Origin of the sequence: Sutcliffiella horikoshii (assembly GCF_002157855.1) — a bacterium.
Taxonomy (GTDB): Bacteria; Bacillota; Bacilli; order Bacillales; family Bacillaceae_I; genus Sutcliffiella_A; species Sutcliffiella_A horikoshii_C.
The window spans coordinates 4,028,449-4,086,119 of the sequence record NZ_CP020880.1; the positions used below are offsets into that span (position 1 = coordinate 4,028,449).

Genomic DNA, 57,671 nt, shown 5'->3' on the forward strand with positions numbered 1-57,671 from the left:
TTTTTGCTTCTTCTGCACGTGTAAGATCGATTTGCTCCGCTGCTTCTGCAGTTTGGGCAAGGATCGTTACTTTATCAGGACGCACTTCTAGGAAGCCTCCGTTTACTGCCACTTGTTCGGTTTTGCCGTCTTTTTTCATACGGACGCCGCCGATTTGAAGTGGAGCAACCATCGGGATATGTCCTGGTAGAACTCCCAGCTCACCGCTTTGAGCACGGGCTACTACCATTTCTACGTCTGATTCATAAACCGGGCCATCGGGAGTAACTACGCTGACTTTTAATGTCTTCATTTCATTCCCTCCTAGGTCCCTTTAATTAAACTTCTACACCCATTTGCTTCGCTTTTTCGACTACTTCTTCGATGCGTCCAACTAGACGGAATGCATCTTCAGGAAGGTGGTCGTATTTGCCGTCAAGGATTTCTCTGAATCCTTTAACTGTTTCCTGAACAGGAACGTAAGAACCTTTTTGTCCAGTGAACTGCTCGGCAACGTGGAAGTTTTGAGATAAGAAGAACTGGATACGACGAGCACGGTGAACGGTTAATTTATCCTCATCCGTTAACTCATCCATACCTAAGATAGCAATGATATCTTGTAGTTCTTTGTAACGCTGTAAAGTAACCTGTACTTCACGTGCTACTGCATAGTGGTCGTCTCCAACTACTTCTGGTGCCAATGCACGGGAAGTGGAAGCTAGAGGATCAACCGCAGGGTAGATCCCCATCTCGGAAAGCTTACGCTCAAGGTTAGTTGTTGCATCTAAGTGAGCGAAAGTTGTCGCTGGAGCTGGATCCGTGTAGTCATCGGCAGGAACGTAGATCGCTTGGATAGACGTTACAGAACCTACAGACGTAGACGTGATACGCTCTTGTAATTGACCCATTTCAGTAGCAAGTGTTGGTTGGTAACCAACGGCAGATGGCATACGGCCTAGTAGGGCGGAAACCTCAGAACCTGCTTGTGTGAAACGGAAGATGTTGTCCATGAAGAATAGAACGTCTTGTCCTTGGTCATCACGGAAGTACTCAGCCATTGTAAGACCTGTTAGTGCAACACGCATACGTGCTCCAGGCGGTTCGTTCATTTGTCCGAATACCATGGCAGTTTTCTTGATAACGCCAGAATCTGTCATCTCGTGGTAAAGGTCATTTCCTTCACGAGTACGCTCACCAACACCTGCGAATACGGAGATACCACCGTGCTCTTGTGCGATGTTGTTGATTAATTCTTGGATAAGAACCGTTTTACCTACACCGGCACCACCGAATAGACCGATCTTACCACCCTTGATGTAAGGAGCAAGTAAGTCTACTACTTTGATACCAGTTTCAAGGATTTCAACGTCTGTTGAAAGTTGATCGAATGTAGGAGCTTGTCTGTGAATCGGATCACGACGAGAACCTGCAGCGATTGGAGCATCTAAGTCAATGTTTTCTCCTAGTACGTTGAAAACACGACCAAGTGTTACGTCACCTACTGGTACAGAAATAGGGTGACCAGCATCTTCTACTTCCATGCCGCGAACGACACCGTCTGTAGAAGCCATAGCGATTGTACGCACTGTGTTGTCTCCAAGGTGAAGAGCAACCTCAAGCGTTAAAGTAATGTCTACTTCATTAGCGCTACGAGCTTTATGATTAATATGAAGAGCGTTGTATATTTCAGGAAGATGTCCGCTGTCGAATTTTACGTCGACAACTGGACCCATGATTTGAGTAACGCGACCTTTCATCGTATTCCCTCCTAACTTACTTTTGCAAAATTTTGTTTCAGTACAAATCTATTGTTGAGCTGAAGCTCCCGCAGTAATCTCGGTAATCTCTTGAGTGATTGCTGCTTGACGGGCACGGTTGTAAGAAAGTGTAAGGCCTTGGATAAGCTCTTTCGCGTTATCTGTTGCACTTTGCATCGCTGTCATACGAGCAGCGTGCTCACTTGCTTTTGCATCTAGTAATGCACCGTAGATCAGGCTTTCCGCATATTGCGGTAGCAATACTTCAAGGATACCTTCTTGGGAAGGTTCGAACTCATAGGATGTAATCTTGTTGGATGTAGGTGCAATGTCAGTAAGAGGAAGAAGTTTCTTCTCTGTTACTTCTTGAGAGATTGCACTTACAAAGTGGTTGTAATACACGTATAACTCATCAAACGTTCCATCCGCGTACATGCTGACTGCACGATTCGCAATGTCCTTGATGTCTGAGAAGGATACTTGGTCGCCTAGACCAGTAATTTCGGAGAATACAGGAACATTACGCTTTCTGAAAAAGTCGCGGCCGATTCGTCCGATGGCAATTACTGCGTATTCATCTTGAGACTTATGACGTTTTTGAACCGTCTGATGAACCGTACGTAAGATGTTACTGTTATAGGCACCTGCAAGACCACGGTCAGAGGAGATTACGATGTAGCCAGTACGTTTTACCGGACGGCTTTCTAGCATTGGATGCGATACATCTGTACTTCCTAGAGCGATACTTGCTACAACCTCCTGGATTTTATCCATATAAGGATTGAAAGCTTTTGCATTCGTCTCAGCACGATTCAGTTTCGATGCGGAAACCATCTGCATGGCTTTTGTGATTTGACTAGTCTTCTTCGTCGAGGTAATTCTCGTTTTTATGTCGCGTAATGATGCCAAAGGATTTCACCACCTTTTTAACCCTATTCAGAGCGGTTAGACACATGGAAAGGAGGAATCGAAGGTTGGTTCGGGTTCCTCCATCGCATGGTGTAACTCACTATGTCGATCTATTACTTTTCAGTAGCTACGAAAGTCTTTTTGAATGCATTAAGTGCTTCAGCCATTGCTTCGTCGCTTGGTAATCCTTTAGTTGTACGGATTTCTTCTAAAAGTTCTTTACGGTTGTGCTCTAACCAAGTAAGCATTTCGTCTTCGAAACGAGTTACGTCTTGTACAGGAACATCATCGATGAAACCTTTTGTAAGAGCGTAAAGAATCGCAACTTGCTTTTCTACTTTAAGTGGCTTGTTCAAGCCTTGCTTAAGTACTTCTACTGTACGAGCTCCACGGTTAAGTTTTGCTTGAGTTGCTTTATCTAAGTCAGAACCGAATTGCGCGAACGCTTCTAGCTCACGGTAAGATGCAAGGTCAAGACGTAATGTACCTGATACCTTTTTCATCGCTTTGATTTGAGCGGATCCTCCAACACGTGATACGGAAAGACCAGCGTTGATCGCAGGACGAACACCAGAGAAGAATAGGTCTGATTGTAAGAAAATTTGTCCATCAGTGATGGAGATAACGTTTGTCGGGATGTAGGCAGATACGTCACCAGCTTGCGTTTCGATGAACGGTAAAGCTGTTAGGGATCCAGCGCCTTTTGCATCACTAAGTTTCGCTGCACGCTCTAGTAAACGAGAGTGAAGGTAGAATACGTCACCAGGATATGCTTCACGACCTGGAGGACGTTTTAATAGTAGGGAAAGCTCACGGTATGCAGCAGCTTGCTTTGTTAAGTCATCATAGATAACTAGAACGTGCTTGCCGTCGTACATGAATTCTTCACCCATTGTTACTCCAGTGTAAGGTGCTAAGAATAGCATTGGAGCTGGTGCAGATGCAGATGCAGTTACAACGATTGTGTAATCAAGTGCACCGTGCTTACGTAGAGTTTCTACTACTCCACGAACTGTAGATTCTTTTTGACCGATGGCAACATAGATACACACCATGTCTTGGTCTTTTTGGTTAAGAATCGTATCGATCGCAACAGATGTTTTACCTGTTTGACGGTCTCCGATAATTAACTCACGTTGTCCACGCCCGATTGGTACAAGCGCATCAATCGCTTTGATACCTGTTTGAAGTGGCTCATGAACGGATTTACGATCCATAACACCAGGAGCTTGTGCTTCGATTGGACGAGTTTTGCTAGTTTCGATTGGACCCAATCCATCAACTGGTTGTCCTAATGCGTTTACTACACGGCCGATAAGTGCTTCACCTACCGGTACCTCCATGATACGGCCTGTACGACGAACTGCATCGCCTTCGCGGATTTCAGTATAAGGTCCTAAGATTACTATACCGACGTTGTTTTCCTCTAAGTTTTGGGCAAGACCCATAACTCCGTTAGAAAATTCAACAAGCTCTCCAGCCATGACGTTGTCGAGACCATGAGCACGAGCGATACCATCCCCAACTTGGATAACAGTACCGACATCGCTAACTTCGATTTCAGACTGATAACTTTCGATTTGCTTTTTTATCAGCGCACTAATTTCTTCAGCTTTGATGCTCATGAATTTCACCCCTATCTACTATCTATTCGTTGTAAGTTGACGTCCTAGACGTTCTAATTTTCCACTGACACTTCCATCAAAAATACGGTTGCCGATGCGAATCTTCAAGCCTCCGATTAAAGATGGATCTACGATATTGCTGATGTTTAATGAAGATTTTCCAACTTTCGCTGCAAATACAGCGGAAAGCTGAGCCTGCTCTGCGTCCGTTAAGGCGCGAACAGAGTACACTTTCGCGTCTGCCACATTAAGGGCCTCGTTAGAAAGTGCTTTGTACTCGTCAATCATATCGACTACGATACCTTGACGGTGACGGTCTATTAAAAGCTGTAACGTGTTTACGATAAATGGTGATGCGGAAGCAAATGCCTCACGGACGATTTGCTTTTTAGAGTCTTTGCGTACTTTCGGGTTGCTTAGAACAACATCAAGTTCCTTGTTGTTCAAAAACACCTTTTTTACTTCTGCAAGCTCAGAGTCAAACTGGGCATAAAGATTGTTTTCTTTTGCCAGGTCGAAAAGAGCCAATGCATAACGCTTTGCTACTCCGTTTTTGCTCATCGCACTTCGCCTACCTGTTTCACGTAATCATCGATAAGCTTTTGCTGATCTTTTTCGTTTAGTTCTTTTTCAATCACTTTAGAAGCGATTAATACGGACAAGGAAGCAACCTGTTCACGCAAAGCAACAACTGCTTGTTCTTTTTCCTGAATGATTTCTTTTCTTGCCGCTTCTTTAAGACGTGCAGACTCCTCTTGAGCAGCTCTTACGATATCTGCTTTTTGATCTTCTGCAATCTTTTTCGCGCTTTCCACTAAAGCCTGAGCTTCTGTGCGAGCTTCTTTTAAAAGAGCTTTTTGCTCTTCTACAAGACCTTTAGCTTCTTCATTGCTTCGTTCTGCCGCTGTAATTTCGTTTGCAATGTGATCTTCACGTTGCTTCATCATTCCAACAAGCTTATCCCAAGCAAATTTTCTAAGGAAATATAGTAAGATTAAAAATGTGATTAACTGGAATAGTGCATCTCCTAAAGTTAGGGATCCTGCACCAAGCACTAAGTGATCTAAGCTATACAATGCTTTCACTCCCTTCGAGGAATACATAAGAAAAGCACAAGCACCTAAAGGGCACCTTGGCTAGATTTTTTGAAAAAATTGTTCATACTAAAGGAAAGGCGAAGGTTCTCGTGTGAGACGGACTTCGCCATTATTGATGCTAAGAATTATTCGGGCAGTTAATTAACCACCGATAACCATGAACGCGATAACTACTGCGATGATAGGAACAGCCTCAACTAGTGCTACCCCGATGAACATTGTAGTTTGAAGAGTGGATTTAAGCTCAGGTTGACGAGCGATCCCTTCTACTGTACGACTTACGATTAATCCGTTACCAATACCTGCTCCAAGTGCTGCTAAACCAATTGCGATTGCTGCTGCTATAAGACCCATTGATAATTTCCTCCTTATGTTTAAAAAAAGTTTTTTTTGGTTATTAAGAATTTATAAATTAATGGTCATGACTCACTTTGTGTGCCATATAAACCATTGTTAACATGGTGAAGATAAATGCCTGGATGGTACCAACGAAAATACTGAATGCTTGCCAAGCTAACATAGGAATGATAGCAACGACTGTTCCAATAATTCCGGACATGAAGCCCATTTGATAACCGTTAACTGCAAGTCCCGCAAGTAATCCTAGCAAGATTTCCCCTGCAAAGATGTTCCCGTATAAACGCAGACCAAGCGTTAATGTGTTAGCAAATTCTTCAATAATCTTAAGTGGGAATAAGAACGCCATCGGTTTGAAGAAGTCCTTCCCGTATTCCTTGAAGCCTTTCATCTTAATCCCATAATAATGCGTCAATGCTACTACCATTGCCGCGAGACTAAGCGTAATAACAGGATCTGCTGTCGGCGATTTCCACCATAAAGTGTGTTCATCCCCAAGAATAATCGCAAATGGCAACCCTAGCATATTTGCTACAAACACATACATAAGTATGGTCAGAGCTAATGAGAGGAATCTGCCTCCTGTCTGCCAATCCATGGTACTGTTAATGATACCTTTTGCAAAGTCAACCAACCATTCCATAAAGTTCTGGGCTCCGGTAGGTCTCAAAGCAAGTGTTCTTGTGCAAAGTATTGCGATAAGAAACACGATTAAGGCTGTTATAATAGTCATCATAATATTCGACAAGTTGAAATGAAGGTCATAACCAAACAAATCAAGCGTCGCTATAGGAGCACTGTGACCCAACACTACTCACCTCTCTTCCCCACTGCTTTAAAGAGTGTTACAAATGAATCTATGATAATGACAATATAGGATGTCATAATCCCTATGATGACGCCGTAGAGATTCAGTGTTTCTGGATATCTCATAGCGATGACCACACCGAGTATTGCGGCGGCCATTCTTGAAAAAGAACCTAATGTGACAGCTTTGCGCCCTTCGGCAACCGCTTCCGTGAACTTCTTCACTTTCTTATGCAGCAACCAATGGCTGTATAAACTTATCACTGTCCCAAGGATCAAACCTAGGAACCAATCTTGGTATGGAGTGAATCCCCATCCTATTACAAAGAAGGCAAGAAAAAATAAGAAATACTTCATATGCCTCATAAACTGTTCGGTTGATTCGGGCATATTTATGACTCTCCTGAGAAGAATTTTTGGACCAGGTATAATACTCCTATTACACCAGCTGCTAGTCCTAAAAGAAGTCCAATAATAAGGAACAATGGTTCGGGACCAATTACTCCATCCAGCCATCTTCCTGCAAATAATCCAACTAAGGTGGGACCAACTAAGTAGGAAAGGATTCCGGACATCAAAGCCATTGCTTGGAATGGGCGGCGTTTATCTTCCATAGAAAACACCCCGTTTTACATGCGGTAAAAGATTAGAGGTCTTACTGATAAATCGATGTTAAATATGTATAAAATTGGTTTTTAAAAACCTATGAAAACCCTATCATTTTATACCCTTTGTAAGCATACAATAGCACTTTATCAATGTCAATGTGTTGTAAGGAAAAATCGACATTCTTTTCGTTGGTAAGATTTCTCTTTGAACCAGCTTTTTTATGCTCTGTATTTTTCCAGAAAAAAACAGCCAAATGATGAACAGTTTTCCTCATTCGGCTGTTGTATAACATTATTTTATCACAGATGACATATAGGTTAAGTTTGTCGATTGTGAACATTATGTGACTATTCGGTAGTTTCAGGTTGTGTTGCTTGACAGGGTTCGACAAAAATGTCTCTTGGGGGGTCTTAGGGGACAGGCACGACGACCCAAAAAGGGTCGGCGTGCCTGTCCTCACTCAAAGTAAAGATCGGCTTCCACGGTGTCTTCCTTGTCCAGTTTTTTCGCGAAGACGACTGCTTTGACGAGTCCTTTTACTTCTACACGGTCTGCCGGGATTTGATTTTTAAATAATCCGCGCGGCAGGTCCCGTTCCCAGTCTAGATAGTCGATGAAGTGGAGCGTATCCGCTTCGTAGAGTGCAATGCCCAGTTCCTCTGCACCTTCTGGCAAATACACTTCGTACTGATACTCCCCTTCCTTATCTCCATAACCAAACTGAAAGCCCATAATCCGCGGATAATCCGGTTCTTCTATTATATAGAGGTAAGGCAGACGAATTTTTTGGTTGTCTGCGTTCACGACGACTTCTCCCTCGTGCATCCCCTCTTTTTGTTGATTTGGTGTGATGTCGAGCGTGATGTTCGTTTTCCGTTTTTCTTTTGGTTGCAGCGTGAAGGTGATCGGCGTCTTCCACTGGACTCCTTTTTTTTGCTTCGGTGTTTCTATAGAGTATGTGACCTCTTTGTCCGAGACGTTTTCAATTGTAATGGGTACTTCTTTCTGAGTACGGGTTTGTTTCTTTTCCAGCATCCCAAAGTTAAGGGATCCCGGGTACACAAGGCTGTTCGTTTGGATGGCTTCCTCCAGCTGGATACGTCCTGTTCCTTGTTCGAGTACGGAGTATCCTGTGCCGTCTTCTTTTGTAAGTGGCTTGGTTGTATTCATCAAGGCGGCCTTCACCTGAGCTGGTGTCCAATCCGGATGGGCCTGGATGATGAGCGCACTCGCCCCCGCCACATGCGGTGCGGCCATGCTTGTTCCTTGAAGGGCGAGGTAGCCATTTGGAATGGTGCTGTCAATTGCCACACCTGGTGCGACCACATCCGGCTTGATTTCCCACGTATGTGTAACTGGCCCGCGCGAACTGAAGCTGGCAATGTCATCTTTATGCCATTTGAATGTCGTCTTCACCATCGAGAAACTTCTTTTCAAATGCTTTTTTAAAAATAACCCGTCTTCTTTGGAGATCGAAACGACCGGTATGTCCATCTCTACTTCCAGCGTCCCTGTAAAATTACCCTCAAGGTTATTGTAGATGACAACACCTGCCGCACCGCGCATTTTGGCTTGATGTGCTTTTTCCGAAAAAGGAATCTTGCCGCGCTCGAGCAGCACTATTTTCCCCTCTATCTTCTTGCCTTCCCAATCCTCTTCTTCTCCAAGTCCCGCATACACCATACCAATCGGCTTGGATGGAAAATCCCATGGCATCGACCCTTGTAGCGGCAGCATCTCTACCTCTCTTTTTGAAAAAATAGGTGAGAGATGCGGTATGTGAAGCGGCGGTGTGGAAGCACCGACCGAGATTGCCTCAGACGAAGTCCCAGGAGATCCTACTGTCCAAAGGTTCGGACCGGAGTTGCCACTTGACGTTACTGCCACCACCCCGTGTTCTACTGCTTTATTCAGCGCAAGACTTGTCGGCCAATCTGGCCCATTTATGGTGTTTCCGAGCGAAAGATTCAGTACATCCACTTTGTCATGAATCGCCCTCTCGATAGCGGCTATCACGTGCTCACTCGAACCATGCCCTCCCGGACCAAGAACCCGGTACGCAATAATTTCCGCTTCTGGTGCCACGCCATGAAGATGCCCGTTGGCCCCAACAATCCCGGCGACATGCGTTCCGTGGAGTGTCGGCATTCCTTGCGACCGCTTTGTTTCCATCGGATCATTGTCCTCATCGACAAAATCGTAACCGCCCGCATAATTGTCCCGGAGGTCAGGATGTGTGTAGTCGATTCCAGTGTCGATGATTCCCACTTTCACCCCTTTGCCGGTGAGGCGGTCTCCATCTTTGTCATAGAGCCGTTGCATCTTCTCTCCACCACCGATAAATGGCACACTTTCGTCAAGATTGGGGGTGTAGTTGGTGACAGGAGATACTTCCAAGATTCCTTGTTCCTTTTGAAGCTTCTCCAGATCTTTGAGCGGACCGTGGACGGCAAAGCCTTTGAACACGGCGGTGTAGGTCCGTTTTATTTTCAGATTAGGATATTTTTGTTGGATTAAGTTTTGAATGGCGTTTTGACTGTTTTCCTCCACGATTAAAATAACCGTCTGTTCCTCCAGTTCATTGCCTGGTCTGCTTACCGCAAGTGGCGGCCGTTTTGGGTATTTGGGTGTGTTGGTTGTAGTTGTATGTAAAGAGTCGTTAGTCTGTGTGTTTATGGCTGCTGTTGTATTTTGTTGTGGTTGCACTAGTGTTGATGTCACCAGCAGCACAGTAAATCCTATACATAATAAAATTTTCCCTAATTTCACGTCCTTCACCTCTGATAACTAGCATTTGTTATTGATGAGGGATTATGCATAGGTTGAGAGTGGCGGTGAATTAGTCAAAAAAGCGGCTCAATTAGTCAAATAAACAGGGGAAATAGTCAAATAAACCGGAGATGTATACAAAAAAAACTGTCAATTTATCAAGAATCCAAATATTCCCACTAAATAACAGTAAAAAGGCTGCTTAGAGATCACCATCGATCTCCAAACAGCCAGTCATTTATTTTGTTCCGTATAATCTGTCGCCAGCGTCACCTAGACCTGGGACGATGTAGCCTTTTTCGTTCAGCTTTTCATCAAGCGCCGCGATGTAGATGTCTACGTCTGGGTGCGCTTCTTTAAGTAATTCCACACCTTCAGGTGCAGCGATTAAGCACATGAATTTGATGTTTTTCGCGCCACGTTTTTTCAAAGAGTGTATTGCTTCGATTGCAGATCCGCCTGTTGCAAGCATTGGATCTACGACGATGAAGTCGCGCTCTTCCACATCGGAAGGTAATTTTACATAATATTCAACAGGTTGAAGCGTTTCTGGATCGCGATATAAGCCGACATGTCCAACTTTTGCAGCCGGAATCAATTTGAGCATTCCTTCTACCATGCCAAGACCAGCACGTAGGATTGGAACGATTCCTAGCTTTTTCCCTGCTAATACATTTGATTTTGAAACAGAAACTGGTGTTTCCACGTCCACTTCTTCAAGTGGAAGGTCACGGGTAATCTCGAATGCCATTAAACTTGCCACTTCATCAACTAGTTCACGAAACTCTTTCGTACCTGTGTTTTTGTCGCGGATGTATGTAAGTTTGTGCTGAATTAACGGGTGATCAAATACGTACACTTTTGCCATTCGAAATCTCTCCTTTTATCATGTCTAGCCGGCGGTTCTGTATTAGAGTTGTCCGGCTCTCAAATCACACTTCCATTGATTCTACAGAAAAAGCGGGATTGATTCAAGTTATTTTCCACAAAAAAGAGAGGTCTAACCTCAGACCTCTCCTCCGAACACCTTTACCCTAAAGAAGGATACAATTCATATTTTCCAGAAACTGCTTCCACACGCGCTTTTGCTTCTTCCAGTTTCGCTTCGTCTTCATGATTCTTCAATGTGAAGGCAATGATGGACGCAATTTCATCCATATCTTCCAATGAGAAGCCGCGGCTTGTGACAGCTGCTGTACCGATACGGATACCACTTGTTACAAACGGGCTTTCCGGATCGAATGGAATCGTGTTTTTGTTCACTGTGATTCCCACTTCATCCAACACTTTCTCCGCGATTTTCCCTGTGATGGAAAGAGAGCGCACGTCCACAAGTAAAAGATGGTTGTCCGTTCCGTCCGAAACAAGAGAAAGTCCTTCGTTTTTCAACGCTTCCGCCAGACGGTGTGCATTGTCGATGATTTTTTGCGCATAGTCTTTGAAGTTCGGTTGCAATGCTTCACCAAATGCTACAGCTTTAGCTGCGATTACATGCATTAACGGACCGCCTTGAAGGCCAGGGAAAATAGATTTATCAATTTTCTTCGCCCATTCTTCTTTGCAAAGAATCATCCCGCCGCGAGGACCGCGCAATGTTTTATGTGTTGTTGTCGTAACGAAATCTGCGTAAGGTACCGGATTCTGGTGAAGGCCAGCTGCAACAAGACCGGCAATATGCGCCATGTCCACCATCAGGTAAGCTCCCACTTCGTCTGCGATTTCACGGAACTTCGCGAAATCAATGGCGCGAGGGTATGCACTTGCACCAGCAACGATCAACTTCGGCTTGTGCAGTCTTGCTTTTTCTGCAACGTCTTCATAATTGATAGTATGAGAGTCTTTGTCCACTCCATACTCCACAAAATTATATTGAATACCACTAAAGTTAACCGGGCTTCCGTGCGTTAAGTGACCGCCGTGGGAAAGATTCATCCCAAGGACCGTGTCGCCCTGTTCTAGAATGGTAAAATAAACAGCCATATTCGCTTGGGCACCAGAGTGTGGTTGAACATTTGCATGCTCGGCTCCGAAAATTTCCTTCGCACGGTCACGGGCAATGTTCTCCGCTACGTCTACGTGTTCACAACCACCATAGTAGCGACGACCTGGATATCCTTCTGCATATTTATTCGTCAGTACAGATCCTTGAGCCTCCATAACCGCTTCACTCACAAAGTTCTCAGAAGCAATCAACTCGATTTTCGTGCGTTGTCTTGCCAATTCATCCTGGATGGATTGAAACAATTGCTGATCCTGTTGTGCTAATTTCACTTTCGGAATCCCCCTTTAAGTATGAACATCAAATTTTAAATGTTTTGAAAAACAACTACATTCGGCTTTTCAACCATTACCTCCTCCATTTTATCACGATAAATAATAGATAGAAACAGAAAAGGAAGATTGATGGCGCTTACCTTAAAAAACTTTCGTGAAAATAAAAAAAGAACGAAAAGGGGTCAGACCCCCGCAGGATTTTTGTCATCCATGTCGAAGGGGCTGCCCCGAGATTATTTTCCTTATTTCTTACCTTGTTTCTTCCCTTATTTCTGTTGATGGGATTTCGTAGGTTGCTCTGGCGCCGCCGATGAGTTTGGGGCGGGTTTTGGCAATGGTGATGTGGGCGTTGCCGACGGATTTGACGGTGCTGCGCACAGGGACTGCGACGTGTTTGAGGTGCATGCCGATTAGCGTGTCCCCGATATCGATCCCTGCGTCGGCTTTGATGTGTTCGACCATGACCGCATCTTCCATGTGATGAAACGCGTGTGATGCCATAGCGCCGCCTGCATGTCGGACAGGTATAACCGTCACCTCTTCCAATCCACTTCTCCACGCCGTTTCCCGCTCCACTACCAAGGCACGGTTCAAATGTTCACAGCATTGAAACGCAAGCTCGACTCCTGTTCGAACACGGAATTCGTTCAACACCGCAAAAAGCGTTTCCGCGACGCCTTCCGTTCCTGCTGTTCCTATTTTCTCCCCAATCACTTCACTTGTGCTGCAGCCTACAACTAGTAGCTGACCCTTTTTCAAATCTGCCTGATCTTGCAGGTCGTTCAAAACCTGCTGCAACTGTTCTTTCCATTCATTTTGCAACATTATTCGTTTCCCCGCCTTCCTTTAACCAGCTCTTACTTCTCCAACTGATGAATCTTATTCACGCGGTTTTCATGGCGGCCGCCTTCGAATTCAGTGGTCAGCCAGATCTTTGCGATTTCACGGGCAAGTCCAGGTCCGATGACACGTTCCCCCATCGCCAACACATTGCTGTCATTGTGTTCGCGCGTCGCCTTCGCACTGAACATATCGTGCACAAGCGCACAACGAATGCCCTTCACTTTATTCGCCGCAATGGACATGCCAATTCCTGTTCCACAAATTAAAATACCGCGGTCAAACTCACCCTCTGCCACTTTTGTCGCAACCGGCTGTGCATAGTCCGGGTAATCTACGGATGTTTCACATTCACAACCGAAGTCTTCAAACTCTATGTTCAATTCTTTCATTAATCCTTTGATTTCCTCACGGATGTTGATGCCGCCGTGATCTGATGCAATTGCCACTCTCATATTTTCATCCCCTGTTCGAATGATTATTTTATATGTACATCTTACCCGTCTATAGCGAAAAAATCCATCAGGATGTTCGCGCAACTCTATATATGCCCAATAAAAAAAGCCCGGGCAGCTATGTGCCCAAGCTAGTTTTTCATCCGAAAAATCATATTACACCTTAAACCTTGAAATCATCCGCTTCAAGTTGCTCGCCTGACCAGCAAGCTCTTGGGATATTTTCTCAACATCAGCAATCATGCTTGCCTGTTCTTGTGTGGTCGCGGTCACTTCTTCTGCTCCGGCAGATGTTTCTTCCGCAATCGCGGCTACTTCCTGGGACTGTCTTGCCGTCGTTTGGATGCTGTCCATTTGACGGTCCACAAGGGTTGCGATTTGCTTAACGGACGCTGCAACTTCCAACACTGAATTGGTCATTTCCGCAATCACCGTGTTGGTTGCCGACCCTTTTTCCGCTTCGACATTTGCGGCCTTCACCTGACCGGTGATTTGCGTTACCACGTTTTTCACTTCTTCTTGAATGTTTTTAATCAGTTCAGAAATTCCTTGCACCGCTTTGGCACTTTCATCTGCCAAGGAGCGAACCTCTTCGGCCACGACCGCAAATCCGCGTCCATGCTCTCCGGCCCGCGCCGCTTCAATCGAGGCATTTAGCGCTAAAAGGTTCGTCTGGCCAGCAATATCTCCAACAAGCGAGATGATATTTTCCACTTCTTTTGCATTCTTTTCAAGTCGTTCCACCGTCTTTAAGGACGTCTGATTTTCGCCAGCAAGCTTTTGAATTCCAGACACCAACGAATGGATGACCTCCTTACTTTCTTCAAGGTCCTTCACCATTTCTTCGGAAAGCTGTTGGGAAGACGTTGCTTTTTCATGAACCTCATCGGCAATTTTAATGACTTCTTCCACCGATTCTGCCGTATCTTGAATGGAAGCAGCGGAACTCTCTGCACCTCTTGCAATCTCTTCTATTGTAAAAGAGATGTTTTCTGCTTGCTCAGAAGCATGCATGGACACGTCGCTTATTTCTTCCACTTTTTCATTCGTTTTCTCAAACGTTTCGTTTATCGTTTTCACCATGTCGCGCAGGTTATGTAACATGAGGTTGAATGCATCCCCGACCGCACTGATCTCATCGCGTGAATTGGATACCGGTACATCCTCCGACAAATCCCCATTCGCCGCCTTCTGAGCGACTTCTTCCAGCTGTTGCAACGGTTTGGTGATATATTTTGCTGCAAAAAAAGCAAGAATCCCGGACCATACAATTCCAAGAACCAATGTAAGGATCGTAAAGAGGCCAGCCCCCATAAATCCTTCCACATAATCTACTAAAAAATAGATGAAAAAGCCACTGACCGTATACGTGATGACCGCTAAAATCGTTGTGAATAACACGAGCTTGTAGCGTAAGCCAAACTTATATTTCCCGTTTTCCCCCATCGTACTTCCTCCTCCATGCATGGTCCGCACAGAAATCTCTCTTCTTTATCGCAGCCTGCATGAGTGCTATTTTATTTTTTCTACTATCGCCTCTATGACGTTTTGAAGCTCTTCGAATGTCGCGCGATACGTCTCCACCGAGCCACCATACGGATCCATTACTTCTCCACTTTGCTCAGCAAACCCCTTCAAGGTATAGGTTTTCCCCAAGCTGTTAGGGTAGCTGTTTTCCAGCAACATTTTATGCTGTGCCGTCATCGTGAAAATATAATCCGCCCACTCGACCAACTCGTCTGACACCTGGGAAGACTGATGCTCAACTGGCAGTCCCTTTTCCTTTAAGACTTCCCGAGCCTGACTGGAAGCTTCACTGCCCGGCATCGCAAACACACCAGCAGATCTCACCTCTACATCCTTTATATCACGGCCTGCCAAAATTGCAGCAGCCATTGGACTCCTACACGTATTCCCCGTACACACAAATAATACATTCATTCCTGACTCCTCCTTTTTCTTTTATTATAAACGAAAAGAAGACAGAAATAGTCATAGACACTTTGCATAACTTGGTGCATTCGATTCAAAAACTAGTCATAAAGACCCTCTCCCTAGTAATGTCGGCATAACGGGCGACTTTTAAAGAGGAGAAAATAAAAAAGACCCTTAGGAGGCCTTTTCTGTTCACACAAAAAACAACAATTTAATGCCGAACCCGAGCAAGATACTGCCCCCAAGCGCTTCGCTGTATGACCCGAGCCACCCCTGCAGCTTCCTGCCGAAAATTAGCCCCATCCACGTCAACAGCATGCTCACTGCTCCAAAAAGCAAAATGGTTAACAACGTCCGCGCCCCGTAAATCCCAAGGCTCAGCCCCACCGAAAAACTATCCAAACTCACACTCAGTGCAAAAACGAATAACCCCGCCCCGACCGGCGAAATCATTGGCCCGTCCTCTTTTTTAAAAGAAGAAAACATCATCTGCAACCCAAGCATCACAAGGAGCAGCCCACCAATAAGTGTCGCAATCGAACCGAATTCCTGTGACAGCAACTTGCCCACCGCCATTCCACCGAGCGGCATGAAAATATGAAAAACCCCAATCGTAACCCCTATGTAAAAGATCTGCCGCAATCTTAGCTTGATCATGCCCATCCCAAGCCCTACCGAAAAAGCATCCATCCCAAGCGCAATTGCCATCAATAAAAGTGTCATGAATTCCCCAAACGTAATTCCCATGCTCTGCCTCCCCTTAGGACTTGTCTACTTCAAGATATGCACAAGCCTTCGGGAATAGAAGGAAACGACGTAAAAAAGGACCCCAGGTAGTGTCGAGGTCCTTTACATTATTCTTTTATAAATTTATGTCCTGCGGCTTTTTCAAGTCGGTTCATAATCGCCGCACCAACTCCCGTTCTCGGGAACGTTTCGCTGAAAATGACGTCCACATCAGTCGCATTGAAAGTTCGAAGACCGTCGTACAACTTGCTCGCCACAGTTGCGAGGTCATTATTGGTGCCACAGGAAATAGCGGTGATTTCTGTGGTTTGTATTTGGGCTATCGTATTATCCGTTGCGAGAAGCCCTACCTTATGGCCTTTAAGCTGAGCGCCTTTGATCGTTTGCTCCATGAAACTTGCACTTCCTTCCACCAGATACACAGGTGCAATTGGCGCATAATGCGTGTATTTCATCCCTGGCGATTTAGGTTTATGCAGTTCTACTTGCGAAAATAAAGCAGGATCTACGTCTACTTTACCAACCACTTTCTCCAGCTCTTCCTTTGTCACACCGCCCGGACGCAGGATCATCGGTGTCTCTGCCGTGCAATCCACAACCGTAGACTCAAGACCCACTCCCGTTGCACCGCCATCCACAATTCCGGCGATCCTGTGGATTAAATCTTCTTCTACATGCTTCGCCGTTGTCGGACTTGGCTTGCCTGAAAGGTTCGCACTCGGGGCGGCAAGCGGCAATCCCGAAGTTTCTATAAGCGCCCGCGCTACCGCATGGTCAGGCATACGGACTGCAAGCGTTTCTAGTCCTGCCGTCACATATTGTGAGACTCCTTCTTTCTTTGGAAGAACAAGCGTAAGCGGGCCAGGCCAGAAAGCTTCCATCAGTTTATGGGCAGACTCTGGCACGTTATCCACAAGTTCTGTTAGTTGTTCCAACTTCGATATATGCACAATAAGTGGGTTGTCACTAGGACGTCCCTTCGCTTCAAAAATCTTCAATACAGCTTGATCTGACAAGGCATTAGCCCCAAGACCATATACCGTTTCTGTCGGAAAAGCCACCACTTCATTTTCTTTCAACAAACCGGCCGCTTCCATAATCTGTGGATAACTATGTTTTAGTGGTTCTTCCTTATCCACAGCCCAAAATTTCGTATCCATTTACAATCCCTCATTCTACAATCTATTAACATGTGAATATGTAAGCATTTCTCCTGAAAGTATAAATAACTTCCACAAATAACACAAGCCTTATCCACAAACTGTGGATAAAGCCTCACCAAACCGTGGATAACTCTGTGGGTAATGTGGATTTAACACAAAAAAGAGCAAAAAAGGGGTCTGACCCTCACTGCGGTGAAGCGTTAACTCGTTGATAAGGGGTCTGACCCGCTCCGCGTTAATGCGTTACCTCACTGCTAAGGGGGCTAACCCATTAGCTCACACACCATGAGTGTACACCCTTCTTGTTGGGTGATTTCTTGGAAGAAGTCGGATGCGAGCATGGTTTGTGGTGCAGTGTGTATAGGCTGTGGATAAAAGTTGAGCAGTTCGAAAAATTGGATGAAGTTATTTTTGTTGGTAACGAGGTAGAGCTGCTCTAATCCTTTTTTCCGTGCATGCTGTTGAGTATGCTCAAACATTTGCAGCAATTGAAACTGCTTAACGGACGGACCAATTACAAGTGAGCGCAGGAGTCCTGCATTTCCGTACTCTTCTATTCCAATGGTTCCGCAAATCCCCTCATTCTCTTCTTCTAGAATGATGAAATCCTCTATTTTATCTTCTAAATCCCCAATACTGATATTTGCTCTTCTTAAAAATACTTGCAATGCCCAAAGGTCGTCCTGTGTTGCTGAACGCAATACTTTCATTTTCTTCACCTCATCTAGTAGTTTTCTAATACTACTCTATTGAGAGTGATGAAAAAGTAGAACCTTAAGCCGTAATTTTATCCCATAGAGATGATAGAACCTCTACTAGAAAGAATTCCACTTCCACTTCTTCTGGCTCTTCATCCACCAAAAAGTCCTGCGTGTTCTCTTCAGTATCTGTTTTTGCAAACGATGCAGTGACTGCTGCTGTTTCTTCTGTCGTATTCTCTTCCGCTTCTGCTTCCTCTTCCTCAAAAGGACTTGCCGTTGCTTCTCCGTTTGAAAAATCCAAGAAACATAATGGTGGGAACAAGACGCACCACCAGTTCGCTCCAGTGCCTTCTCCAAGTGTGATCAGGATTGCTTCATAATCTCCTGCAGGATAAATGAATTTTCCGTACATTTTTGTCGGGAAATCCACTCTGCCAAAATCTACATTATAAGACTGAACCATTCCTTCCTCTGCCATGACCTCTTCTACGATTTCTTCGATTTGATCCATGTTACCTGTAATCACTTCGCGGGCATTATACATGGAAGTTAACCCTTCCACCCAAACTGTGATCTCTTCATTCACACGATCACGAATCTTTCGCTTTAGTTCCTGATCCTGTTCGCTATCGCTATTTGCTAGAATACGAAGCCTAATCGCCTCATCCGGAATCACCATCGCACCATTCTTCACATTCGCCCCAGCCGTCGCCTGCTCTCCCAAAAGCGAAAGATAAGCCCCTACAAAAAGTAACACTATATATAAAGTAATTTTATTTTTCTTCAACATTTCCCCCAGCTCCCCTCTAGCAAACAGTCTAGGCAAAAAACAAAAATCCTAAACTACTAAAATGCAAAAAAATAGAGTGAGAAATGAAAAAAATTTTAAAAAGGGGGTCAGACCCCAGCAGGAGATTCCCCCCTCACGTCGAAAGCCCGTACGCGTGGAGTGTTTGCGTTGATTTGTCGAAAAATATGGAAAAATATGGGGTCAGACCCCCAAAGGTTTTTCGCCCTCCATGTCGAAACCCCTTCGAAACCTGATGTGCTCACTTTTGGTAGTTTGCTAGTTTTGTGGTTTTGGGTTTGGTCAAAGCGGGTATATGTACAGGACGCGTTACTTTAAGTGATGTAGTTTTTGTGAAAGGGAGATAGGCTCTATGAGATCGTTCACTTGCAATATTGAGGCATTCCGCATTGGGGAAATGAAGAGTGCATTCAATCACATCAGCATTCCTATCGTCTTTGAAATCTTGGTAGGCGGCAGATGGATGACCGGTAAAGTGTTTTACCATCATTATCATCGCACCATTTCTTACGATTCAAATTTGTCCCAGTTAATCAACCTGTGCACCGCGGAAAAGAAAGAAGAAATCCGTCAAGCATTTGTGAAATTTGTGGAAGAAAAAACAAATAGAGGCCTGACACTTGCCAGACCTCACCAGGAAGACGGAGCTATAATGGAAGCGTAGATGAGTTTTTAAAGAATAAAGAACCTTCCATCTTCCATCGGCCGAAAACCAGTACCACCTTGCCCTAATCGACAGAAGCAAGCAAGGTGCAGCTCCCTCTTACTTTAAAAAACATGACGTCACCCGATCAGTGCAAAAACCATGCGATCTTTGCCGTTGATGTCCAATACAACCTCCACCGTACTTTGAGGAAATGTCTTTTCCAGCAACGCTTTTACGTCTTCTCCTTGTCCCATACCTACTTCAAATGCCACAATGGCCCGTTCCTTCAGCACTTTTGGAAGCTCGTCCATAAACCGCTCATAAAATTCCAAACCGGAAATACCGCCAACCAAAGCACGATACGGTTCAAAATCCTTTACCACCGTTGACAGCCCTTCATATTCCTTTTGCGGAATATAAGGAGGATTGGAAACAACCACATCCACTTTGATATCTTGCTCGATGAATGGAAGCAGTAAATCACCTTGGAGAAATGCTACTTCTGCTCCAAGTGCTTCTGCATTATCCATCGCCACTTCCAGCGATTCACCAGCAATATCTGTCGCATGCACGTTGAGTGAGCTATTTTCCAAAGCAAGGGTAATCGCAATCGCGCCGCTGCCTGTCCCAACATCCACGACGCTCAATTTTTCGCCAGCAGCATCAGAAACAGCACCGTAACCAAAGTGCTTTTTCACACGATCCAGCACTCCGACCACCAACTCTTCCGTCTCAGGTCTTGGAATCAACACCTCTTCACTGACAAAAAAACTGCGGCCGTAGAACTCTTCTTTTCCCATCAAGTACTGCACCGGGATTCCGGCCACATGTTTATGCACGTTAAAAATGAAAGAACTTTGCATCTCCATCGGCATCATTTCTTGCATTCTACTAAAAAGTTGAGCTCGATCCAGTTTCATATGGTGCCGCAACAACAATTCTCCCGCATTTTCGTCGCGATCATTCTTTTTTAAAAAAGAAGAAGCCCAGTTCAGGGCTTCGTATACCTTCATGGCCTTCATCATTTTTCCATCTGTTCCATTCTTAGCGCTTGATCTTCCATGATCAAAGCATCAATGACTTCTTGAAGCTTTCCTTGAAGGATCTGGTCAAGTTTTTGAATGGTCAGGCCGATGCGGTGGTCGGTTACACGATTTTGTGGGAAGTTGTACGTACGAATGCGCTCAGAACGGTCACCGGTACCTACCGCCTGCTTACGGTTCGCATCATATTCAGCTTGTACTTCACGTTGGAACTTATCGTACACGCGGGCACGAAGAACTTTCATCGCTTTTTCTTTGTTTTTAATCTGTGACTTTTCATCCTGACAGGAAACTACCGTGTTTGTCGGGATATGTGTTAAACGCACCGCGGACATCGTGGTGTTAACAGATTGTCCACCAGGACCACTAGATGCAAATGTATCCACTCGGATATCCTTGTCATGAATCTCAATTTCAACCTCTTCCGCCTCAGGCAATACTGCTACCGTCGCCGTTGAAGTATGAATGCGTCCGCCTGATTCTGTCTCAGGAACACGCTGTACGCGGTGAGCACCATTTTCAAATTTCAGCTTAGAGTATGCACCCTTACCTGTAATCATGAAAATGATCTCCTTGTAGCCGCCAACCCCTGTAGACGCAGCTTCCATCACTTCTGTTTTCCAGCCTTGTGCCTCGGCATATCGGCTGTACATGCGGTATAGATCGCCTGCAAACAGCGCCGCTTCATCTCCACCCGCAGCTCCGCGGATTTCCATGATAACGTTCTTGTCGTCGTTCGGGTCCTTCGGTAAAAGAAGGATATGTAGACGATCAGCCAAGTTTTCCTGTTGCTCCTCAAGCTCCGAGATCTCTTCTTTTACCATCTCGCGCATATCGGCATCCAATTTATCCTCAAGCATCGCTTTTGCATCATCCAGCTGCTCTTTTACAGCCTTGTATTCACGGTACGCTTCGACAGTCTCCTGCATATCAGACTGCTCTTTGGAGTACTCGCGCAACTTTTTCGTATCGCTGATGACTTCCGGATCACTCAATAGCTCCGTCAATTTCTCGTAACGCATTTCTACTGCCTGCAAACGATCAAACACGTGCATTCACCTCTATAAATGTATACAGAAAAATCTGCAATTATTTTTATATCTACAACATTCTAATTATAGTATAGGTTAGGTGGTGCGTCAAAATCAACATGACGGAAACCAACCCTTACCGCATAAAAGAAAACCCGTCCCGAAAAAATCAGAACGAGCTCATCTTATCTTTCTTTGATTGTCAGTTTAACGTGGTATCGGGGAGTGACCTCTAGGAATTTCTCTTTGAGCTCTCTTTTCACACGCTTCTTTTCTTCTTTGGAAATGCCGCTTGGCGCATAAGCGGTGACTCTCGCCGTATCACCCGTAATGTAGACGGGACCAGGTTTAAGGTCGCTGTTCAACTCAATCACTTCGGCAAATTTATTCTCGTCGTCACCGTAGTCAAGACGGGTTTCTGAGAGATCAAGGAAATTAGGATTTTGGTTGGTGTTGTAGTCCTCTGAGTCGAGGTCTCGTTTATAGAAGCCGTCTTGCTCATCGTTTTTCACACCAATCAATCGTTCTCCGTCAAAATCCTCATCCGCTCCAAAGCGTTGTTCGCCGCTGCATCCGCTAATAAAAAAAGAGCATACCACCAATAACAGGACTGCATGTTTCATGCAAACACCTCCTGTTTCTTAGCGTATCCTCTTTCTTTTTTATCTTACGGACTAAATTTAGGAAATATTTATTTTTTCATTTCTTGCAGCACAGATACTTTGTGAGGAACTTCATGGTGATGACGACAGCGAGGTTCGTATGATTCCGAAGCGCCCACCAAAATTATTGGGTCATCGTAGTTAGCCGGTTCTCCATTGATCAAACGTTGCGTACGGCTTGCAGGGGATCCACAGACAGCACAGACAGCTTGTAGCTTTGTCACGGTTTCAGCGATCGCCAATAGCTCCGGCATTTTCCCGAACGGCTCTCCACGGAAATCCTGATCCAGTCCAGCTACAATCACACAATAGCCTCTGTTCGCCAACTCCTGCACCACTTCTACGATCTGATCGTCGAAAAATTGCACTTCATCGATACCGACTACTTCCGTCTCAGGTTGCACCTTGTCTAAAATCGACTGGGAACTCGGAACAGGCAAGGCAATGATGGAAGTTCCATTGTGGGAAACAACCGCTTCATCACTATAACGATTATCGATGGCTGGCTTAAATACTTGAATTTCCTGTTTGGCAAATTGGGAGCGTCTCATGCGGCGAATCAGCTCTTCAGACTTACCTGAAAACATGCTGCCACAAATCGCTTCCACCCAACCGGAATGCTTCATTACATACATATACGGCCTCTCCTTTTTGATAATTTTACGTATAAAAAGTGCTTAGCAGTCTCGTCCAAAAAACGAATTCTAAGCACTAGTTTATGTAAATAGAAGTAAAAAAACAGGCAAGATATAGGATAACCTGCCTGTTTTACTTTATTACTTAAGGCCGTATTTTTTGTTGAAACGCTCAACACGTCCATCAGCAGCAGCATGCTTCTGACGTCCAGTGTAGAATGGGTGAGAATCAGAAGAGATCTCAACTTTGATTAGAGGGTAAGTAGTACCGTCTTCCCATTCAATAGTTTCGTTTGTTTTCATCGTAGAACCTGTGATGAATTTGAAACTAGTGTTGATGTCCATGAATACAACTTTACGGTAATCCGGATGAATTCCAGCTTTCATTCTTGTCATCTCCTTTTCGCCCTGAGTCTTTCGAAACAGAGTTATCATTCAAATGATACCAGCTATGTTTGGCCGCCATCACTTATCTTAAAAACACACTGATGAAATTATATCAACTTATGGGTTGTTTTGCAACATTACTTTTGGAGTTATATCTAAAGGTATGGCAACCAATGTTTTCCTTAAGAGATGGTCACCACCTTTAACACCTCTGGTGATTTTTGCAATGGGCTTCGCTTTCCGCGGGGCGGTGCTTGAGCCTCCTCGCTGCGCTGTGGGGTCTCAAGTCTACCGCTACCTCCCGCCGGAGTCTTCGCCCTTTGCTCCAATCACCAGCTAGAAATCATCTATCAATCAAAACGCACCCTGATGAAGCATGGGTGCGCGTGATTTTATATGATTAGCGTTTTGCCGTTCCTGCTTTTTGGTCTTCTTCAAGCATTTCGAAGAACTCCTGGTTTGTTTTGGATTGGCGAAGTCTGCGCAATAGTTTTTCTGCAAAATCTGGAGAGTCTGACATCGTTTTGCGGATGGCCCATAGCTTGTCCAGATGGTCTTTCGGGATAAGCAGCTCTTCTTTACGCGTTCCGGAACGACGGATGTCGATTGCTGGGAAGATACGACGTTCTGCAAGTTGACGGTCAAGGTGAAGCTCCATGTTTCCTGTACCTTTGAATTCCTCATAGATGACGTCATCCATACGGGAACCTGTGTCTACAAGAGCCGTTGCAAGGATCGTCAAGCTTCCTCCTTCTTCAATGTTACGCGCAGCACCGAAGAAACGCTTTGGACGGTGGAATGCCGCAGGGTCGATACCACCGGAAAGTGTACGTCCACTTGGCGGGATAACAAGGTTGTATGCACGTGCCAAACGTGTGATGCTGTCCATCAGGATAATAACGTCACGTTTGTGCTCTACAAGACGCAGGGCACGTTCTAGTACTAGCTCTGCCACTTTGATGTGGTTTTCAGGCACCTCGTCAAATGTGGAGCTTACAACGTCACCAGCAACGGAACGCTCGATGTCTGTTACTTCCTCTGGACGCTCGTCAATCAGAAGGACGATTAGCTCAGCTTCTGGATGATTCGTCGTAATGCTGTTGGCAATTTCTTTGATCAGCATCGTTTTACCGGCTTTTGGTGGCGCAACAATAAGTCCACGCTGACCGAAACCTACCGGCGCAATCAAATCCATGATGCGCGTGGAAAGGCCTTTCGGCGTTGTTTCTAGCACAATTTGACGATCTGGATATAAAGGAGTCAATGCCGGGAAATGGACACGCTCTTTTGCAGATTCCGGGTCGTCTCCGTTGACTGCTTCCACGTGCAGCAGCCCATAGTAACGCTCATTTTCTTTTGGAGGGCGCACTTTACCCGATACCTTGTCCCCGTTTCTTAAATCAAAACGACGGATTTGGGATGCGGATATATAAATATCCTCTGAACTTGGGGAATAATTGATCGGACGCAAGAAACCAAAGCCTTCCGATTGGATGACCTCCAGTACCCCTTCCATAAACAATAGACCATCTTTTTCAGCCTGTGCTTTTAAAATAGCAAAAATAAGTTCTTTTTTCGTTAGTTTACTGTAGTAAGATACTTTATGTTGACGGGCAAATTCATATAGTTCTTTTAATTTTAAAGTTTCTAAGTGAGAAATAGTTAAATCCATAAAAAGAAAACACCACTCTATTCGTTTTAATTGTTTGATACGATTATGATCCAAGGATAAATGTTTGTTTGTCTTCCAACACTGATTCAAGCCGAATTAAGTTCGAAGGATGGGAAATATTCTAATAGTCGCTGCACTTTTTAAAGGAAAATGAAATGGAAGTGAGGACGTTTCCCTCGTGTTTGTGGGATAAACTCTCCTTATGAAGAAATTGTAGAAGAATCGCTAGGAAGATATAAGGTAGATTTTGCATAAATACTCGTAGTATTGTTTATTTTACCCACAAAATGGTCTTTTAAGCAACTATTTTCTGTAGACAAGCTTTGAGTATTGCGTTTATTTTCTGGGGAATATTCTTGTATTTCCCCTATTTGTGTCGAATGGGACTTGTTGTCTATTATAATATTCGGTAGGCGTGCGGGTTTTTTGACGTTGTAATATAGGAAAACCGTAAATGGGAAGGATCCATTTACGGTTTTTTTAGGGATTGCGTTGACTCCCAGTTGATTTTCATTCCGGGTGCTTGTGACTGATTTAATATGTTGTTTAGACACCGCTGTAGATTTCCGCAAATGGCTTCGCTTTCCTAGGGGCGCTGCTGGAGCCTCCTCGGCTACGCCTGCGGGGTCTCCACCTAGCACTATCTCCCTCAGGAGTCTTCGCCTTTTGCTCCAATCCACAGCTAGATATTCACTAAGCACATGATATATTAGTTTTTTAGTGGCCGCCTGCGGGGTCTCAAGCCACCGTTACCTCCCCGCTGGAGTCTCACACCTTGCACTTCAATCGACTGGGGAAATCTCATTCACTTACTTTATTTAAGGCTTGAATACTAGGTTTGGTTTTTTCTTGATGTTGTGTTGGCCGTCGATGAAGCGGACGGTGCCCGATTTTGCACGCATGACAACGGAGTGGGTGGTAGCGTTGGTACCTTTGAATTGCACACCTCGCAGCAGTTCGCCGTCTGTTACTCCTGTTGCGGCGAAAATGGCGTCGTCTCCACGCACAAGGTCTTCCATTCTTAGTACGGCATCGATGTCTTCGATGCCCATTTTGCGGCAGCGGATTAGTTCTTCTTCATTTTGTGGAAGGAGTTTTCCCTGAATCTCTCCTCCAAGGCATTTCAGTGCGACTGCAGCGATTACGCCTTCTGGTGCCCCGCCGGAACCGAACAGGATGTCGACACCTGTGTGGTCAAAGGCTGTGTTGATGGCTGCGGCTACGTCTCCGTCATCAATTAGTTTGATACGGGCACCCGCTTCACGCAATTCTGCAATGATTTTTTCATGGCGCGGTCTGTTCAAAATAACTGCCACCACGTCTTCGATCTCTTTGTTTTTTGCTTCCGCCACGGCTCTCAGGTTGTCTGTGACAGATGCATTTATGTCAATCTTCCCTACTGCTGCAGGTCCGACAGCTATTTTATCCATGTACATGTCCGGAGCATGAAGCAGGTTTCCGTGGTCGGCAATAGCAAGTACGGCAAGTGCGTTCCAGCCTCCTGATGCAACGATGCTTGTCCCTTCAAGTGGATCAACTGCAACGTCCACGCGAGGTCCGTATCCTGTGCCAAGCTTTTCACCGATATATAGCATAGGCGCTTCGTCCATTTCCCCTTCTCCGATGACAACTGTCCCTTTCATCGGAACCGTATCAAATACATCACGCATGGCGGAAGTAGCCGCTCCGTCCGCGCTGTCTTTATCTCCGCGTCCCATCCAGCGTGCTGAGGATAAAGCCGCCGCTTCTGTTACTCGAATCAATTCCATGGATAAACTTCTTTCCATTCCTTCCACTCCCTTTGCATTCTATGAATCTAGTTATTTTTTATGGTAGGCCACCTGGCTGTCTGTGCAACCCGAGGCATTGTGCTATACTTTTCGTTAATAGTATATCACATTTGCCGGGATTTGAAAGCGGTATCTACAAAAAAGAAGGAACCCGCTATTTTCAGCGAATTCCTTCTTTTTTATTATGAGTTTTGCATTTGTTCGATTTCTTCTTGTGTCAGCTTCTCACGCCAGATCGTGGCACCTAGTCCTTCTAGCTTTTCTTCTAGATGACTGTAGCCGCGGTCGATGTGTTCAAGGCCTGTAACCTCAGTCAAGCCGTCAGCAAGTAGGCCAGCGATGACAAGTGCTGCTCCTGCACGGAGGTCACTTGCTCTAACCTTGGCACCTTGTAGCTGAACAGGCCCGTTGATGATGGCGGAACGGCCTTCTACTTTGATTTGTCCGTTCATGCGACGCAGTTCATCGACGTGCTTGAAGCGGGCGGAATAGATGGTGTCTGTTACGATGCTCGTACCTTGTGCCTTTGTTAAAAGGGTCGTCATCGGCTGCTGAAGATCGGTCGGGAACCCAGGATGAACAAGGGTTTTCACGTCGACAGCTTTCAGTTTTTCGCCAGGAACGACAAGTACTTGATCTTGGTCATTGTTGATATCGATGCGTACGCCCATTTCACGAAGCTTTGCGATAAGCGGCTCCAAGTGGGTCGGAATGACATTGTCGATGATCATTTCGCCGCCTGCTGCAGCAGCCATGATCATGTATGTACCTGCTTCGATTCGGTCAGGAATGATAGTGTGTTTGCACCCATGAAGGCTCTCCACGCCATCGATACGGATCACATCTGTACCCGCACCTTTGATTTTCGCACCCATGCTGCTTAGTAGTGTTGCTACATCGATGATTTCCGGCTCTTTTGCCGCGTTTTCGATGATTGTTCTACCTTTCGCTTTCACTGCAGCAAGCATGATGTTAATCGTTGCGCCGACACTTACCACATCAAGGTAAATGCGTGCCCCTCTTAGTTCTTCTGCTCGCAGGTAGATAGCGCCTTGCTCATTTGTTACCTCTGCTCCAAGCGCTTCAAAGCCTTTGATGTGCTGATCGATAGGTCTTGGTCCTAAATGACAGCCACCAGGTAATCCTACTACTGCTTTTTTGAAACGTCCAAGCATTGCTCCCATTAGATAATAAGAAGCACGCAATTTCTTCACTTTTCCGCTTGGAAGTGGCATGGCGATCATTTTGGAAGGATCAACGGTTAGGTCTTCCCCCTCAAGCGATACGCTGCCGCCAATTTCCTCCAGCAGGCTGCTTAATATTTCTACATCTGATATTTGCGGTAGCCCTTCAATCGTGACGGGTGAGTCCGCTAGAATGGTTGCAGGGATCAAGGCCACTGCACTATTTTTCGCTCCACTTACGCGTACGGTTCCATTTAATTGATTACCACCAAGGATTTTTAACTTTTCCATATAGTTCTCCCTTCAAGGCGAGGTTGGTTTCCAAAAGTGCTATTGTCTATTATACACAATTATTACCAATCGTAAAAATTTTCGTTACCTATTAGTTTACACGAAAATTTTCTTTTCATATATGAAAATGCATGAAACTTTATCAAATCGTAATATTTGATACCATACGACTATATTCGACACGGTACTTTTGTCGAAAAATAGGTGAAATTAACAAAAACCCCCTGCTTATTTTTTAGCAGAGGGTAAATGTTAGCATATTTTATTCATCGTTGCTCTCCGTTCCAGGCGCTTCGCTTTCCACGGGCGGTCCGTGAGCCTCCTCACAACGCTTCAGGGGTCTCACCTGTCCCTTCTTCCCGCAGGAGTCTGCGCACCTTTCACTGCGAACAACTAGGTTATAGGTTATTGTTTGCGGTTATTCCAGTCAGCTAGGAATTTTTCGATTCCTTGGTCTGTTAATGGGTGGTGGAAAAGTTGCATGAGCACTTTGTAAGGAACGGTCGCGATGTGTGCTCCGTTTAGCGCTGCATCGGTAATGTGCATAGGGTGGCGGATGGATGCCGCGATGATTTCTGTCGGGATATCATGAACGGTGAAAATGTCTGCAATGGTCGCGACTAAATCCATTCCATTTTGCCCGATATCATCAAGACGTCCTAGAAAAGGAGATACGTATGTAGCTCCTGCTCTTGCTGCCATCAATGCTTGATTGGCGTTGAAAATTAGCGTCACATTTGTTTTGATGTTAAGGTCGCTGAATGCTTTTACCGCCTTCAACCCGTCTGGAGTCATTGGCACTTTCACGGTAATGTTTGGCGCAATTGCCGCGAGCGCTTTCCCCTCTTCGATCATGCCATCTGCGTCAAGTGCAATTACTTCGGCACTGACGGAGCCTTCTACAAATGAAGTGATCTCGCGTAGGCGGTCTTCGAATGAGATGTTTTCTTTTGCCACAAGGCTTGGGTTTGTCGTAACTCCTGCAAGTAATCCTAACGCGTGTGCTTCTTTAATTTCTTCTAGGTTTGCTGTGTCGATGAAAAATTTCATGTCATTCTCTCCCTTGTTTGTATAATGTTTACGCTTTCATATAAAAATGAAACAAAACCGCCGGTAATGGCGGTTCTGCATATCGTTGCCTTGTTGTTGGTTGAAATATCTTGTTTGTTTAAGCTATTTTATTACGCTTTGTTGGAAGATCCAAATTCGCGCATTTTGCCTTTTACTGTATCTTTGATTGCGTCGCGAGCAGGTCCTAGGTATTTACGAGGATCGTACTCTTCTGTTTTGGCAGCAAGTGTTTCACGAACTGCTTTTGCAGATGCAATTTGATTTTCTGTGTTAACATTGATTTTCGCTGTTCCAAAAGAGATTGCTTTTTGGATGTCATGCGTAGGAATTCCAGTTCCGCCGTGTAATACTAGAGGAACGCCAGCACGGTTGTTGATGTCTTCCATCTCTTTGAAGCCAAGGTTCGGTTCGCCTTTGTAAGGACCGTGTACGGAACCTAAAGCTGGAGCTAGGCAATCAATACCTGTGCGTTTTACAAGCTCTTCACACTCTTGTGGATCTGCATAGATTACGCCATCAGCGATAACGTCGTCTTCTTGTCCACCTACTACACCAAGCTCTGCCTCAACAGATACTCCGTGGAAGTGTGCTAATTCTACAACTTTAGAAGTTGTTTCAATGTTCTCCTCAAATGGATGGTGAGAAGCATCGATCATTACAGAAGTAAATCCAGCGTGGATCGCTTTTGCACAAGACTCATAGCTAGAACCGTGGTCTAAGTGAATCGCTACAGGTACAGTTACACCGTACTCTTCCATTAACGCTTTTACTAATGCTACGATTGTTTTGAAGCCACCCATATAACGAGCCGCACCTTCAGAAACTCCAAGGATAACTGGTGAATTCTCCTCTTGTGCTGCTTGTAGAATTGCTTGTGTGAACTCTAGGTTGTTCAGGTTGAACTGACCTACTGCATAGCCTTCTGCATTTGCTTTTTTCAGCATTTCTGTCATGGAAACTAAAGGCATAATAACATCCTCCTTCGTATTATATTCACTCCGAAAAGTTTTTCCCGTTCTTACAAGGCGGTAAACACTTAGGCTCGTCCCATTGATTAAGGATTTCGCGGTACGTGCACCTTTTGTAAAAAATTTCACCCATATCAAAACTAGCTTGACCAATCGGGAAACCAGTTATGTATATTGGGTAAAAAAGTGCAAAAACTTGTCGGATGATTTTTATCCAGTACTTAGCATATCAACTATGTAGAAAAACGGCAACTGCTGAAGTATGCCGTTTTTCAATGTAAGCGATAACACTTTAAATGTTTTAATATTCAGTTACAAAATTGACGAATTTACACCGATTGGCGCGGCATATTTTTACGGACCGCATCTCTTATTTCATCAATATCGAATGGTTTGGCAAAGTGCGTGATTGCTCCAAGGTCTTTCGATTCCTGGATCATATCCAACTCACCGTAAGCTGTCATAATGATTACTTGGATATCAGAATTAATTGCTTTTAGCCTCTTTAAAATCTCAATTCCGTCCATACCGGGGATCTTCATGTCTAACAATACTAAGTCCGGTGAATGCTTTTCTACGATATCTAATGCTTGGTACCCGTTTGCTGCCTGAAACGTCTGATAGCCTTCTTTTTGAAATACTTCATTCAACAAAATCCGTATCCCATACTGGTCATCCACAATCAGTAATTTTTGACCCACCATTACACCCCACCTCTAAAAATAATCAATCCGTTTCCATCCACCCACCTATTTCTACTATAATAGTCTTATTTCCTCCTTTTTCGACCGGGAAATTTTTTGATGAAGGAAGGAAATAAAAAAATTTCGTGAAGGGGTCAGACCCCTGCAGGACTTTCCCCCTTGATGTAGAAGGCTCCGGCCTACTTGGCGGATGTCGGATTATGTAGGAAAAACGCGAACGAAAAGGGGTCAGACCCCCCTAGGATTTTTGCTACCTATGTCATACTAACTTTCATTATACTTGAGTTATGGTGGAATGAGGGTATTGGAATATGCTAATAATTTGTTTAGGAGTGTGATTTGGATGTTGAAGATTTTTACGACTCAGTTGCAGGGTGTGTTTAATAGGGTTGGTTCGAGTGAGGAATTCGCATTTGAGGATGCGGCTAGGCTGTTGGCACAGGCTACTGTCGGGGACGGGCGCATTTATGTGCATGGTGTAAAGGAGATGAAAGCAGTGGAGGCGGAGGCCACGACTGGTGCGGAGCCGCTGATGAGCGCTACACTTTTATCCGATTTGGACAGTTATCATGATTTGACTGATACGGACCGGGCTTTGATTGTGTCCCGTTTTTCTACAGATGAAGAAGCGATTAATACGGCGAAGGCATTGAAGGAATTAGGTATTGAAATTGTGGGGATTTCGACGGTGGGGGAGGCAGAGCAAGTTGACTCGGCTGAAGCGGCGGAAACCTTAGATTCCTTGGCAGATGTACATATCGACATGAAGTTAAAGAAACCACTGATTCCGGGTGATGACGGAGAACGCTTTGGCTTCCCTTCTAGCATGGTGGCATTATATGTTTATCATGGCTTAGCTTTTACGTTGAAAGAGATTTTGGAAGAGCAGGAGTAAGAGGACACATTTTTTTCGTAGATGTGGCTTGAACAATGACAGGTTTCTTGTTTATTCCGCTGTTTTGGCGCTTCGGCTTCTACGATGACAGTTTCCATGTCTCCTCAGCTTTTCTGTCACCGTTCGGCCTCAACGGTGCCAGTTTCCCTGTTTCTCCCGCTACTTTGGCGCCGTTCGTCTTAGAGTACGATGCTCCAAGTTAATTTTCGATAAATTTTTAAAGGGTTTTACCCATTTTTATCGAAACAACCTTTATCGTAATTTTTCATGGGAGGTTTCGAGGAGTGTATTATCATGATTTAATCATAGAAAAAGCGACAACGGCGGATGGACCAGGCATAGTGGAGTTGTTAAAGAGCCGTGCTGCCGATTTAAAAAGCAAGGGTTCAATGCAATGGAGCTTCCTCCTTACCGGACAAGAGGATAGGGAAATTTTAGCACTCGTTTCAAAGGGGTTATTTTATAAGGCAGCTCTAGAATCTGGCATTCAGAATCAACCTCCCTCCGCTACCTTCATGCTCTCAAACACGCAAGAGGAATGGGACATCCACCTCTGGGGACAAGAGTACACCCGGGGTACCGTTTATTTACATAAGCTTGCTGTTGCTCTCGATCATAAAGGCGAGGGGCTAGGTGACCGCCTTGTGGACTGGATCAAGCAGCATGCAGAAGAGCAGGGCTATACAAAAATCCGGTTGGATTGTGTGGCTAGTGCACAGCTAAGAAGCTTTTACGACAAGCATGGCTTCATCCTATTAAAAATAGTCGATGACCACTGTTTGTATGAATGGACAACAAAGCGATAAGGAGGTTCAGCATGGAAAACGAAAAGTGTGATATAAAACGTGGCGTAAAAGAAAAGCCTCTAGAAGTGGTTGACGGTTACACGATAAAGTACCATGCAAACGGCAAAACCATTTGGTCCAAGGGGAAAATGTCAGGCGATCAACCTGAGGGCTATTGGGAATGGTATCGTGCCGATGGGACCATCAAGCGGTCAGGATATTTTGAGAATGGCGAACCTGTCGGGGAATGGATCACCTATGATAGCAAAGGTGAAAAATACAAAACCACGAATCGTGATAAAAAATAATAACCATAAAAAAGCTCAGAGCCATTAAAAACTCTGAGCTTTTTTCTATAAAATTAAGCCATTACCTCAGCATTTTTCAAAGATGCTGCCACAAAGTCGCGGAATAGCGGTTGTGGTCGGTTTGGTCTGGAAGTGAATTCTGGGTGGAATTGGGATGCAAGGAACCATGGGTGGTCTTTGATCTCAATCACTTCTACAAGGCGGCCGTCAGGGCTTGTACCGGAGAAGATGAATCCGTGCTCTTCCATTTGTTGACGATATTGGTTGTTGAACTCGTAGCGGTGACGGTGGCGTTCGTAAACCACTTCGTCTGCGTAAGCCTTTTGTGCCAAGGAATCGTCGTTCAACTTACAAGGGTATAGTCCAAGGCGCAATGTTCCGCCAAGGTCCTCGATGTCTTTTTGCTCTGGTAAAAGGTCGATGATTGGGAATGGCGTTTCCGGGTTAAGCTCAGCAGAGTGCGCACCTTCAAACCCAAGAACGTTACGTGCAAACTCAACAGAAGCAAGCTGCATGCCAAGACAGATACCGAAGAATGGCACCTTTTTCTCACGCGCATAGCGAATCGCTTCGATTTTCCCTTCTACGCCGCGGTCACCGAACCCGCCTGGTACAAGGATTCCGTCTGCGCTTTGCAATAGCTCGCCCACGTTTTCAGCTGTTACCTCTTCTGAGTTAATCCAGTTGATTTTCACATCTGCATCGTACTCGTATCCAGCATGACGCAATGCTTCCGCAACAGAAAGATATGCATCTTGAAGTTCCACATATTTTCCGACAAGGGCGATCGTCGTTTTCTTGGAAAGGTTTTTCACCTTGTTCACAAGTGCCGTCCATTCTGTCATGTCTGCCTCGCCTTTTGTCTCAAGCTTCAGGTGATCAACTACGATGTTGTCCATGTTTTGCGCTTGATAAGCTAATGGCACTTCGTAAAGCGTGTCCGCATCGATGGATTCAATAACCGCCTTCTCATCGATATCACAGAACAAGGCAATCTTGTCTTTCATATCTTGGGAGATCGGCATTTCAGAACGCAAGACGATGATGTTTGGCTGAATTCCAAGACCGCGAAGTTCTTTTACACTGTGTTGTGTCGGCTTTGTTTTCAGCTCACCTGCCACACGGATATAAGGAACAAGCGTACAGTGGATGTACATCACGTTGTCGCGACCGATGTCACTCTTGATTTGGCGGATTGCCTCAAGGTAAGGAAGTGACTCGATATCCCCTACTGTTCCACCGATTTCTGTGATAACGACGTCTGCATTCGTCTCACGGCCAGCACGGAAAACGCGCTCTTTGATTTCGTTTGTGATGTGCGGGATAACTTGAACTGTTCCGCCCAAATAGTCGCCGCGGCGTTCTTTTTTCAGGACAGTAGAGTAGATTTTCCCTGTTGTCACGTTGGAATATTTGTTCAGGTTAATGTCGATAAAACGCTCATAGTGACCTAAGTCCAAATCCGTTTCCGCACCGTCTCCTGTTACGAATACCTCACCATGTTGATAAGGACTCATTGTACCCGGGTCCACGTTGATATATGGATCAAACTTTTGAATCGTTACATCTAGCCCGCGATTTTTTAACAACCTACCCAAAGATGCAGCCGTAATCCCTTTACCTAAAGATGATACAACGCCACCTGTTACGAAAATATACTTTGTCATGCTGTCTCCCCCTCGAAATAATTTTATTTGAAAATAATAATAAGTAACGGATATGCTTTTAAGAGGCATTTAACATTTTTATCATTAGTCAAAAACACGAAATTCATTTACTAAAAAATGAAGCTGCCCCCAATTTCTCAGGTTCAGCATATGAATGTCTATTCACTAATAAAATAAAAAACGCCCCACTTGCCAGCATTTCTAGCAAGGGGAGCGTGTATATGTTCAACAAATTATACGTGTCCTTTTTTAAGGAGCCCAAAAAAGATTCTACCTAGTACAGGGTGAAAAGTCAAGGATTGAATTAACTTGCGAATTTTCACTTTTTTCGGTTGGAAGAAAATAAAAACACTCCCCATTTATCGTCCAGGGGAGTGTTTGCTAGAGGCGATTAGAGTTTATCTTCCTCATCCAATTCTTCGTCCTCTTCTTCTTCGTCTTCGAGTTCGTACTCGTCGTCTTCGATCAAGTCTTCTTCAAACTCTTCGTCGTCATCTTCGTCTGCATCATCATCGGCATCGTCAAAGTCTTCTTCTTCGACTTCCTCCTCTTCATAATCATCCAGATCGTCGAATTCTAATTCTTCTTCGTCCAACTCATCGAATTCGTCTGCGTCGATATCGTCATCATCTGCAGCCTTCTTCTTTTTCTTAGTCTTTGTCTTAACCTGAGGAGTTGTTTCTTCTTCTATTTGATCATAAGGATACCATGCACGAAGTCCCCATTGGTTTTCTCCAATACAAATGAAACGGCCGTCAATGTTCAAGTCCGTATAGAACTGAGACAACTTGCCTTTAAGATCTGCATCTGTAAAACCAGTGATTTTCTTGATCTCCGTAATTAATTCGCCAAAAGTCACAGACTGCTTCTGTTCGTTAAATAAAGCAGTAGCGATTTCGATCAATGACATCTCTTGCACTTGTTCTGCCGTTAAATGGTTTAATGCCAATGTCTGCACATCCTTTCTATATATGTAAAAAGACAATATTCATAGCAATTCCTAGAAAAATCCATACCACTCATTATAAACAAAATACCAATGTTTAATCCAGCATAAAATAAATCTTTCCCTCAAAAAAATGAAAAATGGGTAAAAAGGAGAAAAAATGAAGAAATAAAAAAAAGGGGGTCAGACCCCCAAAGGTATTTCCCTCTCCGCGTCGAACTCTATATAGTTAGCCCAGAAACCCCGGCTCGCCGAGGTCCCCGTGTATTTTATTTACGTATTTTTGTTTTAGATATTTTTGTTTACATATTCCTTCTGAATTGGCCGCCGACTTCGTAGAGGGCTGTGGTGATTTGGCCAAGGCTTGCGACTCTAACAGTTTCCATGAGTTCTTCGAAAATGTTGCCGCCGCTGATTGCCACTTGCTTCAACCTGCCTAATGCCTCTTCCACTTCAGCGGAATTCCGCTCTTGGAACGCTGCAAGATTGCGGATCTGCGTTTGTTTCTCCTCTTCTGTGGAGCGAGCAAGCTCAATATCATTCAAATCGTCCTCAGAAGGCGGATTTGGATTTTTATACGTGTTCACTCCGATGATTGGAAGCTCACCTGTATGCTTTTTCATCTCATAATACATCGACTCGTCCTGGATCTTCCCGCGCTGATACTGCGTCTCCATCGCACCAAGCACGCCACCGCGGTCGTTCAAGCGTTCAAACTCCTGCAGCACCATTTCTTCCACAAGGTCTGTCAGCTCTTCCACCACAAATGCCCCTTGCAATGGATTCTCGTTTTTCGCCAAGCCATGCTCTTTGGTGATGATCATCTGGATTGCCATCGCACGGCGCACAGATTCTTCTGTCGGCGTTGTAATCGCTTCATCATAGGCATTCGTATGCAGCGAGTTACAGTTGTCCTGAAGCGCCATCAAAGCCTGCAGCGTCGTACGGATATCGTTAAAGTCAATTTCCTGTGCGTGCAAGGAACGGCCGGACGTCTGAATATGGTACTTCAGCTTTTGACTGCGCTCATTGGCACCATATTTATTTTTCATCACCGTTGCCCAAATGCGACGCGCCACGCGACCTATCACCGTGTACTCTGCATCCAGTCCGTTACTGAAGAAGAACGACAAATTCGGCGCAAAGTCATCAATTTTCATACCGCGGCTCAAGTAATACTCCACATACGTGAAGCCATTTGCCAATGTGAAAGCCAATTGTGTAATCGGATTCGCGCCCGCTTCGGCAATATGGTATCCGGAAATCGAAACCGAATAGTAATTGCGGACTTTTTTATCGATAAAATATTGCTGGATATCGCCCATTACCCTTAAAGCAAACTCCGTCGAGAAAATGCACGTGTTCTGGCCTTGATCTTCTTTTAAGATATCCGCTTGGACCGTTCCGCGCACCGTCTGCATCGTAACCGCACGAACTTCCGCAAACTCTTCTACTGTCAGCACACGACCAAGCTCTTCTTCACGCTTTTGCACCTGCTGATCAATTGCCGTGTTCATAAACATCGCCAAAATAACTGGCGCCGGACCGTTGATCGTCATCGATACAGACGTGCTTGGCGCACACAGGTCAAAGCCTGCATACAACTTTTTCATGTCATCAAGGGTACAGATGCTCACGCCGCTGTTCCCGACTTTTCCGTAGATGTCCGGTCGCTCAGCAGGATCTTCCCCATACAACGTAACCGAGTCAAACGCTGTACTTAAGCGCTTCGCATCGTCATCCTTACTTAAATAATGAAAGCGGCGGTTTGTACGCTCTGGCGTCCCTTCCCCGGCGAACTGACGTTTCGGATCTTCGCCCTCACGCTTGAACGGGAACACACCTGCTGTATAAGGGAATTCCCCAGGTACGTTCTCGCGGTACACCCACTTCAAAATCTCCCCATAGTCGACATACTTCGGCAGGACCACTTTTGGGATCTTCAAGCCAGACAAAGTTTTCGTCGTAAGCTTTGTGATGATTTCCTTGTCGCGAATCTTTGTGACAAATTGATCTCCGGAGTATTTCTCCTTCTTTTCTTCCCAGCCAGCTAAAATTTTGCGGGAGTCGCTTGTCAATTTTTCTTCGTATTCACGGCGCAGCTCGGCAAGTGCCGCCACGAGCTCCTCACTTGAAGAACCTTCAGCAGACGCACCAGCAGCCTCCATCGCCCCATCCAACTGGAACAATTTCCGCGCCAACTCGACCTGCTCAGCAGCCATCTTATGATAATTACGGACCGTCTCACTGATCTCGCGCAAATAATAGCGGCGGTCATTCGGAATAATCACATTCTGCTTTTCCACATCTTTAGACGTCGGCAAGCTACTAGCGTAAGAAGATCCCGTCTTCTCATTCATCAACTCCAGCAACGCCGCAAAAAGCGTGTTCGTCCCCAAGTCATTGAACTGACTCGCAATCGTACCGTACACCGGCATTTCATCCAATTCCTTATCCCATAAAAGACGGCTGCGCTGATACTGCTTTTGAACCTGGCGCTTCGCATCCTCCGAACCTTTTCGCTCAAATTTATTAATGACAATCAAATCCGCGTAATCAATCATATCGATTTTTTCCAACTGAGATGGCGCCCCGAACTCACTTGTCATCACATACATCGAAATATCGCAAATCTCCGTGATTCCGGCATCCCCCTGCCCGATTCCGCTCGTCTCGACAATGATTAAGTCAAAGCCGGCAGCCTTCGTTACAGCAATCGCATCCTGAATCGCCAAGGAAAGCTCAGAACGGGATCCACGGGTCGCCAAGGAACGCATATAAACACGTGGGTTAAAAATCGCGTTCATGCGGATTCTGTCCCCAAGCAACGCGCCACCTGTCTTCTGCTTTGTCGGATCGATGGAAAGAATCGCGACCTTCTTATCTGGCACTTCATTTATAAACCGGCGGATCAATTCATCGGTAAGCGAGCTTTTCCCCGCTCCACCTGTCCCTGTAATCCCAAGGACCGGCACGGTTTTCTGCTTTTCTTTTACCTTAGCCAAGGCCGTTTGAGCCGTTGCCGCCACCTCTTCATCTGAAGTCACTTGCAGTTCAGATAAAGTGATCAGTTTCGCAATCGCCTGGTGATTGTCGGCATCCAGTAGCTCCACCTCGTCGCCAAGGGACTTGACCGTCACAAAGTCGCATTCCTTCAGCATCGAGTTGATCATCCCCTGCAGCCCATGCTCACGACCGTCTTCCGGCGAAAAGATACGCGCGATTCCGTATGCATGCAGTTCTTTTATTTCACTAGGAATGATAACACCGCCGCCACCGCCATAGATGCGGATGTGAGAGGCACCTTTTTCCTTCAGCAAATCATACATATATTTAAAATATTCGACATGGCCGCCCTGATAAGAGGAAATTGCGATCCCCTGCACATCCTCCTGGATCGCCGCGTTCACAATCTCTTCCACCGAACGGTTGTGGCCAAGGTGAATGACCTCGGCACCGCTTGCCTGGATGATGCGGCGCATGATATTGATCGAGGCGTCATGCCCGTCAAATAGACTTGAAGCTGTTACAAAACGAATATGGTTAGTTGGACGATAAACTTCCATTTTTCACATTCTCCCCCTTTGTAAGTCCGTGCACTAATAGTTCAATCTGGCCCTCGATATAGGCTTCCAGCTCAAAGTGCCTGTGCAGCACCCAGCGCCGGAATCCCCACATTTGACCTTGCACAAAAATGTTATGTGCCATCAATTGAATCTGCTGTTCTTTCATCGAAATCCCCTCTGCGGTCATGCAGTTTCGGATTACCTGCTCAAACATGGCAACCATCGCAAGCTCCTTGTTCAACACGTAAGGAAGCGCATCTTTTGATAGAGACTTTGCTTCCTGATACATGACAAGCACCTCATCCTGCATTTCATCCATTACCCGAAAATAGTACCGGATGGCGGACTTCAAGCTCTCCAGATTCCCCCGCTTCATGTCAAGTTCCTCCTGCAGCCGCTCGCCCACCTGGTCATAAATCCGGTCACAGACGAGGTAAAGGACATCTTCCTTCGTTCTGATATATTCATAGAGCGTGCCGATGCTGAAACCGGCCTCTTTCGCAATTTCCCTTGTTGTTGTGCGGTGGAAGCCCTTCTCTTTAAAAAGGCTCACCGCCCCCTTGATCATCTGGTCGCGGCGCTTCTCGATCAGCCGCTCGTCTTTTACGGATGCATGTACTTGACGTTTTTTCATCATCCTGTCCGTCACCTACTTACTTAGTAAGCATTCTGGAGATTACGAGACGTTGAATTTCTTGTGTTCCTTCATAAATTTGCGTAATTTTCGCATCCCTCATATAACGCTCAACCGGGTAGTCCTTCGTATAGCCGTAACCGCCGAACACTTGAACCGCTTCTGTTGTCACCTTCATCGCCGTGTCACCAGCGAACAGTTTGGACATCGCAGACTCCAAGCCATAGCTCAAGCCCTCGGACTCTCTCCATGCAGCCTGATACGTTAATAGTCTTGAAGCTTCCACTGCAGTCGCCATATCTGCCAGTTTAAAAGAAACACCCTGTTGTGCCGCGATCGGCTTCCCGAACTGAACGCGCTCTTTTGCATAAGCAACGGCAGCATCTAATGCACCTTGCGCAATCCCGACAGCCTGTGCAGCAATTCCGTTACGCCCGCCGTCAAGCGTCGTCATCGCCACTTTAAAGCCTTCACCCTCTGCGCCAAGCATGTTTTCTACCGGCACGCGGCAGTCTTCAAAAATGATTTCCGTTGTTGGTGAAGAACGAATGCCTAGTTTCTTCTCTTTTTTCCCAACGCTGAAGCCAGGGAAGTCCGCTTCAACGATAAACGCGCTCGTGCCCTTATGCTTGCTAGTCGGATCTGTCACCGCAAACACCACATAAATATCCGCAATTCCGCCGTTTGTGATGAAAATTTTCGAACCGTTCAGGACATAATGGTCACCGTCTAATTTTGCAGTTGTACGCATTCCGCCAGCATCAGATCCAGATCCCGGTTCCGTCAGGCCGTAGCCGCCAATGCTTGTTCCTTGCGCAAGTGGCACCAAGTATTTTTGCTTTTGCTCCTCTGTTCCGTACTTGTAGATCGGCCAGCTCGCAAGTGACGTGTGCGCAGAAAGGGTTACTCCTGTAGAAGCACAAACACGTGAAAGTTCCTCGACCGCGATGCAATACGCCAGGTAGTCACTGCCGATCCCGCCGTACTCTTCCGGAAACGGAATTCCTGTTAAACCAAGGTCCGCCATCTTTTTGAAAATATCCATGTCAAAGCGTTCTTCCTCGTCACGCTCTGCTGCAGTCGGTTCCACTTCGTTCTTGGCAAAATCGCGTACCATTTTGCGAATCATTTCATGTTCTTCTGATAGTTGAAAGTTCATATTTTTCATCCCCCGATGAGTTAGTTTTTTTGTTGCTTTATGGAACGGTCAAATTTTAACCGTCCCCCATCAATTCATCAAATGCTTCCCAATCACCAATCTCTGAATCTCGCTCGTGCCCTCATAAATCTCACAAACCTTCGCGTCACGGAAATAGCGCTCGACTGGATAATCCTTCGTATAACCGTAGCCGCCGAACACTTGGACCGCTTCAATCGCCACGTTCATCGCCGTCTGTGAAGCAAAAAGCTTTGCCATGGATGCTTCTTTTCCACAAGGTTTGCCCAAAGCACGCAAGTTTGCCGCGCGGTACGTTAACAGTCTTGCACCTTCCACCGCGGTCGCCATGTCTGCCAGTTTAAAAGAAACACCCTGTTGTGCCGCTATTGGCTTGCCGAACTGGACGCGTTCTTTTGCATAGGCTGTTGCCGCTTGCACTGCTGCTTCCGCAATACCAAGGGACTGCGCCGCGATGCCGATTCGGCCGACATCAAGGTTGGCCATCGCAATTTTGAACCCTTCGCCTTCCGCTCCAAGCAGATTTGCCACCGGAACTTTCGCGTCTTCAAATGTCAGCTGGACTGTTTTCGACCCATGCAAGCCCATTTTGTGCTCATCTTTTCCGATTACAAATCCTGGAGTGTCTTTATCGACGATGAACGCGGAAACTCCCTTCGTTCCAAGCTCCGGATTAGTCGAAGCAAATACGATATACGTGTCTGCCTCCCCGCCATTTGTGATGAACACCTTTGCACCGTTCAACACATAGTGGTCGCCTTGTTTCACGGCACGTGTTTTCAGGCTTCCTGCATCAGAACCCGCACTCGGCTCCGTCAAACAGAATGCGCCAAGGTACTCGCCGGATGCTAGCTTCGTCACATATTTTTGTTTCTGTTCTTCTGTGCCAAAATAAAGAATTGGATTCGTCCCGACCGACGTGTGTACAGACAGGATCACCCCGACTGTCGCACTCACTCGGGAAAGCTCGTTGATCGCGATGATGTAGGAAGGAAAGTCCATTCCCGCTCCGCCGTACTCTTCCGGAATGGTCATTCCCATCAATCCAAGGTCCGCCATTTTACGCAAAATCTCACGTGGGAACTCGCCCTCTTCCATTTTTTCCACAAAAGGTGCAATTTCGGTTTCTGCGAAATCGCGCACCATTTTCCGAACCATTTCCTGCTCTTCTGTAAAACGTAAATTCATCCCATTCGTCCCCTCTCCTGCTGTCTAGATAAATTACCCCTTGTTGCCATCAAGCCATTCTCACGTCTCGTACGTATAAAACCCTCGACCTGTTTTGCGGCCCAGCCAGCCAGCTTTCACATATTTTCTAAGCAACGGACATGGACGGTATTTGTCATCGCCAAAACCTTCATGCAATGTTTCCATGATGTACAGACAAGTGTCGAGTCCGATAAAATCGGCAAGTGTCAACGGCCCCATCGGATGGTTCATACCAAGCTTCATGACTTCATCGATTGCTTCCGGCGTTGCAACACCTTCGTAAACGGTGAAAATCGCTTCGTTGATCATCGGCATTAACACGCGGTTGGATACAAACCCAGGGAAGTCATTCACTTCCACCGGCACTTTGGAAAGTTTTTTCGTCATATCTTCAATCGCACCGTATACTTCGTCTGCTGTCTGCAAGCCGCGAATGATTTCGACAAGCTTCATGACAGGAACAGGATTCATGAAGTGCATCCCGATAACTTTTTCTGGTCTCCCGGTTGCTGCCGCAATTTCCGTGATCGGTAGCGAAGATGTATTTGTCGCCAAAATGGTGTGAGCCGGCGCGTGCTGGTCAAGCTCGGCAAAAATTTTCTTTTTGATGTCCATGTTTTCGACTGCCGCTTCGATGACGATGTCGACGTGTTTAGCGTCTTCAAGTGTTGTGGTCGTTTGCAGGCGACCAAGTACTGAAGCTTTCTCGTCCTCTGTCATGCGCCCTTTTTCCACGGATCTGCCTAAATTTTTCGTGATGCCCGAAAGTCCGCGGTCGAGAAACTCCTGTTTTAAATCGTTCATATATACGTCATAACCTGCCATCGCACAAACCTGTGCGATACCAGAGCCCATCTGTCCTGCGCCGATTACCATTACTTTTTGAATTGTCATGTTCTGATTCCTCCTAAAAGTTTCTCTCGCTTATACTTGAACCAAAATTGCATCACCCTGTCCGCCGCCTGAGCAGATAGAAGCAATTCCCAGACCGCCGCCGCGGCGTTTTAATTCATGAATTAACGACACGATGATACGTGCTCCACTTGCCCCGATCGGATGTCCGAGTGCAACTGCCCCGCCGTTCACATTCACTTTCTCGAGGTCCAGTCCAGCAAGGTTAGCCGATGCCAACGCTACCGCTGCGAACGCTTCATTTATTTCAAAAAGATCGATATCTTCAAGCTTTGTACCTGTTTTCTTTAAAAGTTCGGTGATGACAAGCCCCGGCGTTTTCGGGAAATCCTTTGCTTCCACTGCGATGGACGCGTGGCCTAGGATAGTCGCAAGCACTTCTTTTCCTTCTTTTGCCGCGCGGTCTTCGCTCATCAACACAAGCGCACTTGCTCCGTCATTCACTCCTGGTGCGTTTCCTGCCGTTATCGTGCCGTCATGGTCAAATGCCGGTCGCAAGCTTGCCAGTTTCTCAATAGATGTATCTTTACGTGGAGACTCATCCTTGCTCACGACGATCGGATCGCCTTTTCGATGCGGGACGGAAACTGGGACGATCTCTGCATAAAATGTACCTTTTTCTGTTGCTTCGATGGCTCTCTGGTGACTTCTGAACGCCCATGCATCCTGGTCTTCACGGGTGATTTCCATTTCTTTTGCGACGCTGTTTCCGTATGTGCCCATGTGCACGCCTGTGAAGGTACAAGTTAGGCCGTCATGGACCATCAAGTCTTGCACGGTGCTGTCGCCCATACGCAGTCCCCATCTTGCTTTTGGCAGCATGTATGGCGCGTTGCTCATGGATTCCATTCCGCCTACTACGATGACTTCTTCTTCCCCGGAGCGGATGAGGATGTCACCGAGTGTGACGCTGCGCATGCCGGATGCACAAACTTTGTTGATGGTTTCGGTGCGTACTTCCCATGGCAGTCCTGCTTTTTGGGAGGCTTGGCGGGATGGCAGTTGGCCTTGGCCTCCTTGTAGGACGGTGCCCATGATGACTTCGCCTACTTGGTCGCCTGATACGTTTGCTCTTGATAGTGCTTCTTTGATGGCGACTGCTCCTAGGTCTGAGGCTGTGAGTGAGCTTAGTCCTCCTGCGAAACGCCCGATTGGTGTTCTTACTCCACTAACGATTACTGTTTTTCCCATGGTTAACATCCTCCTTTAAAATTGAAAAAGTTTGCGGTGACTCCCAGTTGCTTTGCGTTCCAGGTGTTCGCTTTCCGCGGGAAGGTGTTTGAGCCTCCTCGCTTCGCTGCGGGGTCTCAATCAACCTTTTCTCCCCCGCAGGAGTCTCACACCTTGCACTCCAAGCAACTGGGTAAACTAACTCAGTACCGGTTGTTACCGCTTACAATTGCTATGTTTTAAAAACTGAACGACCGCTCAGTTTTGGTTTAAAAGCATATGGTGCACGCAGTAAACTACGTACACCTTGTATGCTCGGTTCTATTATTCTATTAAGATACTAATACTTGTTTTTCGCCGATGACGGAGCGCTCAAGTAGTTCTGCTACATCATAGGTCCCGACGTTTTCTTCTACTTCTTTCGCTTTCGTTCCGTCGGAAAGCATCGTCAGGCAGTACGGACAGCCAGAGCTGATGACGCTTGGTGCGACTTCGAGTGCTTGTTCGGTACGGGCGACGTTGACGCGTGTGCCTGTATCCTCTTCCATCCACATAAGTCCTCCGCCGGCTCCACAGCACATTCCCGTTTCGCGGCTGCGGTTCATTTCGACCACTTTGACGCCTGGGATGGCTTTCAGGATATCACGAGGCGGTTCGTATACTTCGTTATATCTTCCGAGGTAGCAGGAATCGTGATACGTGATGGTTTCTTTCACCTCATGTACTGGTGTGAGTTTGCCTTCTTTCACAAGCTCTGCAAGTACTTCTGTATGGTGGTAGACTTCAGCTTCTAAGCCGAAATCAGGGTACTCGTTTTTGAAAATGTTATAAGCATGCGGGTCGATTGTGACGATTTTCTTGACTTCGTTTTTCTCGAATTCCGCAATATTGCTTGTTGCAAGCTCTTGGAATAGAAATTCATTTCCTAGACGGCGCGGCGTATCTCCGGAGTTTTTCTCCTTGTTGCCGAGAATCGCGAACTTCACGCCAGCTTCGTTCATTAATTTTGCAAAAGAGATGGCGATTTTCTGGGAGCGGTTATCGAAAGATCCCATGGACCCTACCCAGAACAGGTACTCAAACTCTTCGCCTGCTTTCTTCATTTCTTTTACCGTTGGAATGCTAACTTCCGGTGCTGCATCGCGCCAGTTTTCGCGTTCTTTACGGTTAAGCCCCCAAGGATTCCCTTGGCGCTCGATGTTGGTCATCGCACGCTGCGCATCCGCATCCATTTTTCCTTCTGTAAGAACCAGGTAACGGCGAAGGTCGATAATTTTATCCACGTGCTCGTTCATTACCGGACATTGGTCCTCACAGTTACGACAGGTCGTACATGCCCAGATCTCTTCTTCAGTGATGACATCACCGATCAGGCTCGGGCTGTATTCAATCGTTGCGGCGCTTTCTTGTGCACCTTTTCCGGCAGCCGACATCATAGCAAGTTGATTTCCATGCGTGTTATTGAACGCATATGTCGGTACCCAAGGGGATTTGGACGTGATGGCCGCTCCCTTGTCTGTCAAGTGGTCACGGATTTTAATGATTAAATCCATTGGTGACAACATTTTCCCTGTTCCTGTTGCCGGACACATGTTGGTACAGCGTCCACACTCCACACAGGCGTACATATCGATTAATTGGTATTGGGTGAAGTCTTCAACTTTTCCAACGCCAAATGTCTCTTGTGTTTCATCTTCAAAATCGATTTTTTCAAGTTTTCCTGGGTTCGTTGTACGGTGAAAAAATACGTTCGCAGGTCCTGCAATTAAATGCGCGTGCTTGGATTGCGGTACGTACACCAGGAATGTTAATAGGAATAACAGGTGAATCCACCAGCCGACATAGAATAATGCGATGGCTGCCGTTTCATTGATCCAACTGAACATGAGTGCGAATAGTGATGCCACCGGCTCGCTCCATGTTAAGCCATGATCATGCCAGATAAGTCCCATTCCGTTTGAAAATAGTACGGAAAGCATTAATCCACCGATAAATAGTAATACCAGACCGGATTTGAAGCCTCTTTTTAAGCGAACTAACTTTTCTACGTAGCGGCGGTAGAAAGCCCAAACAACCGCAACGAGAATCATCAGTGTTACTAGCTCTTGGAAAAATGTAAAGGCCGGATATAATGGCCCAAGCGGTAAATGCGCGTTTGGAACAAGCCCTTTGATAATGAGATCCAGCGCCCCAAGCTGAACCATAAGAAATCCATAGAAGAACATGACGTGGATGATTCCACTTTTCTTATCCTTCAATAATTTTTTCTGGCCAAAAACATTGACCCAGACTTTGTCTAATCGTTCTTTCACTTTGTTGTCGAATTCTACTTTTTTCCCAAGTTTGATGAATTGAATTCTTGTTCTGATCAAGTAAACAAACAGCGATAATGCGTAAGCGGTTACAATTATCGTTAAAATCCAATTGGCGATTAACAAACCGTTACTCACATCTCCCACTCCTTTCGTGTCCCCTTTTTTCTGTCGGCCTTTTGCGTGTTTTTGTAACGAAAGAGCCTCAATGTTTGGAAAGAATATAATTTTCAGAACTTTAGTAATTTAAGTATATCTTATAACTGAATGAGCATTCAGTCAACACATTTAGTTATAAAACTGGCTTTATTTTTCTGTGAATTAGGGTATGGGTAATTAGTTATAGGATAAGAACGATCAGATACGTAAAAACTAAATGGACGCGTTTTCGGGAGGGAAAAGGATGGAAATTGCATTATACATTATTGGCGCAATTGGACTTATTCTTGCTTGGTTGGCACTTGATTTACATTTAGGAAGAAAGAAGCATTTAAAAGAAAGCAAACGGTTGAAGTTTCCCAAAAGGCAGAGTGAGATTTTCCTCTACGCTGACGGGAACTTGCTGTATAAGGATTTATATCACGACATGCGCCACGCCACCAGCCACATTCACTCCCTCTTTTACATGGTACGTGACGATCACGCAAGCAAGGAATTTCTGTCGATTTTAAAAGATAAGGCAGATCAGGGGTTAGAGGTTCGGCTCCTTCTTGATTATTTTGGATCCTTTGATGTAAAAAAAGAGACAATCAAAGAACTCGAACAGCATGGCATTGAAGTGGAGGTCTATCATAAGCCTGCCTTCCCTTTCTTTTTTTTCAGCATTAACCAGCGAAATCACCGGAAAATTACGGTGATTGATGGGAAAATCGGGTATGTTGGAGGATTCAATATCGGAAAGGAATACCTTGGACAGGATCCGGAGTTTGGCGTGTGGCGCGACTACCATCTCAAGCTTGAGGGGGAAGGTGTGCAGGACCTTCAGGCACAGTTTATCCAGAACTGGGAGCAGGCCGGTGATTTTCCACCTGGTGAGTGGGGCGAAATGTATTATCCGGAGTTGGTGAAAGGCCCCATCACGCACAAGTTGGTCCCGACGAATGGCGGGCATTTGACGGATACCTTTTTAAAGCTGATTCAAAAAGCAGAGAAGTCCATCATCATCTGCACGCCTTATTTTATTCCAAGTGAGCCTTTGCATGAGGAGTTGCTCTCTGCTCTTGCACGCGGAGTGAAAGTAACTGTTCTTGTTCCCGCCAAAGCAGATCACCCCTTGGTGATGGATGCAGCATTTCCTTATTTTAAGACGGTTATTTCTGCCGGTGCAGAGGTATATCGCTTTTATTTAGGATTCTACCATGCGAAGGTTATGGTGATTGATGACCACACCTGTGATATTGGAACGGCTAACTTTGATAAACGTAGCTTGTTTTTAAACAATGAAATTAACTGTTTGATTTTTGATAAGGAGTTTGTACACAAGACGGTTCAGGAAATCCATAAGGACATTCATAATTCTGAAAAGTTGACGCTTGAGTTTATCGAGAATCGTTCTTTAATGGCAAAAGGTCGAGAACAACTTTCTAAGATTCTCGCTCCGCTGATGTAGCGAGTTTTAGATTTTCATTTAAAAAGGAGCCGGTTGCATGAGGATTCGCTTTGGATTTGTATCACAATCATGGACGCTCTGGGAAGCCTCCCCTGCCAGAGCACTCACCTATACTCGTTATAAACAGATGTCTGCCGAGGAGGGGCGGGAAAAGTTACTCTCTGTGACGCGTGAGAATTTAATGAACACGCTGCGGACGATTTACTTTTGCATCGCGCACGAAATTAAAGTGTTCCGCTTCTCCTCTTCCATTGTTCCGCTTGCAACACATCCGGATGTAAAGTGGGACTTTGTTAAGGAGTTTGGCGATGAATTCAAGGAGATTGGCGATTTGGTAAAGCGCTATGGCATGCGTTCGAGCTTTCATCCCAATCAATTTACCTTGTTTACGAGTGATAAGCCGCATATAACGGAGAATGCGGTCATTGATATGGTGTACCACTATGACATGCTGAAGGCCATGGGGCTAGAGGATCAGGGGACGATCAATATCCATGTCGGTGGGGCTTACGGGAACAAGGAGCTTGCGGTGGAACGGTTTCGGGAGAATTTGAAGCAGTTACCGGATGAGGTCCGGGCACGGATGACATTGGAAAACGATGATAAGACCTACACAACAGAGGAAACATTGGTGTTGTGCGAGGAGCTTGGAATCCCCCTTGCGTTTGATTACCATCACGAGTACGCCAATCCGAGTTCTATGTCATGGGAAGAGCTTCTTCCACGTGTGTATGCGACGTGGAAGGATATTGGCATCATTCCAAAGATCCATATCTCCTCCCCTATTTCAGAAAAAAAATTGCGCCACCATGCGGACTTTGTGGATTTGCAATTTCTGATGGAGTTTTTAAAAGTGGTTGTCGGACTTGGACAGGATGTTGACTTTATGGTGGAAGCAAAACGGAAAGACGAAGCCGCACTGCAACTATGCGAAGACATCGCCAAAATCAGAGGTGTCAAACGAATTACCGGCGGTGCGGTGGAATGGTAAAGTGATAAAGAAGTAAAGAGGGGTCTGACCCTCACCGCTCTAATGCGGTGAAGGATCAGACCCCTCTCTCTTAGTTGCTTGATTGGAAGATCGGTGCGACCCAGGTGAATAGGCGGTAGCCGAGGTAGATGCCGACGATTCCTACGATGCCGGAGAATACGGGTGGTGCTGGGATTGGCAGGCGGAACAGGGCGAAAAGGAATCCTACGACCATACCTGTTGCTAGTGCTAATAAGCTTTCTTTCATAGTGGAAAACTCCCTTGTTGTTTTATCTTATGTTGTTTATTTTGGCCAAAAGAAAGCTCTCTACTCTAATTTCTAGTAGAGAGCTTTTTGGCATTACATTTTCTCTGGTGCAGAAACTCCGATCAACTTAAGTGCATCTTGCAGTGTAATTTGAACAGCTTTCATCAAACCGAGGCGTGCTCTGGATTTTTCTTGATTGTCAGGGTCTAATACTTTCTCCGCATTGTAGAAACTGTGCAGTGCGGATGCGAGTTCAAATGTGTAGTTCGTGATACGGTGCGGGATGCGCTTTTCTGCCGCTTCCGCTACCGCAAGTGGGTATTCCCCAAGCTTTTTCAAAAGATCGATCTCTTTTTCAGAGGAGATGTGTTCAAGCGCGAAGTTTCCTTCTAGGCTCAAGCCTTGCTCTTCCCCTTGGCGAAGCATGCTGCAAATACGAGCATGTGCGTATTGTGCATAGAAAACCGGGTTTTCGTTGGACTGGGATACTGCCAAGTCCATATCGAAATCTAGATGTGTATCCCCTGAACGCATGGCGAAGAAGTAACGTACGGCATCCAAGCCCACTTCTTCCATCAAATCACGCATCGTTACCGCTTTACCGGTACGTTTGCTCATTTTCATCTTTTCGCCGTTTTGGAAAAGGTGAACAAGCTGGATAATTTCTACTTCCAATGCGGCTTTTCCGTAACCAAGCGCTTCAATGGCAGCTTTCATACGAGGGATATAACCGTGGTGGTCTGCTCCCCAGATGTTGATCAGCTTGTCATGGCCTCGTTTTAGTTTATCTTGGTGGTACGCGATGTCCGGCGTCAGATATGTGTAAGAACCGTCATTTTTAATGAGTACACGGTTTTTGTCATCGCCAAATTCTGTGGAGCGGAACCATGTTGCTCCCTCTTCTTCATAGATGTGGCCCTGTTCGCGAAGGGTCGTTAGAGCCTCGTCGATTTTTCCATTGTTGTACAAGGAAGTCTCAGAGTACCAAACGTCAAAGCGGACACGGAACTCTTCTAAATCCTGTTGCAATTTTTTCATTTCGTATTTTAAGCCGTATTCACGGAAAAAGCTGCGGCGGTCTTCTTCTGATTCGTTGACGAAACGGTCGCCGAACTCATCTGCAATTGCCTGTCCGATTCCGATGATGTCTTTGCCATGATAGCCGTCTTCTGGCATTTCTTTGTCTTGACCAAGCGCTTGGAAGTAACGTGCCTCAACGGAAAGTGCCAGGTTATTGATTTGGTTACCTGCGTCGTTGATGTAATATTCGCGTGTTACCTCATAGCCTGCCTTATCCAGTACATTACAAAGGGAATCCCCCACTGCAGCACCACGGGCATGTCCTAGGTGAAGGTCGCCTGTAGGATTTGCCGAAACAAACTCGACATTGATTTTTTCACCCTTACCGATGTTGGAACGTCCGTAATCGGCGCCTGCTTTTAGGATCGTCGGAATTAGGTCTGTCAAGTAGGCATTGTCCATGTAAAAGTTGATGAATCCAGGACCAGCGATATCGATCTTTTCGATGGATGCTTTGGATTGATCAAAATTTTTCACAATTTCTTCTGCAATCATACGAGGTGCTTTTTTCGCTACGCGCGCAAGCTGCATCGCCATGTTTGTGGAATAGTCCCCGTTCGCTTTATCCTTTGGTGTTTCTAAAACAATAGCTGGAATTTGCTCCTCTGTTGCCAAGCCTGCTTTCAGAACGGAAGCCTTAATCTCTTCTTTCAGGCGTTCTTGTACTTGTTCTACTATATTCATCTTGCCTGTTCCTCCTCGTAGTTGATTGTTATCAAGTATTGACCGGTTATTTGATCTTGAACCTTCAATTTATAGTCAAGCTGCAAACAGCCTCGTTTCTTTTCCCGATCCTTCATCATGACCACTTTTTCGGTTTCCGTTTCAAACTGAAACCTTGCTCCACCGCCCTGGTAGCTGCCGTCTGTCGTTTCACCGGCACGGAAGGATTGCAGCATATTGATGTCACCTGAACGCTTCAGACGCACTTCTTTGTCCGTAATTTTATAAAAACAATCGACCTTCTCCTTGCCTTCCAATTCCTCTGAGAAGACGATGTACTCTGATTCACCTTTTATGTAGTATTGACCATCTGCTCCAAACACAACAAACTCTCTGTCATTATCCGCATTAATTATTTCCGACTGGAACGTCACCTTTATCGGCATCTTTAAGTGATTTTGATTGTCTGCCATCTGGCCCCACATCCTTTTATCTTTAACGCTTATTGGTTCGCGTCGATTTTTCTATAACCTTCATAGTATAAAACAAGTAGGGTGTGGAGTTCAATAGAGGATGTCGGAAGATTTGGGGAAATCGGTGGTTTTTGGGGTGGTTTGGGAGTAGAGAGGAGTTCTATTTGACAGTTAGTTTGAGTCTCCTCGGGCTTCGGGGGTATAGAGCCAATCTATCTGACTTTTCAGGCGAGTTTCTTTGCGCTTCGGACGTTTAGAACCGTTCTATTTGACCTTTCTCGTGATTTCCCTCGGGCTTCGGGCGTTTAGAACCGTTCTATTTGACCTTTCTCGTGATTTTCCTCGGCCTTCGGGCGTATAGAACCGTTCTATTAGACTTTTCACCAGGATTTCTTGAGCCTTCAGGAGTATAGAACCCTTTTATACACAAAAAAGCCCCGTTCCCTAAGCAGCCGCTTAGCAGCAATCACTTAGAAAACAGAGCCTATTTTCAAAATTTTATTTTACCCAACCTAAAATCATTTCACGGATCAGCTTGCTCGCTGTGTTGGCAGTCTGCTCAGAAGTGTCATAGATTGGTGCAACCTCTACCAAATCCGCTCCAACTACGTTCACATCGGAACCTGCGATGGCATGGATGGATGCAAGCAATTCACGGGATGTAATGCCGCCGCAATCCACTGTACCTGTACCAGGTGCGTGTGCAGGGTCAAGCACGTCAATGTCGATTGTTACATATACCGGACGGCCAGCAAGTGTCGGAAGGATCTCTTTTAACGGCTCAAGCACTTCGAATTTGGAGATGTGCATGCCGACTTCCTTCGCCCATTGGAACTCTTCCTTCATACCTGAACGAATTCCAAATGAGTACACATTCTTAGGTCCAATCAGGTTTGCTGCTTTCTTGATCGGTGTAGAGTGGGAAAGCGGCTCGCCTTCATAGTCGTCACGAAGGTCTGTATGTGCGTCCATGTGGATGATGGCAAGGTCAGGGTATTTTTTGTACATTGCTTTGATGACAGGCCAAGATACAAGATGCTCTCCGCCCATTCCAAGTGGGAACTTGTCTTTTTCTAAAAGACTGTCGATGTATTCTTCGATTATTTCGATGCTTTTTTGCGGGTTACCGAATGGCAATGGGATGTCGCCTGCATCAAAGTATTTTACTTCTTCTAATTCGCGGTCAAGATACGGGCTGTACTCTTCCAGTCCGATGGATACTTCGCGGATACGGGACGGGCCGAAGCGAGATCCTGGACGGTAGCTTACTGTCCAGTCCATCGGCATGCCGTAGATCACTGCTTGACTATCTTCAAAGCTCGGGTGGCTTTTAATAAACACGTTGCCAGAATATGCTTCATCAAAACGCATGAGTGGTTTCCTCCTTGAATGAAGGGGTCTGACCCTTAGCGCTTTAACGCGCTGAGGGTCAGACCCCTCTTTATCACTCTATCTTATTACTTCACTAAATCAGCGACGAATTTTGGTAGGGCGAATGCTGCTTTGTGCAGGTCTTTTGTGTAGTATTTTGTGTCGATTTCGTGGAAACGGTCTTCGCTTACTTCCAGTGGGTCGTGTTTTTTGGATCCGATGGTGAATGTCCACATGCCGCTTGGGTATGTTGGGATGTTTGCGATGTATAGACGTGTAATCGGGAAGATTTCACGTACGTCGCGTTGTACATTTGTGATCAACTCAGGTGTGAACCATGGGTTGTCCGTTTGCGCTACGAATACACCGTCTTCTTTTAATGCTTTAGAGATTCCCGCGTAGAAACCTTTTGTGAACAAGTTTACAGCTGGTCCAACAGGCTCCGTGGAGTCTACCATGATGACGTCATAAACGTTTTCGCTTTCTGCAATGTGCATGAAGCCGTCTCCGACTTTTACTTCTACGCGCTCGTTTTCAAGTTCTCCTGCAATTTCAGGAAGGTACTTTTTAGAGTACTCGATTACTTTTCCGTCGATTTCAACAAGTGTCGCTTTTTTCACACTTGGGTGTTTCAGGACTTCGCGGATAACGCCGCCGTCTCCTCCACCTACTACCAACACATTTTCAGGGTTCGGGTGTGTGAACAATGGTACGTGTGCCACCATTTCGTGATAAACGAACTCGTCCTTTTGTGTGGTCATCACCATTCCGTCCAAAATAAGCATGTTGCCGAACTCTTCTGTTTCTACCATATCAAGCTTTTGGAATTCCGTCTGCTCTGTATGTAAAGTGCGTTTGATTTTCGCTGTGATTCCGAAGTTTTTTGTTTGATATTCTGTGTACCATAATTCCATTTTGTACAACATTCCCTTCCAAAGTAAATTGTTCTATCTATCTTGCGGCCATAAGCGTAAGTTTCTATCGTTAAATGCACGTTTTTATCGTTCCCTATCGATGAAAAATGAAACATTGATTTCTCGGGATTTCTTGCTTCTGCGGCCAACGAACAACCACTTCCACTTTTCTAATCACCAAGAAAAAAGTATAGATGAATCTAGCAAAAATTCAAGTAAAAAATTTATTTTTCTGCAAATGTTTAAAAAGGTTCAAAGAATTTCATACTAGGAAATAAAATCATTTTTTATTAATGAAGATATATGTTCGTTTAAACGGTTGATTTCCGTTCCAGGCGCTTCGCTTTTCTGCGGGTGGTCCGGGAGCCTCCTCGGCAAGCCTGCGGGGTCTCCCCTGTCCCTTCCTCCCGCGGAAGTCTACGCGCCTTCCACTGCAATCAACTTAGGTATTTCACTATGAAAAATTCATTAGATAGAGATCATAGATAAAGGGGGTTTGAGAAAATGGAATTAATCACAAACGACCGGTTTCAGCAGGTCATCAAATATATTCGTGCCATGTTTTTTATCGGAATCATCCTATCAATCTCTTTCTTTCTTTTAGTTGGCGGAGTTTGGATATATGCAAAATCCAAGGGTGCCCCTCCCCTTTCCGTTACGCAGTCATCGATTTTTTACAGCAAGGACGGAGCGATCATCGGAGAGGCTCATAGTGGCGAGAAACGTTACTGGGTTGGACTTGAGGACATATCCCCTTATTTAGTGGATGCGACGGTGGCGGTAGAGGACAGGCGTTTTTTTACCCATCACGGGTTTGACCCAAAACGGATTGGCGGGGCCATTCTTGCCGACATTAAGGCTCGCGCTAAGGTTCAAGGAGCGAGTACCATTTCGCAGCAATATGCTCGAAATCTTTTCCTTGTCCATGATAAAACGTGGAAGCGAAAGTGGGAGGAAGCCCTTTACACCATCAGGATCGAGGCAAATTACTCCAAGGAAGAGATTCTCGAAGGCTATTTGAATACAATCTATTATGGTCATGGCGCTTATGGAATTGAATCGGCGTCCTATTACTATTTTAACAAGCCAGCCAAGGAACTGACATTAGCGGAAGCCAGCATGCTTGCAGGCATACCGAAAGGTCCGAGCGTTTTCTCGCCTTATGCAGATAGCGACCGGGCACGCCAAAGGCAAGAGATTGTTCTCCAATCTATGGTGGAAAACGGCTCTCTTACTAAAAAAGAAGCGGAAGAAGCGCTCGCACAACCACTGACATACGGAAACCGTGAGCATCTGCCGAAAGAGTTTATGGCTCCATATTTCCAAGATGCAGTTCGGGCGGAGATTAGAAATGTTTTGGGCCTGCAAAAAGAGTTAGAAATGGGCGGGCTTCACATTTACACCACCTTGGATCCTACTCTCCAGGCTATTGCGGAAGAAGAAGTGGAGAAAACGTTCGATCCAGCGTCTGACATGCAAGTCGGCTTCGTTTCAATGGATCCGAAAACAGGAAGAGTGCTTGCGCTAGTCGGTGGAAGAGATTATGAAGAAAGCTCGTACAACCGGGTTACACAGGCAGAAAGGCAACCAGGGTCGACTTTCAAGCCATTGTTGTATTACCGGGCGCTTGAGCAGGGGTTCACGCCATCCACTGGTTTCCGGAGTGAAGTGACCACTTTCCAAGTGGATAACGGACGTTCGACATACACGCCGCACAACTTCAACAACTACTATGCCAATGATGTTTTGACGATGATGCAGGCCTTGCCATTATCCGATAACGTCTTTGCGGTAAAAACACATCTGCTGCTTGGTGAAGAAGAATTGACCAAACAGGCAAAAAAACTTGGCATTCATTCGCAAATTAAGGATGTCCCTTCTCTTGCACTTGGTACATCTCCTGTACGAGTAATCGATATGGCCAATGCCTACAGTGTTTTTGCAAACGGTGGGAAAGAAGTGAAGCCTGTTTTTATTGAAAAGGTAGTGAACTACCGTGGAGAAGTTCTTTTTGAGCGAGAAAAAGAAACGAAGCAATTGTTGGATCCTGATGTAACATTTGTACTGAATCATTTGATGACGGGAATGTTTGATCCGGCTTTAAACGGCTATATGGCCGTAACCGGGAATGCGATTCTCGACAAGCTGACAAGACCGTATGCCGGAAAGTCAGGGTCCACCGAAACGGACAGCTGGATGATTGGATACACCCCGCAGCTTGTCAGTGCTGTCTGGACAGGCTATGACAGGGATCAATCGATTACGCTTTGGGCGGAAAAGCACTATGCGAAAAATTTATGGGCAGGATTCATGGAGCGCGCGCTCGACAATAAATCGGTTGTGACTTTTGCCCCAACAGAAGGAGTGGTAGGGGTACAGGTCAACCCGCAAAGCGGCCTTCTAGCCACAAGCGACTGCCCGGTTTCCAGGCTAAGCTATTATATAAAAGGAACCGAACCAACCGAATACTGCATGGCGCATCTAGAGGATGTAAAAGAGGAAGAAGCTATTCCTGATGAGCAGCCCAAAAAAGAAGATAAAAAATGGTGGAAACGATTTGTTCCATGGATGTAGTGTCTAAGATACACCGCTGTTGATTTCCGCAAACGGCTTCGCTTTCCGCGGGGCGACCTTGAGCCTCCTCACTTCGTTGCGGGGTCTCAACAATGTCGCTTCCCCCCCGCAGGAGTCTGCGCCTTTTGCTCCAATCAACTGCTATGGGCTTCTACTAACAAATAGTATCCTAATAAAGTTAAAACCCCCGGGATGTCTCCCGGGGGTTTTAGGTGTCCTAGCTTTCCATGTGTTCTACACATGTGAGTTAATTTTACTTTTTTTGTCGTAATAACTCAAGTAGGTAGAGTGGAACATTCAAAAAAATGTCACATCTTTATTTTCGATAACCTCTTGACAAACTAGTTTACAACCAACTGCTTCTTAAGATCATCGGAAGCTCTCTCCCACATTCCACTGTCATGAGACTCCAGATAGTTTTGCAAAATAGCTTTAGAACGGTCATCCATGTGCTCCACCATGATGTGGCGTTTCATGGATTTATCCATTTTATTCACATGCTCCGGCAGGGACTTGTAGCCTCGGCGGATTTCACGGTCCACCGTCATTTCACATGCTGTCACTCCGGCATAGTATGGCCCCTCTTGTTTGCGGTCGATGGTTACCCAAACAAGCCAGTAAGGTTTTCCGTTCGGTACGTCCTCTTTGTTGGGAAGAAACTTGATCCCACGCTCTACTGTACTGCGGGCATGCATCGCGCCGATGTCAACAAAGGCTTCCCCGCCCTCTACATCTACAAATACAGGTGACACATTATCAAGGCTGAGCGCCCCGATTCCGAACCCGCCGTGCCCGTCTGTCGGGTCATTTTTTATAATATTAAAGCCAATTGGTTTCTTCTTTTTTTCCTGATCCATTTTCTAGCCCCCTTGCTTAATTGGATAGCTGCGGCGGCAAATCCGATCCTGCCGCTTGCGCTTTTCTTTTCATTATACAATAATTTACGGGAGAGTTAAAAACATTCAAAGGAGCGAATAGAAAATGCCATATGTAACCGTGAAGATGCTGGAAGGCCGAAATGAAGAACAGAAAAAAGCATTGGTGGAAAAAGTGACAGCTGCTGTCAGCGAAACAACCGGTGCCCCGGAAGAGAAAATCGTCGTCTTTATTGAAGAGATGACAAAGGGACATTATGCTGTTGGCGGTAAGCGATTAAGCGACCAATAATTGCAAGGTCATCGGGATTCGGACAGGCTTTCGAATCCCTTTTTCAGTTCAATAATTCGCTTAACTTCTTCTTTTTCTCTTCCAC

57 protein-coding genes (2 of these 57 only partly in view) are annotated in these 57,671 nt (G+C 45.6%); 8 read left to right on the forward strand and 49 right to left on the reverse strand.

What is annotated here, in order from left to right; all coding sequences use genetic code 11:
- The 21 genes from B4U37_RS20375 to spoIIR all read right to left on the reverse strand — a co-directional run.
- A protein-coding gene (locus B4U37_RS20375; protein ID WP_088019729.1) for a F0F1 ATP synthase subunit epsilon crosses the window boundary here: on the reverse strand, window positions 1–292 show its 5' portion. 110 nt of this gene lie to the left of the window's left edge; only the first 292 of its 402 coding nucleotides appear in the window; the start codon lies at window positions 290–292; its stop codon lies beyond the left edge, outside the window.
- Between the two features lie 25 nt (window positions 293–317).
- The gene (atpD, locus tag B4U37_RS20380; RefSeq protein WP_010200375.1) at window positions 318–1,736 is read right to left on the reverse strand and encodes a F0F1 ATP synthase subunit beta; all 1,419 of its coding nucleotides are present in this window, start codon (window positions 1,734–1,736) and stop codon (window positions 318–320) included.
- A 48-nt stretch (window positions 1,737–1,784) separates the two neighbouring features.
- Window positions 1,785–2,645: a F0F1 ATP synthase subunit gamma gene (locus tag B4U37_RS20385; protein ID WP_064099565.1), complete on the reverse strand. Its 861-nt coding sequence runs from the start codon at window positions 2,643–2,645 to the stop codon at window positions 1,785–1,787.
- Between the two features lie 113 nt (window positions 2,646–2,758).
- Window positions 2,759–4,270, reverse strand: coding sequence for a F0F1 ATP synthase subunit alpha (gene atpA / locus B4U37_RS20390; RefSeq protein WP_088019730.1), 1,512 nt, complete (start codon window positions 4,268–4,270; stop codon window positions 2,759–2,761).
- Window positions 4,271–4,288: 18 nt separating this feature from the next.
- Complete coding sequence (locus B4U37_RS20395; RefSeq protein WP_088019731.1) at window positions 4,289–4,831, reverse strand: F0F1 ATP synthase subunit delta; 543 nt, start codon at window positions 4,829–4,831, stop codon at window positions 4,289–4,291.
- A complete protein-coding gene (gene atpF / locus B4U37_RS20400; protein WP_187443793.1) occupies window positions 4,828–5,373 on the reverse strand; it encodes a F0F1 ATP synthase subunit B in 546 nt (181 codons plus the stop codon). The genes B4U37_RS20395 and atpF overlap by 4 nt, the downstream gene beginning before the upstream one ends.
- A gap of 135 nt (window positions 5,374–5,508) precedes the next feature.
- Window positions 5,509–5,721: a F0F1 ATP synthase subunit C gene (gene atpE / locus B4U37_RS20405; RefSeq protein WP_088019733.1), complete on the reverse strand. Its 213-nt coding sequence runs from the start codon at window positions 5,719–5,721 to the stop codon at window positions 5,509–5,511.
- Window positions 5,722–5,779: 58 nt separating this feature from the next.
- Entirely contained in the window at window positions 5,780–6,532 is a 753-nt protein-coding gene (gene atpB, locus B4U37_RS20410) for a F0F1 ATP synthase subunit A (RefSeq protein ID WP_060664616.1), read from the reverse strand.
- Between the two features lie 2 nt (window positions 6,533–6,534).
- Entirely contained in the window at window positions 6,535–6,921 is a 387-nt protein-coding gene (locus tag B4U37_RS20415; protein ID WP_088019734.1) for an ATP synthase subunit I, read from the reverse strand.
- Window positions 6,922–6,923: 2 nt separating this feature from the next.
- The gene (locus B4U37_RS20420; protein WP_088019735.1) at window positions 6,924–7,145 is read right to left on the reverse strand and encodes an AtpZ/AtpI family protein; all 222 of its coding nucleotides are present in this window, start codon (window positions 7,143–7,145) and stop codon (window positions 6,924–6,926) included.
- Window positions 7,146–7,596: 451 nt separating this feature from the next.
- Window positions 7,597–9,909 carry a S8 family serine peptidase gene (locus tag B4U37_RS20430; protein ID WP_088019737.1) on the reverse strand — a complete coding sequence of 771 codons (2,313 nt, stop codon included), beginning with the start codon at window positions 9,907–9,909 and terminating at the stop codon, window positions 7,597–7,599.
- A 238-nt stretch (window positions 9,910–10,147) separates the two neighbouring features.
- Entirely contained in the window at window positions 10,148–10,777 is a 630-nt protein-coding gene (gene upp / locus B4U37_RS20435) for a uracil phosphoribosyltransferase (protein ID WP_088019738.1), read from the reverse strand.
- A gap of 161 nt (window positions 10,778–10,938) precedes the next feature.
- A complete protein-coding gene (locus B4U37_RS20440; protein WP_088019739.1) occupies window positions 10,939–12,180 on the reverse strand; it encodes a serine hydroxymethyltransferase in 1,242 nt (413 codons plus the stop codon).
- A 252-nt stretch (window positions 12,181–12,432) separates the two neighbouring features.
- Entirely contained in the window at window positions 12,433–13,008 is a 576-nt protein-coding gene (locus B4U37_RS20445) for a TIGR01440 family protein (RefSeq protein WP_088019740.1), read from the reverse strand.
- A gap of 32 nt (window positions 13,009–13,040) precedes the next feature.
- Window positions 13,041–13,478 carry a ribose 5-phosphate isomerase B gene (gene rpiB, locus B4U37_RS20450; protein WP_010200406.1) on the reverse strand — a complete coding sequence of 146 codons (438 nt, stop codon included), beginning with the start codon at window positions 13,476–13,478 and terminating at the stop codon, window positions 13,041–13,043.
- A 156-nt stretch (window positions 13,479–13,634) separates the two neighbouring features.
- Window positions 13,635–14,924: a methyl-accepting chemotaxis protein gene (locus tag B4U37_RS20455; RefSeq protein ID WP_088019741.1), complete on the reverse strand. Its 1,290-nt coding sequence runs from the start codon at window positions 14,922–14,924 to the stop codon at window positions 13,635–13,637.
- Window positions 14,925–14,990: 66 nt separating this feature from the next.
- A complete protein-coding gene (locus tag B4U37_RS20460) occupies window positions 14,991–15,419 on the reverse strand; it encodes a low molecular weight protein arginine phosphatase (protein ID WP_088019742.1) in 429 nt (142 codons plus the stop codon).
- Between the two features lie 186 nt (window positions 15,420–15,605).
- Window positions 15,606–16,160 carry a manganese efflux pump MntP gene (locus B4U37_RS20465; protein WP_088019743.1) on the reverse strand — a complete coding sequence of 185 codons (555 nt, stop codon included), beginning with the start codon at window positions 16,158–16,160 and terminating at the stop codon, window positions 15,606–15,608.
- A 107-nt stretch (window positions 16,161–16,267) separates the two neighbouring features.
- The gene (locus B4U37_RS20470; RefSeq protein ID WP_088019744.1) at window positions 16,268–17,320 is read right to left on the reverse strand and encodes an L-threonylcarbamoyladenylate synthase; all 1,053 of its coding nucleotides are present in this window, start codon (window positions 17,318–17,320) and stop codon (window positions 16,268–16,270) included.
- Window positions 17,321–17,586: 266 nt separating this feature from the next.
- Window positions 17,587–18,033, reverse strand: a complete 447-nt coding sequence (locus tag B4U37_RS20475) for a GNAT family N-acetyltransferase (protein ID WP_088019745.1) — start codon at window positions 18,031–18,033, stop codon at window positions 17,587–17,589.
- A gap of 64 nt (window positions 18,034–18,097) precedes the next feature.
- Complete coding sequence (gene spoIIR / locus B4U37_RS20480) at window positions 18,098–18,814, reverse strand: stage II sporulation protein R (protein WP_088019746.1); 717 nt, start codon at window positions 18,812–18,814, stop codon at window positions 18,098–18,100.
- Window positions 18,815–19,184: 370 nt separating this feature from the next.
- Here spoIIR and B4U37_RS20485 point away from each other — a divergent pair, with 370 nt between their 5' ends.
- Window positions 19,185–19,496 carry a hypothetical protein gene (locus B4U37_RS20485; RefSeq protein WP_088019748.1) on the forward strand — a complete coding sequence of 104 codons (312 nt, stop codon included), beginning with the start codon at window positions 19,185–19,187 and terminating at the stop codon, window positions 19,494–19,496.
- 119 nt (window positions 19,497–19,615) lie between these two features.
- On the opposite strand, the gene prmC is transcribed toward B4U37_RS20485, so the two are convergent.
- From prmC to B4U37_RS20545, 12 genes are all read right to left on the reverse strand, one after another.
- The gene (gene prmC / locus B4U37_RS20490) at window positions 19,616–20,491 is read right to left on the reverse strand and encodes a peptide chain release factor N(5)-glutamine methyltransferase (RefSeq protein ID WP_088020383.1); all 876 of its coding nucleotides are present in this window, start codon (window positions 20,489–20,491) and stop codon (window positions 19,616–19,618) included.
- Window positions 20,492–20,499: 8 nt separating this feature from the next.
- Window positions 20,500–21,570: a peptide chain release factor 1 gene (prfA, locus tag B4U37_RS20495; RefSeq protein WP_198317056.1), complete on the reverse strand. Its 1,071-nt coding sequence runs from the start codon at window positions 21,568–21,570 to the stop codon at window positions 20,500–20,502.
- Window positions 21,571–21,737: 167 nt separating this feature from the next.
- Window positions 21,738–22,175: a hypothetical protein gene (locus B4U37_RS20500; protein WP_088019752.1), complete on the reverse strand. Its 438-nt coding sequence runs from the start codon at window positions 22,173–22,175 to the stop codon at window positions 21,738–21,740.
- A gap of 68 nt (window positions 22,176–22,243) precedes the next feature.
- Window positions 22,244–22,849: a thymidine kinase gene (locus B4U37_RS20505; protein WP_088019754.1), complete on the reverse strand. Its 606-nt coding sequence runs from the start codon at window positions 22,847–22,849 to the stop codon at window positions 22,244–22,246.
- 141 nt (window positions 22,850–22,990) lie between these two features.
- Window positions 22,991–23,236, reverse strand: coding sequence for a type B 50S ribosomal protein L31 (locus B4U37_RS20510; RefSeq protein WP_010200435.1), 246 nt, complete (start codon window positions 23,234–23,236; stop codon window positions 22,991–22,993).
- 400 nt (window positions 23,237–23,636) lie between these two features.
- Complete coding sequence (rho, locus tag B4U37_RS20515; protein ID WP_088019756.1) at window positions 23,637–24,908, reverse strand: transcription termination factor Rho; 1,272 nt, start codon at window positions 24,906–24,908, stop codon at window positions 23,637–23,639.
- 200 nt (window positions 24,909–25,108) lie between these two features.
- Window positions 25,109–25,462, reverse strand: a complete 354-nt coding sequence (locus B4U37_RS20520) for a hypothetical protein (protein WP_198317057.1) — start codon at window positions 25,460–25,462, stop codon at window positions 25,109–25,111.
- Between the two features lie 264 nt (window positions 25,463–25,726).
- Window positions 25,727–26,695, reverse strand: coding sequence for a class II fructose-bisphosphatase (gene glpX, locus B4U37_RS20525; RefSeq protein WP_064099590.1), 969 nt, complete (start codon window positions 26,693–26,695; stop codon window positions 25,727–25,729).
- Window positions 26,696–26,880: 185 nt separating this feature from the next.
- Window positions 26,881–28,173 (reverse strand): UDP-N-acetylglucosamine 1-carboxyvinyltransferase, encoded by a 1,293-nt coding sequence (locus B4U37_RS20530; RefSeq protein WP_088019760.1) that lies wholly within the window; start codon window positions 28,171–28,173, stop codon window positions 26,881–26,883.
- 405 nt (window positions 28,174–28,578) lie between these two features.
- Window positions 28,579–29,223: a fructose-6-phosphate aldolase gene (fsa, locus tag B4U37_RS20535; protein WP_088019762.1), complete on the reverse strand. Its 645-nt coding sequence runs from the start codon at window positions 29,221–29,223 to the stop codon at window positions 28,579–28,581.
- A gap of 131 nt (window positions 29,224–29,354) precedes the next feature.
- Window positions 29,355–30,212 carry a class II fructose-bisphosphate aldolase gene (locus B4U37_RS20540; RefSeq protein ID WP_064099593.1) on the reverse strand — a complete coding sequence of 286 codons (858 nt, stop codon included), beginning with the start codon at window positions 30,210–30,212 and terminating at the stop codon, window positions 29,355–29,357.
- A 329-nt stretch (window positions 30,213–30,541) separates the two neighbouring features.
- Entirely contained in the window at window positions 30,542–30,916 is a 375-nt protein-coding gene (locus B4U37_RS20545; RefSeq protein WP_010197444.1) for a response regulator, read from the reverse strand.
- Window positions 30,917–31,259: 343 nt separating this feature from the next.
- Here B4U37_RS20545 and B4U37_RS20550 point away from each other — a divergent pair, with 343 nt between their 5' ends.
- The 3 genes from B4U37_RS20550 to B4U37_RS20560 all read left to right on the forward strand — a co-directional run bounded on the left by B4U37_RS20550 (window position 31,260) and on the right by B4U37_RS20560 (window position 32,904).
- Window positions 31,260–31,811, forward strand: a complete 552-nt coding sequence (locus B4U37_RS20550; RefSeq protein WP_088019763.1) for a DUF2529 domain-containing protein — start codon at window positions 31,260–31,262, stop codon at window positions 31,809–31,811.
- Between the two features lie 284 nt (window positions 31,812–32,095).
- On the forward strand, window positions 32,096–32,617 hold the full coding sequence (locus B4U37_RS20555; protein ID WP_088019765.1) for a GNAT family N-acetyltransferase: 522 nt from the start codon (window positions 32,096–32,098) through the stop codon (window positions 32,615–32,617).
- A gap of 11 nt (window positions 32,618–32,628) precedes the next feature.
- Window positions 32,629–32,904, forward strand: coding sequence for a toxin-antitoxin system YwqK family antitoxin (locus B4U37_RS20560; RefSeq protein ID WP_088019766.1), 276 nt, complete (start codon window positions 32,629–32,631; stop codon window positions 32,902–32,904).
- A gap of 53 nt (window positions 32,905–32,957) precedes the next feature.
- Here B4U37_RS20560 and B4U37_RS20565 read toward each other — a convergent pair whose 3' ends face one another.
- The 9 genes from B4U37_RS20565 to B4U37_RS20605 all read right to left on the reverse strand — a co-directional run bounded on the left by B4U37_RS20565 (window position 32,958) and on the right by B4U37_RS20605 (window position 46,635).
- Entirely contained in the window at window positions 32,958–34,571 is a 1,614-nt protein-coding gene (locus B4U37_RS20565; RefSeq protein WP_088019768.1) for a CTP synthase, read from the reverse strand.
- Between the two features lie 391 nt (window positions 34,572–34,962).
- Entirely contained in the window at window positions 34,963–35,520 is a 558-nt protein-coding gene (gene rpoE / locus B4U37_RS20570) for a DNA-directed RNA polymerase subunit delta (RefSeq protein WP_088019771.1), read from the reverse strand.
- A 299-nt stretch (window positions 35,521–35,819) separates the two neighbouring features.
- Window positions 35,820–39,083, reverse strand: coding sequence for a fused isobutyryl-CoA mutase/GTPase IcmF (gene icmF, locus B4U37_RS20575; protein WP_088019773.1), 3,264 nt, complete (start codon window positions 39,081–39,083; stop codon window positions 35,820–35,822).
- Window positions 39,061–39,717, reverse strand: a complete 657-nt coding sequence (locus B4U37_RS20580; protein WP_034775014.1) for a TetR/AcrR family transcriptional regulator — start codon at window positions 39,715–39,717, stop codon at window positions 39,061–39,063. Before B4U37_RS20580 ends, icmF begins: the two co-directional genes overlap by 23 nt.
- A 19-nt stretch (window positions 39,718–39,736) precedes the next feature.
- Window positions 39,737–40,876: an acyl-CoA dehydrogenase gene (locus B4U37_RS20585; RefSeq protein ID WP_088019775.1), complete on the reverse strand. Its 1,140-nt coding sequence runs from the start codon at window positions 40,874–40,876 to the stop codon at window positions 39,737–39,739.
- A gap of 69 nt (window positions 40,877–40,945) precedes the next feature.
- Window positions 40,946–42,082, reverse strand: coding sequence for an acyl-CoA dehydrogenase (locus B4U37_RS20590; protein ID WP_088019777.1), 1,137 nt, complete (start codon window positions 42,080–42,082; stop codon window positions 40,946–40,948).
- A gap of 60 nt (window positions 42,083–42,142) precedes the next feature.
- On the reverse strand, window positions 42,143–42,997 hold the full coding sequence (locus tag B4U37_RS20595) for a 3-hydroxybutyryl-CoA dehydrogenase (RefSeq protein WP_088019779.1): 855 nt from the start codon (window positions 42,995–42,997) through the stop codon (window positions 42,143–42,145).
- A gap of 30 nt (window positions 42,998–43,027) precedes the next feature.
- Window positions 43,028–44,206, reverse strand: a complete 1,179-nt coding sequence (locus B4U37_RS20600) for an acetyl-CoA C-acetyltransferase (protein ID WP_088019781.1) — start codon at window positions 44,204–44,206, stop codon at window positions 43,028–43,030.
- A gap of 311 nt (window positions 44,207–44,517) precedes the next feature.
- On the reverse strand, window positions 44,518–46,635 hold the full coding sequence (locus B4U37_RS20605) for a (Fe-S)-binding protein (protein ID WP_088020386.1): 2,118 nt from the start codon (window positions 46,633–46,635) through the stop codon (window positions 44,518–44,520).
- A gap of 265 nt (window positions 46,636–46,900) precedes the next feature.
- On the opposite strand from B4U37_RS20605, the gene cls reads away from it, so the two are divergent.
- Together cls and uvsE are read left to right on the forward strand one after the other, a co-directional pair.
- A complete protein-coding gene (gene cls / locus B4U37_RS20610; protein WP_088019783.1) occupies window positions 46,901–48,106 on the forward strand; it encodes a cardiolipin synthase in 1,206 nt (401 codons plus the stop codon).
- Between the two features lie 37 nt (window positions 48,107–48,143).
- Complete coding sequence (gene uvsE, locus B4U37_RS20615) at window positions 48,144–49,097, forward strand: UV DNA damage repair endonuclease UvsE (protein WP_088019785.1); 954 nt, start codon at window positions 48,144–48,146, stop codon at window positions 49,095–49,097.
- 70 nt (window positions 49,098–49,167) lie between these two features.
- Here the strand turns inward: uvsE and B4U37_RS20620 are convergent, their stop codons facing one another.
- The 5 genes from B4U37_RS20620 to speE all read right to left on the reverse strand — a co-directional run bounded on the left by B4U37_RS20620 (window position 49,168) and on the right by speE (window position 53,845).
- Window positions 49,168–49,344, reverse strand: coding sequence for a XapX domain-containing protein (locus tag B4U37_RS20620; protein ID WP_010197488.1), 177 nt, complete (start codon window positions 49,342–49,344; stop codon window positions 49,168–49,170).
- Between the two features lie 93 nt (window positions 49,345–49,437).
- Window positions 49,438–51,108 (reverse strand): arginine--tRNA ligase, encoded by a 1,671-nt coding sequence (gene argS, locus B4U37_RS20625; protein ID WP_088019786.1) that lies wholly within the window; start codon window positions 51,106–51,108, stop codon window positions 49,438–49,440.
- Window positions 51,105–51,560 carry a YwiB family protein gene (locus B4U37_RS20630; RefSeq protein ID WP_157663865.1) on the reverse strand — a complete coding sequence of 152 codons (456 nt, stop codon included), beginning with the start codon at window positions 51,558–51,560 and terminating at the stop codon, window positions 51,105–51,107. The genes argS and B4U37_RS20630 overlap by 4 nt, the downstream gene beginning before the upstream one ends.
- Before the next feature lie 498 nt (window positions 51,561–52,058).
- Window positions 52,059–52,931: an agmatinase gene (speB, locus tag B4U37_RS20635; RefSeq protein WP_088019790.1), complete on the reverse strand. Its 873-nt coding sequence runs from the start codon at window positions 52,929–52,931 to the stop codon at window positions 52,059–52,061.
- A gap of 86 nt (window positions 52,932–53,017) precedes the next feature.
- Complete coding sequence (gene speE / locus B4U37_RS20640) at window positions 53,018–53,845, reverse strand: spermidine synthase (RefSeq protein WP_010197498.1); 828 nt, start codon at window positions 53,843–53,845, stop codon at window positions 53,018–53,020.
- A 504-nt stretch (window positions 53,846–54,349) separates the two neighbouring features.
- Between speE and B4U37_RS20645 the strand changes: the two genes are divergently transcribed.
- Window positions 54,350–56,419 carry a transglycosylase domain-containing protein gene (locus tag B4U37_RS20645; RefSeq protein ID WP_088019792.1) on the forward strand — a complete coding sequence of 690 codons (2,070 nt, stop codon included), beginning with the start codon at window positions 54,350–54,352 and terminating at the stop codon, window positions 56,417–56,419.
- Between the two features lie 341 nt (window positions 56,420–56,760).
- Here the strand turns inward: B4U37_RS20645 and B4U37_RS20650 are convergent, their stop codons facing one another.
- On the reverse strand, window positions 56,761–57,276 hold the full coding sequence (locus tag B4U37_RS20650; RefSeq protein WP_088019794.1) for a YwhD family protein: 516 nt from the start codon (window positions 57,274–57,276) through the stop codon (window positions 56,761–56,763).
- A 124-nt stretch (window positions 57,277–57,400) separates the two neighbouring features.
- Between B4U37_RS20650 and B4U37_RS20655 the strand changes: the two genes are divergently transcribed.
- On the forward strand, window positions 57,401–57,586 hold the full coding sequence (locus B4U37_RS20655) for a 2-hydroxymuconate tautomerase (RefSeq protein WP_010197504.1): 186 nt from the start codon (window positions 57,401–57,403) through the stop codon (window positions 57,584–57,586).
- A 43-nt stretch (window positions 57,587–57,629) separates the two neighbouring features.
- Here the strand turns inward: B4U37_RS20655 and B4U37_RS20660 are convergent, their stop codons facing one another.
- Window positions 57,630–57,671, reverse strand: partial view of a DUF2254 domain-containing protein gene (locus B4U37_RS20660; RefSeq protein WP_157663866.1) — the final stretch only. It continues 1,239 nt past the right edge of the window; the window shows 42 of its 1,281 coding nt (coding positions 1,240–1,281); its start codon lies beyond the right edge, outside the window; the stop codon is at window positions 57,630–57,632.

Excerpts from the sequence above, each read along its gene's own strand:
- atpD (WP_010200375.1), bottom strand. The coding sequence starts at position 1,736 with ATGAAAGGTCGCGTTACTCAAATCATGGGTCCAGTTGTCGACGTAAAA.
- atpA (WP_088019730.1), bottom strand. The coding sequence starts at position 4,270 with ATGAGCATCAAAGCTGAAGAAATTAGTGCGCTGATAAAAAAGCAAATC.
- B4U37_RS20395 (WP_088019731.1), bottom strand. The coding sequence starts at position 4,831 with ATGAGCAAAAACGGAGTAGCAAAGCGTTATGCATTGGCTCTTTTCGAC.
- atpF (WP_187443793.1), bottom strand. The coding sequence starts at position 5,373 with ATGTATTCCTCGAAGGGAGTGAAAGCATTGTATAGCTTAGATCACTTA.
- atpE (WP_088019733.1), bottom strand. The coding sequence starts at position 5,721 with ATGGGTCTTATAGCAGCAGCAATCGCAATTGGTTTAGCAGCACTTGGA.
- B4U37_RS20415 (WP_088019734.1), bottom strand. The coding sequence starts at position 6,921 with ATGCCCGAATCAACCGAACAGTTTATGAGGCATATGAAGTATTTCTTA.
- B4U37_RS20420 (WP_088019735.1), bottom strand. The coding sequence starts at position 7,145 with ATGGAAGATAAACGCCGCCCATTCCAAGCAATGGCTTTGATGTCCGGA.
- upp (WP_088019738.1), bottom strand. The coding sequence starts at position 10,777 with ATGGCAAAAGTGTACGTATTTGATCACCCGTTAATTCAGCACAAACTT.
- B4U37_RS20445 (WP_088019740.1), bottom strand. The coding sequence starts at position 13,008 with ATGTTGCAAAATGAATGGAAAGAACAGTTGCAGCAGGTTTTGAACGAC.
- rpiB (WP_010200406.1), bottom strand. The coding sequence starts at position 13,478 with ATGAGAGTGGCAATTGCATCAGATCACGGCGGCATCAACATCCGTGAG.
- B4U37_RS20455 (WP_088019741.1), bottom strand. The coding sequence starts at position 14,924 with ATGGGGGAAAACGGGAAATATAAGTTTGGCTTACGCTACAAGCTCGTG.
- B4U37_RS20460 (WP_088019742.1), bottom strand. The coding sequence starts at position 15,419 with ATGAATGTATTATTTGTGTGTACGGGGAATACGTGTAGGAGTCCAATG.
- B4U37_RS20465 (WP_088019743.1), bottom strand. The coding sequence starts at position 16,160 with ATGGGAATTACGTTTGGGGAATTCATGACACTTTTATTGATGGCAATT.
- B4U37_RS20470 (WP_088019744.1), bottom strand. The coding sequence starts at position 17,320 with ATGGATACGAAATTTTGGGCTGTGGATAAGGAAGAACCACTAAAACAT.
- B4U37_RS20475 (WP_088019745.1), bottom strand. The coding sequence starts at position 18,033 with ATGAAAGTATTGCGTTCAGCAACACAGGACGACCTTTGGGCATTGCAA.
- spoIIR (WP_088019746.1), bottom strand. The coding sequence starts at position 18,814 with ATGTTGAAGAAAAATAAAATTACTTTATATATAGTGTTACTTTTTGTA.
- B4U37_RS20485 (WP_088019748.1), top strand. The coding sequence starts at position 19,185 with ATGAGATCGTTCACTTGCAATATTGAGGCATTCCGCATTGGGGAAATG.
- prmC (WP_088020383.1), bottom strand. The coding sequence starts at position 20,491 with ATGAAGGTATACGAAGCCCTGAACTGGGCTTCTTCTTTTTTAAAAAAG.
- B4U37_RS20500 (WP_088019752.1), bottom strand. The coding sequence starts at position 22,175 with ATGAAACATGCAGTCCTGTTATTGGTGGTATGCTCTTTTTTTATTAGC.
- B4U37_RS20505 (WP_088019754.1), bottom strand. The coding sequence starts at position 22,849 with ATGTATGTAATGAAGCATTCCGGTTGGGTGGAAGCGATTTGTGGCAGC.
- B4U37_RS20510 (WP_010200435.1), bottom strand. The coding sequence starts at position 23,236 with ATGAAAGCTGGAATTCATCCGGATTACCGTAAAGTTGTATTCATGGAC.
- rho (WP_088019756.1), bottom strand. The coding sequence starts at position 24,908 with ATGGATTTAACTATTTCTCACTTAGAAACTTTAAAATTAAAAGAACTA.
- glpX (WP_064099590.1), bottom strand. The coding sequence starts at position 26,695 with ATGGAAAGAAGTTTATCCATGGAATTGATTCGAGTAACAGAAGCGGCG.
- B4U37_RS20530 (WP_088019760.1), bottom strand. The coding sequence starts at position 28,173 with ATGGAAAAGTTAAAAATCCTTGGTGGTAATCAATTAAATGGAACCGTA.
- fsa (WP_088019762.1), bottom strand. The coding sequence starts at position 29,223 with ATGAAATTTTTCATCGACACAGCAAACCTAGAAGAAATTAAAGAAGCA.
- B4U37_RS20540 (WP_064099593.1), bottom strand. The coding sequence starts at position 30,212 with ATGCCTTTAGTTTCCATGACAGAAATGCTGAAAAAAGCAAATGCAGAA.
- B4U37_RS20545 (WP_010197444.1), bottom strand. The coding sequence starts at position 30,916 with ATGGTGGGTCAAAAATTACTGATTGTGGATGACCAGTATGGGATACGG.
- B4U37_RS20550 (WP_088019763.1), top strand. The coding sequence starts at position 31,260 with ATGTTGAAGATTTTTACGACTCAGTTGCAGGGTGTGTTTAATAGGGTT.
- B4U37_RS20560 (WP_088019766.1), top strand. The coding sequence starts at position 32,629 with ATGGAAAACGAAAAGTGTGATATAAAACGTGGCGTAAAAGAAAAGCCT.
- B4U37_RS20565 (WP_088019768.1), bottom strand. The coding sequence starts at position 34,571 with ATGACAAAGTATATTTTCGTAACAGGTGGCGTTGTATCATCTTTAGGT.
- icmF (WP_088019773.1), bottom strand. The coding sequence starts at position 39,083 with ATGGAAGTTTATCGTCCAACTAACCATATTCGTTTTGTAACAGCTTCA.
- B4U37_RS20580 (WP_034775014.1), bottom strand. The coding sequence starts at position 39,717 with ATGAAAAAACGTCAAGTACATGCATCCGTAAAAGACGAGCGGCTGATC.
- B4U37_RS20585 (WP_088019775.1), bottom strand. The coding sequence starts at position 40,876 with ATGAACTTTCAACTATCAGAAGAACATGAAATGATTCGCAAAATGGTA.
- B4U37_RS20590 (WP_088019777.1), bottom strand. The coding sequence starts at position 42,082 with ATGAATTTACGTTTTACAGAAGAGCAGGAAATGGTTCGGAAAATGGTG.
- B4U37_RS20595 (WP_088019779.1), bottom strand. The coding sequence starts at position 42,997 with ATGACAATTCAAAAAGTAATGGTAATCGGCGCAGGACAGATGGGCTCT.
- B4U37_RS20600 (WP_088019781.1), bottom strand. The coding sequence starts at position 44,206 with ATGGGAAAAACAGTAATCGTTAGTGGAGTAAGAACACCAATCGGGCGT.
- cls (WP_088019783.1), top strand. The coding sequence starts at position 46,901 with ATGGAAATTGCATTATACATTATTGGCGCAATTGGACTTATTCTTGCT.
- uvsE (WP_088019785.1), top strand. The coding sequence starts at position 48,144 with ATGAGGATTCGCTTTGGATTTGTATCACAATCATGGACGCTCTGGGAA.
- B4U37_RS20620 (WP_010197488.1), bottom strand. The coding sequence starts at position 49,344 with ATGAAAGAAAGCTTATTAGCACTAGCAACAGGTATGGTCGTAGGATTC.
- argS (WP_088019786.1), bottom strand. The coding sequence starts at position 51,108 with ATGAATATAGTAGAACAAGTACAAGAACGCCTGAAAGAAGAGATTAAG.
- B4U37_RS20630 (WP_157663865.1), bottom strand. The coding sequence starts at position 51,560 with ATGGCAGACAATCAAAATCACTTAAAGATGCCGATAAAGGTGACGTTC.
- speB (WP_088019790.1), bottom strand. The coding sequence starts at position 52,931 with ATGCGTTTTGATGAAGCATATTCTGGCAACGTGTTTATTAAAAGCCAC.
- speE (WP_010197498.1), bottom strand. The coding sequence starts at position 53,845 with ATGGAATTATGGTACACAGAATATCAAACAAAAAACTTCGGAATCACA.
- B4U37_RS20645 (WP_088019792.1), top strand. The coding sequence starts at position 54,350 with ATGGAATTAATCACAAACGACCGGTTTCAGCAGGTCATCAAATATATT.
- B4U37_RS20650 (WP_088019794.1), bottom strand. The coding sequence starts at position 57,276 with ATGGATCAGGAAAAAAAGAAGAAACCAATTGGCTTTAATATTATAAAA.
- B4U37_RS20655 (WP_010197504.1), top strand. The coding sequence starts at position 57,401 with ATGCCATATGTAACCGTGAAGATGCTGGAAGGCCGAAATGAAGAACAG.